We start from the raw sequence: 57,671 nt of genomic DNA, 5'->3' as shown, positions 1-57,671 counted from the left end.
AATCAGGATCACCTTCAAGTGCCTTTAATGCAGAACCACGGATAATTGGAGTATCATCACCTGGGAATTCGTATTCATTTAATAATTCACGAACTTCCATTTCTACTAAGTCGATTAATTCTTCGTCATCAACCATATCGCATTTATTTAAGAATACGATGATGTAAGGAACACCAACCTGACGAGAAAGTAAGATGTGTTCTCTTGTCTGTGGCATAGGTCCATCAGTAGCAGCAACTACTAAGATAGAACCATCCATCTGTGCTGCACCAGTGATCATGTTCTTGATGTAGTCAGCATGGCCTGGACAGTCAACGTGTGCATAGTGTCTATGTTCAGTTTCATATTCAACGTGTGCAGTGTTGATTGTGATACCACGTTCCTGTTCTTCAGGAGCACCATCAATCTGGCTGTAATCTTCGAATTTAGCTAAACCTTTTTGTGAAAGGTATTTAGTGATTGCAGCAGTTAAAGTTGTTTTACCATGGTCAACGTGACCGATAGTACCAACGTTTACGTGAACTTTGTCACGATTAAAATGTTCTTTTGCCATTTTAAGCTTTTCCTCCTATAATTAGTGCTTTAAAATTTACAAAACTATAATAAATGATTTATTTGGAAAAAGCAATATAATTCAACTTAGTATGAATTAATCTTCGCTCTTACCAGCTTTTTTAACGATTTCTTCTTTAATAGACTTTGGTACCTGTTCGTATCTATCGAACTGCATTGTGTAGTTACCACGGCCCTGTGTGAATGAACGTAAGTCTGTTGCATAACCGAACATTTCTGAAAGTGGTACAGATGCCTGAACGACAACAGCGTTACCTCTTTCTTCCTGACCATCGATCATACCACGACGAGAAGAAATATCGCCCATTACTGAACCTAAATATTCAGATGGTGCAGTGACTTCTACCTTCATGATTGGTTCCAAGATAACTGGATCACACTTCTTAGCCGCATTCTTTAATGCTAATGAAGCAGCTACTTTGAAGGCAGCTTCTGATGAATCGACATCATGGTAAGAACCATCGAATAATGTAGCTTTGATATCTAAGATTGGATATCCTGCAAGCATACCATTCTGTAATGCGTCTTCAAGACCCTGCTGTACAGAACCGATATATTCTCTAGGAACGGCACCGCCGACAACAGCGTCAACGAATTCGAAGCCTTTACCATCATTTGGTTCAAACTTGATCCAAACGTGACCATACTGACCACGACCACCAGACTGTCTTACGAACTTACCTTCACAATCAGCAGCCTTAGTGATTGTTTCACGGTAAGCAACCTGTGGAGCACCAACGTTGGCTTCAACGTGGAATTCTCTCTTTAGACGGTCAACGATGACATCAAGGTGTAATTCACCCATACCAGCGATAATTGTATCACCAGTTTCTGGGTTTGTAGATGTTCTGAAAGTTGGATCTTCTTCAGCTAACTTTGCTAAGGCATTACCTAACTTATCAGCATCTGACTTAGTCTTTGGTTCAATTGCTAATTCAATAACTGGTTCTGGGAATTCCATGTTTTCAAGAATAACAAAGTTATCTTCATCACATAATGTATCACCAGTTGTTGTATTTTTGAAACCTACGGCAGCAGCGATATCACCAGCATAAACCATATCGATTTCTTTACGTGTATTGGCATGCATCTGTAAGATACGTCCCATACGTTCTCTCTTGTCTTTTGTAGAGTTTAATACATAAGAACCGCTAGTAGCAGTACCTGAGTAAACTCTGAAGAATGTTAACTTACCAACAAATGGGTCAGTCATAACCTTGAAGGCTAATGCTGAGAATGGTTCATCATCACTTGCATGACGATCAACTTCATTACCTTCTTCATCTGTACCTACGATAGCAGGAATATCAGTTGGTGCTGGTAAGTAATCGATAACAGCGTCAAGCATTGGCTGTACACCCTTGTCCTTATAAGCAGAACCGCAAAGAACTGGGAATAAGTCAACAGCTAATGTACCCTTACGGATAGCAGCCTTAACCTGTTCAATTGAAGGTTCTTCACCTTCAAGTACCATCATCATTAAATCATCATCGTAGTTTGCTGCAGCTTCGATTAATTTTTCACGGTATTCTTCAACCTGATCAACCATATCTGCAGGTACTTCTCTTTCAACAACGTCATAACCGTCAACACCTTCGAAATAAAGTGCTTTTCTTGTTAACAAGTCAACAACACCTTCGAAAGTATCTTCCTGACCAATTGGTAACTGGAGTGCTACGGCATTAGCGCCTAAACGTTTTCCAATTGATTCTAATGACATGATGAAGTCTGCACCAGTCGCATCCATTTTATTTGAGAATACGATTCTTGGTACACCATAAGTAGTTGCCTGTCTCCAAACTGTTTCAGTCTGTGGTTCAACACCGGCTTTAGAGTCTAAGACAGTAACAGCACCATCAAGTACACGAAGTGAACGTTCAACTTCAACAGTGAAGTCTACGTGGCCCGGTGTATCGATGATATTTAAGCGATATCCCTTCCAGTGTGCTGTAGTGGCAGCAGAAGTGATAGTGATACCACGTTCCTGTTCCTGTTCCATCCAGTCCATCTGTGAAGCACCATCATGTGTTTCACCGATTTTATGAATACGACCAGTATAGAATAGTACACGCTCAGTTGTTGTTGTCTTACCAGCATCAATGTGAGCCATGATACCAATGTTACGTGTTTTTTCTAATGGGAATTCACGTGCCATAATATTCTCCTTTTCTAATAATATATAAAACTATATTACCAACGGAAATGTGCGAAAGCCTTGTTAGCTTCTGCCATTCTATGTGTATCTTCCTTCTTCTTAACAGCAGCACCTGTGCCATTAGAAGCATCAATAATTTCATTAGCTAAACGATCAACCATAGTCTTTTCGTTTCTTAAACGAGAATACTGAGTTAACCATCTTAAGCCTAAAGTCTTTCTTCTTTCAGCTGAAACTTCAACTGGTACCTGGTAGTTAGCACCACCAACACGTCTTACTTTTAATTCAAGTACAGGCATGATATTTTCTAAAGCTGCATTGAAAACTTCCATTGCATCTTTATTTGTCTTTGCTTCAACTTCTTTGAAAGCATCATATAAGATGTTCTGAGCAACACCTTTTTTACCATCAAGCATGATGTTATTGATTAATTTAGTAACTGTCTTATCGTTATAAATTGGATCTGGCAGTACGTCTCTTTTTGCAATACGTCCTTTTCTTGACATGGGTTATTCCTCCTTCTTTAGATATTCAACGATTTATTTCTTAGGTTTCTTTGCACCGTAAAGTGAACGACCCTGTTTACGATCTTTCACGCCAGCGCAGTCCATAGTACCACGGATGATGTGGTAACGTACACCTGGTAAGTCCTTTACACGACCACCACGAATTAATACAACTGAGTGTTCCTGTAAGTTATGACCGATACCTGGGATATAAGCTGTTACTTCTAAGCCGTTAGATAATCTAACACGGGCATATTTACGTAAAGCTGAGTTTGGTTTCTTAGGTGTCATTGTAGCTACACGAGTACATACACCACGTTTCTGTGGAGCATTTAAGTTTGTAGCTTTTTTAGCTAAAGAGTTATAACCTCTGTTAAGAGCTGGTGATTTACCTTTTCTTACTTTCTGGCTACGTCCTTTTCTTACTAACTGGTTAATTGTAGGCATTAATGTTCTCCTTTCTTGTAAACACACAATTCCGGGTGTTTCAAATTTCTTCATTTTTATAATGCTCGTTTTCGAGCACCTTAGATATAATACATACTTTCATATACCAAGTCAATCTTTTTTCTTTGAATTTATCGTAATTTTTAGAAAATGAGACGCACGGTCATGTGTGTAAGAGAAAAATATGAACACACGGTCTAGTTGTTTAGGAAAAAAAGGCTTTTTCAAGCCTTCATCTCCCTCCGATTGACATAATTTTTTTCTTCCCTAAAGAATACTAAAGCAACAAGCATCATGATTAAAATCCCGACAAAGACATGCAAAGGAAAATAGATGACTGCTTGATCTGGTATCAAAAATGCCAAGATACCTATTGCCCCAGCTGGGGGAATATACATCTTTGTAGTCGCAATCATAAAAATCACAAACATGCTTGTCACACAAACAGGAATAATCAAAGACATTCTCAACTTCATTGTAAGCATGTAACGTGAATAGCTGGCTACGAGTGCACAAACAAAAATCAACAGAATTGCCTGCATGGGTTTCTTACGCACTTTCCCCTGGGGATTCGTGAACTCCGTAAAGGCTACAAGTAATGGTGGAGCTACTGCGAACTTAAAGTTATATCGAAATGCCAGAACGATGCCTACAAAGACTAGAAGTGTTCTTGCCAGCATTATTGTAATCTTCTCCTTATTCCACATAGGGCTAAAAGTCACAGGCTTAACATCAACTAAACCTTTCTTTTCAAAGACATAATGAACAACAAGTATGAGACTTGTAAAAACAAAGGCACTGATCAAATAATTCATGCTTTTTGTCTGCAGCATAACTGGCAGAACAATGGCTGAAATCATCGGGGCAAAGGTCGTTTCACTTACAAGAAGCAAGATTTGACCAATGAAGTAAGCCAGCGCCATTTCATAAGCAACCGGTAAATGAACATATGCCACGATCAACATTCCAAATACAGCAGCAACCATGATTGTAATGAGTATGCGTAAACGACTTGTCTTCCAGGCTAATTGTGGACTTACTAAAGTCCCAATCGCAATCGCGGCGATTTCTGGGAATAAGATTTCCTGATCTTTAAAGATGATGGCTGCTTCCACCATCAAAGCAATAATCACAATAGGACAGATATACTTTAATTTCTCTTTCATTTCATAAACCTCATGTGATTATTTTAACTTTTCGTAATAAAGAATGCAATAGCGACTTTAAGTGTACAAAAACAGACCTCGATTGAGGTCTGCTTTATTTTAGATATTACCACTATTATGACGAATAAATTCTTCTGGCTCATCGAAACCAACGCTTTCTGGATCATAAGATTCAGCAGCTTCTTCGCTTCTTGCAAGTTCAGCCATTCTTTCAGCTTCTTCTCTTTCACGAGCGATTGTTTCTGGTGACTTTAATGGTCCACGTAAACCAGTACCAGCTGGTAATAAGTGACCAATAATAACATTTTCTTTCAAGCCTTCTAATGTATCAACTTTACCCTTAATAGAGGCATCTGTTAAGATACGTGTTGTTTCCTGGAAGGAAGCAGAAGATAACCATGAATCAGTATCCAATGATGCTTTTGTAATACCAAGTAAGATTGGTCTAGCAACAGCTGGATGCTTGCCTTCTTTTAATACTTCCTTATTAAGTTCAGTAAATTGCTGCTTAGTCAAGTGATTGCCTGGAAGAGCAGTTGTATCGCCGCCTTCTACGACACGTAAGCGTTTGAGCATCTGCTTAACGATGATGGCAATATGCTTATCGGAAATTTCGATACCCTGCATTCTGTAGACACCCTGTACTTCCTGAAGGATGTAATTTTCAACATGTTCAGCATCAGCAACTTCCAATAATTCCTTAGGATCAATAGAACCCTGAGTAATCTTGTCACCGACTTTAATTTCCTGTCCCTGGACAACTTCAAGTTTCGCATTATAAGGAGCAAGATAGCTACGTGATTCAATATCATTAGTAACTGTGATTTCATCACGACCTTCTTTATCAATAATAGATGTAACTGTACCATCAATTTCACAGATGATTGATTTCATCTTTGGATTACGTGCTTCAAACAATTCCTGGATACGTGGAAGACCCTGAGTGATATCTTCACCACCAGCGACACCACCCATGTGGAATGTACGCATTGTTAACTGAGTACCTGGTTCACCGATAGACTGTGCAGCCATAATACCAACAGTTTCACCAATTTCAACAGGCTGACCAGTAGCTAAGTTACGTCCATAACAAGCTGCACAAAGGCCCTTCTTGGCATGACAGCCAAAGACAGAACGAATTTCAACTTCTGTTACGCCTGCATCAATAACATCCTGAGCAGTATATTCATCCATTAATTCGTTGGCATGAACTACGATTTCGCCTGTTTCTTCATTGATGATGTCCTTAAGAGAAGTACGACCAACTAAACGGTCATATAATGGCACGATAACTGATCCATTCGCATTCTTGATTTCTCGGATCTTGAAGCCCTGGTCAGTACCACAGTCTTCTTCAGTAATAACGACTTCCTGAGCAACATCGACAAGACGTCTTGTCAAGTAACCTGAATCGGCAGTCTTCAAGGCTGTATCGGTAGAACCTTTACGGGCACCATGAGTTGAAATAAAGAATTCTGATGCAGTTAAGCCTTCACGTAAGGCAGACTTGATAGGTAATTCGATTGTTTCACCATTTGGATTAGCCATCAAGCCACGCATACCTACGAGCTGAGTGAAGTTAGAGATATTACCACGGGCACCTGAGTCAGACATGATGAAGATTGGGTTTGTACGATCAGCTTCGAACTGATCCTTAACGATAGCCTGTACTTCATCCTTGGCACGTTCCCAAGTCTTGATAACAGCTTCATAACGTTCATGTTCAGTAAAGAGACCTTTCTGATAGAACTCAACGATATCATCAATACGCTTATCAGCTTTCTTGAAGATTTCATATTTACCATCTGGAATCTGGATATCGGCAGTCGAAACTGTGATACCAGCAATTGTTGAGAAGTGGTAACCTTGGTTCTTCATCTTATCCAACATTGTTGAGATTTCATCAATGGACATATTAGATTTTTTATAAGCCTCATTGATAATCTTTTCCAATGTCTTCTTACCGAATGGAAGAATTGGAGGCTGTTCTTCAATATGCTTCTTAATATCAGTACCAAATGGTACAAAGTACTTATCAGGTGTAGCTGTTAAGTTTTCTACACTCGTATCATTAACGAATGGGAATTCCCCTTCGAAAATAGAGTTAAAGATAATCTTACCAACTGATGTAATCAAGTAAGAATTATTCTGTTTTTCTGTGAATGTCTGGTTGTGTAAAGCATAACCAGGAATAGCACATCTTGTATGTAAGTGCACTGTCTTCGCATCATAAGCCATTAAGACTTCATTGACATCAGCGAAAACAGTACCTTCACCAATCTTACCTGGTGTTTCTGTTGTTAAATAGTAGTTACCTAAGACCATGTCCTGAGAAGGTACAACGATTGGTTTACCATCTTTAGGGCCAAGGATGTTGTGGCTACCAAGCATAAGCTGACGTGCTTCCTGGATAGCTTCCTCACCTAATGGTACATGGACGGCCATCTGGTCACCATCGAAGTCAGCATTGAAGGCTGGACACATCAATGGGTGAAGACGAATAGCACGACCTTCAACTAAGATTGGTTCGAATGCCTGAATACCAAGTCTATGTAATGTTGGGGCACGGTTAAGAAGTACTGGATGTTCCTTAATGACTTCTTCAACAACTGGCCAAATACGGTCATCCCCTTTATCAATCATTCTCTCTGCAGCTTTAATATTTGTTGCGAGTTCATGATTAACTAAACCATGAATGACAAATGGTTTAAAGAGTGAGACAGCCATTTCTCTTGGAATACCACACTGGTACATTTTTAATGTTGGACCAACAGCGATAACAGAACGTCCTGAGTAGTCAACACGCTTACCAAGTAAGTTCTGTCTGAAACGACCCTGCTTACCTTTTAAAGTATGTGATAATGACTTAAGGGCTCTACCACCAGCTCCAGTGATTGGCTTAGAACGACGGCCATTATCAATTAAGGCATCAACAGCTTCCTGCAACATACGTTTTTCATTACGAACGATGATGCTAGGTGTGCCAAGCTCAAGTAACTTCTTCAAACGATTATTACGGGTAATAACACGACGATATAAATCATTTAGGTCACTTGTCGCAAAACGGCCACCATCAAGCTGTAACATTGGACGTAAATCTGGTGGAATAACTGGAAGGACATCGAGAATCATCCATTCTGGCTGATTACCAGATTCTCTGAAGGCATCAACAGCATCCAAACGTTTTAATAACTTTGCACGTTTCTGACCCTGGGCTGTCTTCAATTCTTCAGTAATTGTTTCATATTCATTGTCAAGATCCACTTTCTGTAATAAGACCTTGATGGCTTCAGCACCAATCTTAGCTTCAAACTGATTACCGAATTTTTCAACACATTCACGATAATCTCTTTCTGATAAGACCTGCTTATATTCAAGTGGTGTTGTTCCTTTATCCGTAACAACAAAGCTTACGAAATAAATAATTTCTTCAAGCTGTTTAGCAGGCATATCAAGGATTAATCCCATACGAGATGGAATACCCTTTAAATACCAGATATGAGCAACCGGTGCAGCTAATTCAATATGGCCCATTCTTTCACGACGGACTGAAGATCGTGTGACTTCAACGCCACAACGATCACAGACTACGCCTTTATATCGAATTTTCTTATATTTACCGCAGGCACATTCCCAGTCCTTTGTAGGACCAAAGATTCTTTCACAGAATAAGCCATCTTTTTCAGGCTTCTGTGAACGATAGTTAATAGTCTCTGGCTTCTTAACTTCACCATGTGACCATTCACGGATTTTATCGGGAGAGGCTAAACCTATTCTGATTGCTGAAAAGTTATTCTGCATTATTCTTCCTCCTCGCCTTCATCTTCAAAAGATTCATCATCGAATTCTTCTGAATCAAGGTTTTCATCAGTATCATCATCAAATGATTCATCGTCATCGAGAGCTTCATGCGTTCCATGATCCTCTTCTTTATCTTCCTTTTCTTCTTCATCATTTGTAGCTTCTACTGGCTTTTTCTCATCGAAACTACGTGGGAAGCGACGATCTTCATCTTCAATATTACTCATCTGTACTTCATTACCATCTTCGTCAAGTAATTCAACATCCAATGATAATGCTTGTAATTCTTTTACTAAGACACGGAATGATTCAGGAACACCTGGTTCTGGTAAAGGTAAGCCTTTGACAATGGATTCATAAGTCTTTACACGACCAACAACATCATCGGACTTAACTGTCAACATTTCTCTTAATGTATAAGCAGCACCATATGCTTCAAGTGCCCAGACTTCCATTTCACCGAAACGCTGACCACCATTTTGTGCTTTACCACCAAGAGGCTGCTGTGTCACTAGTGAGTATGGACCAACTGAACGAGCATGTAACTTATCATCAACCATGTGGGCTAACTTGATAAAGTACATAACACCAACAGAAATCTTATTATCAAATGGTTCACCTGTCATACCAGAAATCACTGTCTGCTTACCATCAGGTGCAACACCTGCTTCAGCTAAGATATCCTGTAAATCCTGGGAATTAATACCATCAAAGGCTGGTGTAGCAAAATACTGACCACCAAGTTCTCTAGCGGCATAACCTAAATGCAATTCTAATACCTGACCGATATTCATACGTGAAGGTACCCCTAATGGGTTCAGCATGATATCAAGTGGTGTACCATCAACTAAGTGTGGCATATCTTCGATTGGTAAGATTTTTGAAATGACACCCTTGTTACCATGACGGCCGGACATCTTGTCACCTTCATGAATCTTACGTTTCTGAATGATATAAACTTTAATAACACGATTAACGCCTGGCTGCATTTCATCGCCATTTGCACGTTCAAAGACTTTGACACGATGTACAATACCTGCACCACCATGTGGAACTCTTAATGAGTTATCTTTAACTTCTCTTGACTTTTCACCAAAGATGGCAAGAAGGAGTTTTTCTTCAGCAGATAATTCTGCCTGGCCTTTAGGTGTAACCTTACCAACAAGGATATCGCCTTCTTTTACTTCTGAACCTATGCGAATAATACCATTTTCATCAAGATTGCTTCTTGCTTCTTCACCAACATTTGGAATATCTCTTGTGATTTCTTCAGGGCCAAGCTTTGTTTCACGACATTCAATACTATATTCAACAATATGAATAGAAGTATAAACATCTTCCTTAACAAGTCTTTCACTCATGATAACGGCATCTTCATAGTTATAACCATTCCAAGTCATGAAACCAACAAGAACATTCTGACCTAAAGCAAGTTCGCCCTGTTCCATAGATGGACCATCAGCTAAGACTTCACCCTTAAGAACATGATCCCCCACTTTCACAATTGGACGATGGTTAATACATGTACCGGCATTAGAAATTGTGAATTTTAATAAACGATAATTTCTTGTCTGACCTTTTTCATTTTCTACAACAATCTTTTTACCATCAACATATGTGACAATACCATTTTCTTTCGCAACGACAGCTGCCCCAGAGTCTCTTGCGGCCTGGTATTCCATACCTGTTCCAACATATGGTGTATGTGGATTTAAGAGTGGTACTGCCTGACGCTGCATGTTACAACCCATCAAGGCACGAGTGGCATCATCGTTTTCAAGGAATGGGATACATGCTGAAGCAACTGAGACAATCTGCTTTGGAGAGACGTCGATGAAATCAACATCTTCTGGTCTTGCCATCACGTTTTCACCAAAGTGACGGGCAATGACTTCCTGATCAAGCGCAATCTTGCCTTCATCGTCAAATTTAACTTTGGCCTGGGCAATAATATAATTCTTTTCTTCATCAGCTGCTAAATAACGAATATCATTTTCATCAATAACACGATTATTAACTTTACGATATGGTGTTTCAATAAAGCCATATTCATTAACACGAGCATATGAAGCAAGTGTTGAAATCAAACCGATGTTAGGACCTTCTGGTGTTTCGATTGGACAAATACGACCATAGTGAGATGGGTGTACGTCACGGACTTCGAAACCAGCACGGTCACGTGATAACCCCCCAGGACCTAAGGCAGATAAACGACGTTTATTTGTCAATTCGGCTAATGGGTTAATCTGGTCCATGAACTGTGAAAGCTGTGAGCTCGCAAAGAATTCCTTAATAGCAGCAGTCAATGGACGAATATTTGTCAGTGATTGTGGTGTAACACTTTCAATTTCAGAAAGTGACATACGTTCACGTACAACTCTTTCCATACGTGATAAACCAATTCTAAACTGGTTCTGTACAAGTTCACCAACAGTACGTACACGTCTATTTCCTAAGTGATCAATATCATCTAATAAACCAGAACGGCTCATTAAATTTACACGGTCATCTGACTGTAAATCAATGGAATCGTAAATATCAACCAAATTCAACATATAAGAATATGCTGCAATCATATCTGAGATTGTGATATATTTACAATTTAATGATAAGTCTGTACCAATGACTCTCATTTTCTTTGTTTGTTCACTATCAAGATAGACATCAAGAACTTGGACACGACTATTGGAATCCATAGCTTCATTTGTCTGGATGTCACGCATATGTGCACCAGCTTCAAATACAGGCTTTAAGATTTCTAGTTTATCATTTGTGATTTTAGTACCTTTAGGCAATACAAGCTTGCCATTTACATCAATAACATCTTCAGCCAAATATCTATTTAAGATACGGTCTAAAAGATTGAGTTTCTTATTTAATTTAAAACGACCTGCTTTCGCTAAATCATAACGCTTTGGATCAAAGAAACGCATATATAATAAGTTATTCGCACCTTCCAATGTAGCAGGTTCTCCTGGTCTTAACTTATTGTAGATTTCAGTTAATGCGCTATTTGTATCAGTTGTACTGTCTTTTTCAAATGTATTCTTCAAGAATGGATGTTCACCAAAAACATCAATAATGCTCTCATTGTCACTTAGTCCAAGGGCACGTAAAAGAACAGTACCTGGTATCTTCTTTTGACGGTCAATACGAACATTAAGAACGTCTTTTGAGTCATTTTCGAATTCTAGCCATGTTCCTCTTGCAGGAATGACCTGTCCAGAGAATACAGTCTTACCAACTTTATCTGTGCCATTTGTGAAATAGGCACCTGGTGAACGTACTAACTGTGAAACAATAACACGTTCAGCACCATTGATGACGAATGTACCCGAATCCGTCATTAAAGGGAAGTCTCCCATAAAGACTTCATTTTCTTTGATTTCACCTGTCTGGTTATTGACTAAACGTAATGTTGCACGAAGAGGTGCAGCATAGATAGAGTCACGATCCTTTGCTTCATCAGCATCATATTTAGGTTCGTCAAAATAACAATCAACAAATTCTAATGAAAGTGTTTCATTATGGTTCTTGATTGGGTAAATATCTTCAAATACTTCCTTGATTCCTTTTTCCTGGAACCATTTAAAAGAGTCTGTCTGGACTTCTACTAGGTTAGGTAAATCTAGTGTTCCAGTGATTCGTGAATAATTGCGTCGTTTAATACGACTTTCTAAATGTGGTACTTTCTTTTCCAAGTCTGATTCACTCCTTTGATGATCTCTAACTATATCAAAAACAGCACAAAAACACTGCTTTTATATATGAGTAGGCATTTTAGAATACTAGCATAGAGCATTATTCGTGTCAACCTTAAATTCAAAAGAATTTAAATTCATATATAGTCGGCAGTGTTATTTATAAGATTGTAAAATATAATAACCTTTATCTTTTTTAATTACTGTTGCATTACCAAAAATTTCTTCCATGAGCTTCTTGGCGCTAGGCGCTCCCTGTTTCTTTTGAATCACAATGACTAAGCGACCACCTTCATTAAGATGATCATAGCTTCCTGAGATGATAGCAGAGACAACTTTTTTTCCTGCACGAATAGGTGGATTGGATATGACTAAATCATATCTGTCATGTACATTTTCATATACATCACTTTCAATAACATCTATTCCTTCTAGATTATTACACTTAATATTTTCTTTTGCAAGCGAAATCGCACGTTTATTGACATCAGTCATCAGAACTTGTAGATCTTCATGAACACTCTTTAAGGCAATACCCATCGTTCCATAGCCACATCCAACATCAAGCATGCTTTTCGCATCCCCAATGTCAATAGCATCCATGAGAACACGAGAGCCATAATCCAATCTTTGGCGACTAAAGACACCATGATCAGTTGTATAGGTTAAGTGTTTACCCTGAAAATCATAAGTTATGGTTGCTGGTTCACTGATAACTGAATCATCATTTTCAAAATAGTGTGCCATATTGTAGAAAAAAGGCCCTAGAAACTCTAGGACCTCATACTTTTACAGAGTTAAATTATTTAACTTCTACAGAAGCACCAGCAGCTTCTAACTGTTCTTTGATCTTAGCAGCTTCTTCTGGAGAGATCTTTTCCTTGATAGGAGCTGGAGTCTTATCAACTAAGCCCTTAGCATCAACTAAGCCTAAGCCAGTGATTTCACGTACAGCCTTGATAACCTTAACTTTAGATGCACCAACATCAGTTAAAGTAACTGTTACTTCGCTAGGACCAGCAGCTTCGCCAGCATCACCAGCAGCAGCAACTGCAACTGGAGCAGCAGCTGTAACGTCAAATTTTTCTTCGATTGCTTTTACTAAATCATTTAATTCTAAGATAGTAGCTTCTTCTAAATAAGCTAAAATTTCATCATGTGTTAATTTTGCCATTTTCTTTTCCTCCGAATAATTGTTGTGGCAGCTTACTCAGCTGCAGGTGCAGCTTCTTCAGCTGCTGGGGCAGCACCATCACGTGCTTCTGCTACTGCATTAATAACTCTGGCAACTTTTGCCATTGGGTCTTTTAAGCATGCAAGTAACATTGAGTACATACCTTTTCTGTCTGGTAACTTAGATAATTCTTTGATTTCATCTGTACCAACTAGTTTACCTTCTACGATACCTGCTTTGATAACTAAATTCTTGTGTGTTTTAGCGAATTTAGCTAATACTCTAGCAGGAGCAACAGCATCTTCGTGACCGAATGCTAATGCGTTAGGACCAGTTAAGTATTCGTCTAAGCTTTCATTACCAGTAGCTTCTGTTGCACGCTTTACGAGCTTGTTCTTGTAGATTTTTAATTCTACGCCTTCAGCTCTTAAAGCTCTACGAAGTTCAGTGGCTTCAGCAACAGTTAATCCACGGTATTCTGCAACAACGACAGATGATGCGTTATTTAATTTGTCAGTGACTTCATCAATAACGGCCTGTTTCTGTGCTAATACTTCTTCCTTAGCCATGTTCTACCTCCATAAAAATATCTATTGCAACAATATACGGCAATGTGTATAAAAGAACACTTCCTGCCATGAGGAAGTGTTGTCATTTGTTTGACAATACTACCTCGGTAACAAATTGAGACATACGTCAGTTACTGTCTGCGGTATATTGATTGCACCAATTGATTAGGCAATTAAGCCTGTACTTTTACTGCAGGGCCCATAGTAGCGCTCATAGCGATATTAAGGATATAAGTGCCCTTTGCAGTAGATGGTCTCACTCTGACAATTAAGTCATGAAGAGTGTTATAGTTTTCTAATAACTGTTCTTCTGTGAATGAAGCACGTCCCATAGGTACATGTACGTTACCATCTTTGTCAGTTCTATAGTTTACTTTACCAGCTTTAGATTCTTCTACAGCCTTAGCAACATCCATAGTCACTGTACCAGTCTTTGGGTTTGGCATTAAGCCCTTAGGACCTAATACTCTACCATAACGACCTAATTTTGCCATCTGATCAGGAGTAGCAATTAAAACATCAAAGTTTAATTCACCCTTGCTGATAGCATCTAATACTTCTTCAGCACCTACGTTATCAGCACCAGCTGCTTTAGCTTCTTCAGCCTTAGCACCTTCAGCTAATACCCAAACTGTTTTTGATTTACCAGTACCGTGTGGTAATACTACGGCACCACGTAACTGCTGATCAGCATGACGTGTATCAAGATTTAAATTAAATACAACATCAATACCTTCATCAAATTTAGTAGTAGCAGTCTTCTTTACTAAAGCTACTGCTTCTTCTGCGCTATAAAGCTTGCCTTTTTCAATTAATTTGGCAGCTTCTAAATACTTCTTACCTTTTTTTGCCATTTTCTCATTTCCTCCTAAGTGGTTTTAGCGGTTTGACCTCCCACTATAATGACGGAACATATCCATCACAAAATTACTAAACGTCTAATCCTTCACATTTAACGCCCATGTTACGAGCTGTACCAGCAACGATTCTCATTGCTGCTTCAATATCATTTGCGTTAAGATCAGGCATCTTGTATTCTGCGATTTCTCTTAACTTATCTGCAGATAAAGTAGCCACTGTCTGTTTAGAGTCAGAAGCTGCCTTCTTTAAGTTACATGCCTTCTTAATCATTTCTGCTGCAGGAGCTGTCTTTGTAACGAAGTCAAAAGACTTGTCTTCATATACTGTTAAAACAACTGGTACTGTTTCGCCTGCACGATCTCTAGTCTGATCGTTGAATGCAGTACAGAACTTAGGCATCTGAATGCCTGCACCTGCAAGTGCTGGACCTGGTTTAGCTCCGCCAGCTGGGAACTGAATCTTCATGATTCTTACAACTTTTTTACTCACGCGATTCGCCTCCTATAAAAATTTAGTTCGCGCCGTGGTCAGAAAGGACAATGTCCTCCCACGTCTTTGGTACACCTAAAGTACCGAGACTCACTATACAATAACATTTCCCTAAATGCAACACTAATTTTAAAAAATCATGTCTCCATCAAAGAAAAAAGAGATCGTTACATGATCTCTTATAAATCAACTTTTTCCATTGCAACTAAATCAGTATCAACAGGAGTTAAATTACCTAAGAATTCTACAAGTACAACACCTGTTTCCTTATCTTCATCAATAGAATCAACCTTGCCAACCTTACCTGCAAAAGGACCAGATAATAGCTTAACTTCATCACCTACACCAAAATCTAATTCGACCTTGTTTGTAGCTAAGCCCATTTGTTTTAAGATAGGATCAATTTCATGTTTGCCAAGTGGGAAAGGCTTTGCCCCACCACCAGAAGAGCCGATGAATCCTGTAACCCCAGGTGTGTTTCTAACAACATACCAAGCTTCATCCGTCATCACCATTTCTACAAGCACATAACCTGGCCAGATTGTTGTTTCTTTATTGATCTTCTTGCCATCTTTAATTTCTGTTTCCACATGTGTTGGAATGAGAATGTTATAGACAAGATCTTGTAAGCCCATTGATTCAATACGCTTTTCCAAATTCTCTTTTACTTTATTTTCATGTCCAGAATAAGTATTTACGACATACCACATTCTGCCTTCATCATTCATATCTGCCATACTAATTCATCCCCAATGCCTTTAAAATTAATGCAATAACCGCATCACTTGCATAGAAGAACAAACCAAGAATAAATGTGAATGCTAATACAACACCTGAATCAACCGCAAGTTCTTTACCTGTTGGCCAATGCACATTCTTGAGTTCTTCTCTGATACCTTTTAATGAAAACCATTCTTTGAATTTTAATGGATTTTCATCAATTGTCTCTGCAAAAGCATTTTCACGCTGGATTTTACGTGCTTTACGTAATTCCTTACGTTCCTGCTTTTTCTTTTCCTTTAATGCTTGCTTTTCATCTTTATCCATAGATCATACTCCTATTTCGATTCACGATGCAAAGTATGCTTGCCACAACGCTTACAATATTTATTGAGTTCTAGACGCTTTACATTCGTTCGCTTGTTTTTATATACAGTATAATTACGAGATAAACACTCAGTACATACTAAAATCACTTTTTCTCTCATCGTGCCACCTCTCATGCCACTCTAATTTATCACAATATATACATTCCGTCAAATTGAATTTTTGCGATTATTCCACACATTTAGGCCTTTTATTTCTTATTTTCTGTTGCTTCCCTAAGTTTCACCAACAAACGATAAACAACATTATAGACAGCCCTTTTATCCAAACATAAGATCTGACTTATCTCATCTTTACGATAGCCATCCTTAATCAGCTGAAAAACTTTCTGTTCAAGCTTGTTCATCCGATATTCTTCATAACGTTTTATGGCTTGCATCATCTCATGAATTTTATAAGCACTATCAGGCATATAGAGCACTCTTTGATCAGCCACAACCTCTTCAAACTTCCGGTCATCATCATAAGCAATCTGGCTATCAAGAGACACTTCAATATCATATGTTCCCCTTGTACGCCGATTCTTTCTTATTTCTGACTGAATACAGCGGACTGTGCACAAGCCTATATAAGTTGATAATTTCGTATTCATATCTTCCCGATAAGCATACAGCACATGATCAAAACAAAGCATAGCTTCCTGAGCAATATCCTCATTCTCAAGACCATCATGAATATAATGGTACTTCTTAGTCATCATATGGACAAACTCATAAAAATACATGTAAAGGACATCACGTGCTTTCATTTCACCACAACGTGTTAGAAATAATAATTCGCTAAAATTCAATTCTCCCATATACTCTCCCTATAGAGGATGACGTGAATGATAGACTTGATAAAGTAATACGGCACAAGCCACAGAGGCATTCAAACTTGTCACATGACCAGCCATGGGCAAGATGACATTCATATCACAATGTTTCTTCACATTCTGACTGATGCCATAGCCTTCTGATCCAATAACAAGGACAGTTGGCATATTGTAATCCACTTCACGATAATCCTGTGCTTTTTCATTTTCACAAGCTACCGCCCAATACCCTTCCTTTTTTAGCTTGTCAAGTGTACGGCTCAAGTTTGTCACCTGTGCGACAGGAACATAATCAATAGCACCCGTTGATACCTTGGCCACAGTTGGTGTTAACCCGACGGAACGATTTTTACCGATAATCACACCATCGACCTCTGTTGCATCACAAGTTCTTAATATGGCTCCGAGATTATGTGGATCCTCTAGTCCATCAAGCATAACCAGTAGTGGCTGCTTGCCTTTAGGAATTGAACTTAAGATATCTTCCAAGGGTGTATAGTCATAACCATCAATAAGTGCCATCACACCTTGATGATTGCCCTTGCCTGCTTTCTCACTAAATTGTCTATTATCAGTCACCCGATATTTAATATTGTTCTTTTTTGCAAGTTCCATTAAATCATCATTACGATTGCCTTTTAAAAAGACAAGTTCATAGATGTTTTTATGATTGGTGATTAATTCTCGGATTGTATTTCTGCCATAAATCCACTGTTTCATCTTAAACTATTTTCCTCAGTTTCTTTCAAATTTTCTTAAAAAGGCTATTTTTCAGCCTATTTTTTCAGTTTATGCATTTCAACCGCTTCAACAAAGTAAGCAAAGATTTCTTCTATCCGCTGCTCATTACCTTCCAAGTGTAATGTTCCAATGATGGCTTCAAAGCCTGTTGATTGATTATGTACAATCACATTCTTCGCTTTTCTACCTTTTGTATTACGTCCTCTTTTGTAAATTGCAATTTCTCTCTCCGTCAAGAAGTCATTCTCCATAGCAAAATGAACAAACTCGGCTTGAGCATAGGCGGAGACATATTGAATGCTCTTCTTCTGTAATTCATGCACTTTTACAATACCCTGTTCCAATAAATAATCACGAACCAGCACTTCAAAGACCGCATCACCAACATATGCAAGAGCAAGAGAATTCACTAACTCAGTTCTCATTAAAGAATTCCTTTCGCACTCAATTGTGCTCTGAGTTTATCAGCTTCTTCAAAATTCTTTTCTTTCTTATAAGCATCCCATTGATGGTAAAGTGTAATATCTTCATCACTCAAAACCACACCATCAAACTTAAATCCAAGTACATCCAACATAGCTTGCAATGTTGCATATTCATCCGCAATCAATTCATTGTCTTTTTCACGCACACGCATGACCTGGTTAAGCACCTTAACCTGATCTAGCACTTCAGTCATCGCAAGTGAAGTATTTAAATCATCCGCTAATGCCTCAACCATATGATCAACAACATCTTTTTTCGCTAAACCCTCTTCAATACGATGAACTGCTAAATAAAGCGAAGTATTCTTAACAACATTTTCAATCTTGGCAATTTCTTTCTTAGTTGTTTCAAGAACTTCATCCGTAAAGTTCAAAGTCTTACGATAGTGTGTAGAAAGCATCAAGCCCTTATAGACATTGACACCAAGCTTAGCTAATAAATCCTTTGCCCATAAGACATTCCCTAGGGACTTACTCATTTTTTCTCCATTAATATTAATCATTTGATTGTGCATCCAGTAGTTCGCAAGATGGGTATTGGAAAAAGCAATGGCCTGAGCGATTTCATTTTCGTGATGAGGGAATTTTAAGTCATATCCGCCACCATGAATATCAATAAGTCCTCTACCGAAGATATCATTAATCATGACAACACATTCTGTATGCCATCCTGGTCTTCCTTTTGACCATGGTGAATCAAACTGAATACCTTCATCCGTCTTTTTCCATAAAGCAAAGTCAAGTGAACTTTCTTTCTTATCATCATCTTCTGTTGATGTTCTTTCACTAGCTCCCTGAATCAAGTCTTCAACATGAATGCCCGAAAGATGTCCATAATCCTTAATCTTTGAAACACGGAAATAAACATCTCCCTCTGATTCATAAGCATACCCCTTCTCAATTAAGGCACCTACAAAGGCAATAATCTTATCCATTGTTTCTGTAACACGGGGTGTATATGTAGGTGTTTCGATATTAAGGCCATTACGTACATCTTCATATGCCTTAATATATTTTTCTGTAAGCTCTTTTTCACTTACGCCCTCTTCCTTAGCCTTCTTGATAATCTTGTCATCAACATCAGTATAGTTCGATACAAAAGTCACATCATAGCCAAGATATTCTAAAGTTCTTCTTAAGACATCAAAGATAATCATTGGTCTTGTATTCCCAATATGGACATAGTTATATACAGTTGGTCCACATACATAGATTCCTACCTTCCCATCTTCAATGGGCTTAAATTCTTCTTTCTGGTTTGTGAATGAATTGTAGATTTTCATAATTTCCTCCTAAAAAAAGGTCTTGTTTAGAGATTATCCACCCTAAACAAAACCAACCTTTTAACGCAAGTCTACGTCCCCTCTTTGCAAGGAGCTCAGTCAGGGGCATCCAGTGTATCCTAACAAGCTGCTTTCACCATCCAGCTCTCGCTAAAGTCTTACAACACCTTCATTCCTGCCTTTAATTTATTTATATCTTAACAAACTTCCTAGCACGCTTCAAGCTAAACACATGAAAAGCATGCAATGAACCAAATGAAAGGAAGGTCAATGACCTTCCCTTCTAGAGTAATGATGAAAAGACTTTAATATACTGTTCGCATGAATGATCCCAATCCAAATTCTCTTGCATGCCTCTCACAACAAGATCATGCCATTTTTCTTTCATATCATAATAAACATGAACCGCATAATCAATTGTGTCCAGCATTTCATGGGCATTATAATTCGCAAAGCTAAATCCTGTTCCCGTATTTTCATATTCATTAAACGGTATAACAGAATCCTTCAAGCCCCCTGTTTCTCTAACAATAGGTACAGAACCATAACGTAGCGCCATCATCTGTGATAAACCACATGGTTCAAATAACGAAGGCATAAGGAACATATCTGTTGAAGCATAGATACGTTGTGCAAGTCCTGCATCATATTTTAAATTCAGAGAGAATTTCTCCGGATATCTTGAAGCAAAATTCTTAAGTGGTTCTTCATACTTCGCATCACCAGCACCAAGTACAACAACCTGAACTTCACGTTTCATTAATTCTTCAAAACGATTAATGATAAGATCAAGACCCTTCTGCCATGTTAATCTTGAAACAATACCAATAAGTGGTATATCAGCATTTTGTGGCAAGCCTACTTCTTTTTGCAGAGCAAGCTTATTTTTCACTTTCATTTCCTTCACATTGGAAGTATTGAAATGGAAGCTAAGATCTGGATCTGTTTCTGGGTTAATTAATTCATTATCAATGCCATTTAAGATGCCTATTAAATCATGACGACGCATATTCAAAATACTCTGTAAGCCTTCGCCATAAGCATCTGTTAAAATTTCATTGGCATATGTTGGTGAAACGGTCGTAATTAAGTCAGCATAGACGATTGCTGCCTTCATCATATTCATGCAGCCATCATTACGTAAATTACCATTGTAATAGAGATAATTATCAAGACCAAAGAGATCCTGTAATAATCTTGGATCACACTTGCCTTGGTAAGCAATATTATGAATAGTAAATGTCACTTTGACATTTCCATAGAAATCATAATAGCAATATCTTTCTTTATAGAGTGGGGCAATCATGGCTGCCTGCCAGTCATGTAAAGAAAGAATATCAGGCATGATATCAAGACGCGATAAGCATTCTAATACTGCAAAGTCATAGAATGCGAAACGTTCATAGTCATCATCATAGCCATAAAGTCCTGGTCTTCTAAAATATTGTTCATTATCCACAAAGTAATATGTCACACCATCATGTTCAGCCTTGAAGACACCACAATAGCATCTTCTCCAGCCAACCCATAAATAGAAATTTGTCACATATTCCAACTGATCATTGAATTTCAGATCCTGGTATTTAGGCAAGATGACATAGCATTCATGTCCCTTTTTAGCAAGTGCTTTTGGTAAAGACCCTACGACATCAGCAAGTCCACCAGACTTAATATAAGGTTGTGCTTCACCAGCTGCAAATACTATTCTCATTAAACAACGTCCCCTTCTTTAATAAAGAGTGGTTCTTTCAATTCACCTTTAAGATTTTTCATATTCTTTACTCTTGCACGTTTATCCATAATGACATTTTCAAGAACAGAACCTGGATCAATCACTGAGCCAGAGAAAATAATAGAATTCTTAATAACAGCACCATCACCAACAATGACATCACGTCCAATAATAGAATGTTCCACTGTACCATTGACGACTGCCCCATTGGCAATCATGCTGTCACGTACACATGAATGTTCTTTATATTTTGTTGGTGGTGTATCGTTTGTATTCGTGAAGATTGGCCAGTTCGCATGGAATACCTGCGTAGAGACTTCATAATTCAAGAATTCAAGACATACATTGAAATAAGCCTGATAAGAATTAATACATCTCACATAGCCCTTATATTCATAGACACCAATTCTTCTTTCATCTAGTGAATAGGCAAGCATATCTCTAATAGAATAGAAAGGTGAAACCTTTTCTGCTGTTTTCAAGAATTTCTCAAATGTTTTAGCAGAGAAAACATATGCTTCAAGTGAAATCATACGATTCTTCGCATTACCCATATTTGTTTCGAGCTGTGTGACAAGCTTTGTATCGCTATCTAGCTTTACATAATCACAGCCAATCCAATTCACATCAGCATCTTTGACTTTCTGAGTTGCAATTGTTACAGCATTGCCACTTGCTGCATGAGCTTCAACAAGTTCTGAGAAGTCCATTGTATTAATAATATGAGCTGGAGCAACAACAACATAATCAGGTTTATTTGTTTCAAAGAAAGCAATGTTTTCCACAATATTATTGATGTCATTATTATACATGCCATTACCAGCATATTTTTCATCATATAATAACTGAACACCACCATTTTTACTATTGAAGTTCCAAGCATTACCATTTGCCATATGTTTGAATAATGATCTAGGTTTTTCCTTAATCAATACACCAACATTATCAATATTAGAATTAGAGAAGTTTGATAAAACTATATCGATAATTCCATAACGTCCTAAGAAGCTAACTGAAGCTAATGGACGTCTTTCAGTAAGTCCCTTTAAAGAGACATCTGAGTGTAAGTTTACATAACCTATTACTTTAGCCATTCTGATATCCCTCCTTAAAGACTATTGTTGCTGATCAGCGCAACATCTTTCTCTTCTACATTAATCTTTGTGCCAGCTTTAATCGTTACATTTTCATCAATAATAGCTTTGTGGACTTCAGCGCCTTCTTCAACAAGAACACCAGGCAATAAGACAGAGTCAACAACCTTAGCCCCCTTGCCTACATAAACATTGGCTGAAAGAACTGAACCTTTTACTGTACCATCAACTGTACATCCCTGGTTGACAAGGGAATTAGAAATTTCTGCATCAATACCTAATACCTGAGGCTTCGCAAGTGTATCTTCACCATAGATTTTCCAATCTTTCTTTGTGTTGTAAAGATCCAATGTATTCTTGTCATCAAGCAAGTCCATATTTGCCTGCCATAATGATTCAACAGTTCCAACATCTTTCCAGTAACCCTTGAATTCATAAGCAAATAGACGTTTCTTATCGGCAAGCATATCTGGAATAATATTCATTCCAAAGTCATGCTTACTATCAGCTTTCTTTGCATCATCCAACAAGTATTTTCTTAATTCCTTAAATGTGAAAATATAAATACCCATTGAGGCTAATGTTGATTTTGGATGTTCTGGCTTTTCTTCAAATTCATAAATAGAACCATCATCATTTGTATTCATGATTCCAAAACGGCTAGCTTCCTTTAAAGAAACATTCAATACTGCAACAGTTAAATCAGCATTCTTTTCTTTATGGGCTGCAAGCATTTCCGCATAATCCATTTTATAAATATGGTCACCTGATAGAATCAATACATATTCAGGATCATATTGATCAAGAAAATCGATATTTTGTCTAATTGCATCAGCTGTGCCTGCATACCAGTTTGCACCATTGGCACCTTCTCTTGCCGGCAAAATAGCGGCTAATGAATTATTACCATCCAAGCCCCACTTCGTGCCAGCACCAACATATTCTCCAAGCAATACTGACTCATACTGTGTCAATACGCCTACTACGTCAATGCCAGAATTTGCACAGTTACTAAGAGGAAAATCTATAATACGATATTTGCCTCCAAAGTGCACTGCTGGCTTTGCCACTTTTGCCGTTAATTCTTTCAGACGGCTGCCACGGCCGCCCGCAAGAATCATAGCGACTAATTCTTTTCCCATTTGTTTCTCCTCCTAAATTTTGAAATCGCTTTCTTTATATATTTTATCACAATAGATAAAACATATGAAGTTAATTTAGATAAATACAAAAACCAATGTTTTCATATGTTTTCTGTGGTCCATTCTCTAATCCCTCCCTAGGAATAAAAGTATCTTACCACCGTTTACATTATAACACATTTTAGTGAGAAATATGAGGTTCAATCTATCCTTCTTCAAGATATTTTCTTACAAACAAAATACTTTCCTTTATACAAAAAACTGACAACAACAATGCCTTGTTGCCATCAGTTTTGATTTTTCATGATAAAGCTACATATCTTCAAGATATTTTCTTACTATAGAAATAAAATGCAAAGAACCTGTCACAACGACAAGATCATGTTTTAATGCAGCCGTTTTAATTGCATCTTTATATGAAGATGTATAAACCATCATATCTGTATCATGCACCATCTTCTTAAGTGAACTATCAGCTCGTTCATCAGAAAAGCTAGTGACATAGATATGATATGGCGTATGGGCTAATTCCCCTAGCATCTCTTCGACCTGCTTGTCTTTTAATGCCGAAAAAACAATCCCAATATCTTTTTGTTCTAGACATTTGAGGGTATCAAGTAAACTTTGTAAGCCTGGCATATTATGAGCACCATCAATAATAACTGGCTTATTAAGATACTGCATTTTCTCAAAGCGTCCTGGCCAGTTCGTTGTTTCAATGGCTTTAATCGTCTTATCGTGATCAAGCGTAATAAGTTTTGAAGCAATGGTGAGCGCAAGACGGGCATTAGCCACCTGATATATTCCTTGTTGTTTAAGTGTGAAGTCCATATCACGATACTGGAAACAGAAAGGATAATGGGTTGTTTCATACTCAGGGACAACAACCATTGTTGCATCCATAACATCACACTGTTCCTGTAAACGTGCTAAGATTGTTCCCTTTGTCTCACTTGTAATAAAGAGATTACCCCTTTTAATAATCCCCATTTTCTCATTAATAATATCGAATAAAGTTGGTCCAATCTGTTCAATATGATCCATCCCAATATTAGTAATAGCACTGATTTTAGAATCAATGACATTCGTTTTATCATGCTTACCACCAATACCACATTCAATAATACGAAAATCCAATGGCTGTGTATCGAAATAATCCAACATTATCAAAGTATCAATCTCAAACATACTTAAATGCTCTTCTTCAATAATATCATGGTATTTATTAATATAATAAAGCAAGGCCGTATCACTAATCGGTGTTCCATCAATACATATACGATCATTATGCTTCACAATATATGGTGAAGTAAATGTCCCCACCTTATAGCCATGAGCATTCAAGATAGCACGTAAATAATTAACTGTACTGCCTTTACCATTCGTACCTGCAATATGAATCATATTCTTCTGATGGACATTAATATGCAGTTCATCCAAAGTATTCTGAAAATCTTCAATTGTACGTTTAGTGCGCTGACTTTCAATATACCCAACAGCACTCTTCACACTATAAAACATTATTCAATCCTCCAGTCTATTGGTGGTATGCCATTTGCCTCTAAAAAGGCATTTGCTTTGGAAAATGGCCTTGAGCCAAAGAATCCCCTTGACGCACTTAATGGCGATGGATGCGCCGACTCAATGACACAATGTTTATGTAAATCAATCATGCTTTTCTTCTTTCTTGCCGCATTGCCCCAAAGAATAAAGACAAGTGGCTTTTCACGTTCATTCATGATTTCAATAATATGATCCGTAAAGATTTCCCAGCCCTTACCCGCATGGGAGAAAGCCACACCTTCTTGCACCGTCAATACCGTATTTAATAATAAGACACCCTGTTTTGCCCATGATGTCAAATCACCGTGTGCTGGAATTTCAATACCAACATCATTATGAGCTTCTTTGTAGATATTGACAAGTGAAGGTGGAATGCGTACACCCTTGTTGACTGAAAAAGCTAAACCATTGGCTTGGTGAAGTTCATGATAAGGGTCCTGTCCAAGAATAACAACCTTGATGTCTTCATAATCACAAAAGTTAAAGGCATGATAAATCTGTTTGTGGGGAGGGAAGATGGTATGCTGGCGATAAGCCTCTTCAACAAACTGATGAAGTTCCTGGTAATAAGGCTGAACAGCCTCATGGGCAATAATATCTTTAAATGTCTTCATGATAAATAAATTTACGGATCAATTCAGCAACAACACCTTCATTATTATTGGCCTTTGTCACATAATCCGCCTCCTTCTTCACATCATCAACACCATTAGCTGCCACAACCGCTAATCCTGCCACCTTCAACATACTCAAATCATTATAGTTATCCCCCACGGCAATTGTTTCTTCAATCGGGATTGATAAACGCTCAGCTAGATCTTTCAGTCCTTCACCTTTATCCACCCCTAAGGCATTAAATTCCATATAACGATTAGAACTATAACTAACAGCACAACATCCTTCCGTAATATGTTTCATCTGCGGTTCTAAACTCATCAAATAAGGGACATCAGTATTCTGAAATAAGATCTTCGCAATAGGTTCATCTTTTAAGAAATCCACACGATCTTCCTCAGGATAAATAACATCTAGCTTTTGTGAAGCTAAACGTGTTCTTTCGCTCTCTGAAAGATGATAAATATAGAGTGTTGTACTGGTATAAACATGAATGCAGACATCTTTCTTTAAGCCAAATTCAAAGATTTCTTTCATCTTCTCAAATGCCAGTCCATGCCAATCTAAGAGATGATAATCACTATTTTCAGTTAAAGCACCGCCATTGAATGAAAGCGTATATTCATGGGGTTGCTTATAGAGCTGTAATTGTTTAAGTTCAGGAAGAATCTGCATATAGCCTCTTCCGGTTGCTGGTACAAAACGCACATTATGTTCTTTGCGTGCTTTTTGAATCCAGTAGATATTGTTATCAGGTACTAAGTGATCATCATTTAATAATGTTTCATCTAAGTCACATGCAATTAATTTATATTCCATACTCTCATTCCTCAATAAATTTCTCAATAACTTCTTTCACAGCACCTTCTCCATAATCCTTCTCACAGACATAATCACTCAGGCGCTTAATATCATCATAACTACTTTCTACACAACAACCAAGCCCCGCTTTTTTGATCATTGGGACATCATTATAGTTATCACCAATCGCAATGGCATCTTTGAGATCAATATGAAGATAATCACATAGCTAGCTAATTCCATAGCCCTTATTGATACCCATGGCATTCATTTCTATATAACGATTGCTTGAGAAAGAAAAAGAGACTTGCGTAAAATCTTTTTCTAGTGCACTTTTCACATCTCGCAAATAATCCATATCTCTTCTCATAAAGAGAATCTTGGCAATCTTTTGCCCTTTTACAGCACTAAAGTCATACTCTTCCATCACTTGAAAAGGTGCTTTCTGGGCTTTTTTACGTTCAATTTCATTCTTATCAGGATGATATATATAACAACAATCCAAAGTAAACACAAGAACACAGACATCAAGATAACGTCCCCGTTCAAAAAGCTCTTGGGCAAGCTTTTCTTCTAGGCCTTGAAAATGGAGAATACGATGATTTCCATTTTCAACAATCAATCCCCCATTAAAACAGATGGAGTACTCTCCCACTTGATCATATGTCCCAATTTCCTCTAAAATCTCTTGAATCATATTGTAGGAGCGCCCTGTTGCCACAACAAAACGCACTCCCTTTTGGCGTGCTTTCTGGATGGCTTCTTGATTGAATGAGGGGACATGATGATTGACAAGCAATGTTTCATCTAAATCCGAAAAGAAAATTTTATACATCATTTCCCTCCTATTCCTGTGGGACAATTACAGCTTTCTCCCCATCTTTTGAGAAGATATAATTGTCTCTCGCATATCTTACGACATAATCATCATTATTGAGTTCTTTAACTTCCTGGTCAAGATTCTTGCGTTCTTTCTTTAATGCATCACGCTGAGCAACGAGCTGTTCATATTGTCTTTTGGCATGCAACATACTCATAACTCTATTCGCTACACTTGTGATTAAAACAATACTGATCGCAATTGCCACAAAACTGACAACAATCTTCCCCTTCGGTACTCTCTTTTTTGCCATCGCTATTCCTCTTCTCTCTCGATTTCTTCTATGACTTCATAAAGCTCACTTGCATCACCTTTTAAGACATGTTCAGCAAGCTTCTTGACACGCACCTTGAGAATTGTTCGTCCAAAAGTGATTTCAATAATATCGCCCACTTTCAATTTCAAACCTGGCTTCGCAATACGACCATTCACCTTGACACGACTTGCCTCACTGATCTCCTTGGAAAGTGTTCTTCTTTTTACAATTCTTGAAACTTTAAGAAATTTATCTAAACGCATATTAACCCCTATAATATAAAATCATTCATAAACACAAACATAATATTATTTTCTTTAAAGTATACCAAGTCCTTCTTCTTTTTTAAAGTCCAGGCTCCAACTTTCACCCCAACTTGTTGATAGTAAAGTAAATCATTGAACTTTAATAGAGAATGACGAGCATGAATACCATCAAAGTGATGATCATGGATAACCTGATTCGCTTTCTTTAAATGATGGGAAACAATATATCCACAATAACTTGTAGGCGATAAATGCTTGATCGTATCAAGCTGTGTGATTGAAGTACTTGAATAGTAGACATGACTTTGTAGATGCATCTTTTCCACAAGCGCAACCGTCTTTTCCACAGTCCCTTCAAGAGCTTCTTTCTTAATTTCAAGATTGACAATCTTCCCGCTTTCTTGAATAAGCCGTAATAAGTCTTCTAGAAGGCAGATGGTATAATGTCCATGTTGATCACAATTAAAATTATAGTGTAATAATTCATCATAAGTATACTGGGCAAGTTTACCTTTACCTGTTGATGTCCGATTAATTTTTGCATCATGTAAAAGAACAAGCTGGCCATCCTTGGTCATCTGTACATCCGTTTCAACACCATCAAACTCACTTCGTAAAGCTTCTTGAAAAGCCGTCAGACTATTTTCAGGAAAACGTTTGCTTAAGCCTCGATGAGCAAGCATATACATAATATCACCTACTTCCATTGTCATTATACAACCATCTCTCTAAAAGAAAAAAGGAAAGTATGAACTTTCCTTACGCTTCATTGATAGCATTTGTGACTGCAGGAACAACCTGTTTCTTTCTTGAAATCACACCAGCAAGATTAGCCTGATGATCATCAAGACGTACTTTAAAGGCATTTTCTACAATCTCTGGACGAGGTCCAGCTACAAAGACTTCACTGCTTGCATTAATAACATCTGTTAACAAGAGAATGGCAACATCAAACTTATTCTCCTGGGCAAGATTTTCCATATATGCAAGCATATCAGCTTTATATGGGGCAAAGCCTTCAATATCCATAGTATTTACCTGGGCAATACCAACCTTGGCATCACCAATATTGAACTTCTTGTAGTCCTGATTGAAGATTTCTTCAACACTCTTACCTACTAATGAAGTGCCTGCCTTAAACATCGCCATACCATATCCAGCTGGTTCAACACCCACAATATCCGCAAGCTTATAAGCCATCTTACGGTCTACATTTGTACATGTTGGACTTCTAAATAAAAGTGTATCGGAGATAATAGCTGAAAGCATGAGGCCAGCAATCTCTCTTGGAATTTCAACATCTTCTTCCTCGAACATCTTACCGATAATCGTACAAGTACAGCCAAGAGGTTCAGCACGGAAATTTAATGGACCCACTGTCTGGAAATCCGCAATACGGTGATGATCCACAACACCTAGAATATCAGCTTCTTCAATACCATCTACAGCCTGTCCTCTTTCATTATGGTCAACTAAGATAATCTTCTTCTTTTCCCCACGAATAACCTGATAACGGGAAATTGTACCTTGCACTTTACCATTGAGATCAACAACTGGATAGCTACGATATCTTGTATTACTCATGACATCACGTAGGTATTCAACAGTATCATCCGTAGAGAATGTTGTTAGTCCACCCTTCTGCATCACATATTCAACAGGGATAGCCTGAATAATCTGCTGTGATGTAACAAAGGTATTATATGGTGTTGAAATAACAGAAACATCATGATCCTTACAGATCTTGACAATTTCGTCATTAACCGCAAAAGCACCCGTTAAGACAACTAAGCCCACTTTCTTTTCAACTAAGAAACGGACCATATCAACACGATCACCGCCAATAATCGCAATATCATTTTCTTCAATATAGCCATCCGCATTCTTCTCACTCATTGAAACAATATGGATTGTTCCTTCTACAGTTTTAAGGTTCTTTGAAAGATGAAGAACATTAGCAGCTAAAGTATCAATGACATTCTCAATTGGTGTATGCGCCTTCTTTAAGACTTCACTATCCCACTTGTCCATATAGCCTTCAATGATATTGGAAGCAGAAAGCAAGCCAAGTAGTTTACCATGGTCATCTGAGATTGGTGCACTCTTTAGATTCTGTTCCTTCATTAATGACCAGGCTGTCTTTAATGTCAGTTCTTTAGAGAACACTGTCACCTTATCATAATCTAAATCTTCTACCTTTTGTTTAACACTCTTTAAAAGTACTGGACTTTCTACATGAAAGTGTTTTAAGGCATATTCTGTTTCACGGTTGATTTCACCAAGTCTTACTGGTACCGCATTATATTTTCCTGTCTTATTCAAAAGATATGAATAAGAAATAGCCGCACAGACTGAATCCGTATCAGGATTCTTATGTCCGCTGACATAGACAATATCACTCATGTCTTTATACTTCCTCCTAAGATTTCTTTAAATAACGATAGATCGTTGGTTCTGAAACATCAAGTTTCTTTGCAACAAGAGCAATAGCACCTTTAACTTTAAAAGTGCCTCTTTCTTGTAAATACTTAACGACCCTAATTTTTTCATCCACTTTTAATCTTTCCACAAGTACATAAGAAGGAATACCCATTTCATTCAAAGCTTCCTTCATATACTTATCAACCATTTCATCAAGTGGTGATGAAAGGATTTCTATTGGATTCTCACGTTTGAATTCTACATCAGAATTCTGTGAATCATCCTTGATTCCCAGGATCTTACGTAAAGTCACTTCCATATATTTCAAGTCAGTAATATTCGTATTAATACAAAGCATACCAACAGGCATCGTCTTGCCTTCTTGTTTTATAAAATAAGTAGCTGAACGAAGTAGCTTGCCGTCAGGACCGGCAGTCTTATAGTTCATCACATAATCATGATCAAGATACTGCTTCGTTTCTAGATAGTGTATAGATAAGTTTGATAACTTTGCGCCAATCGTTCTCCCTGAGATCTTGCCGTTAGCGATTGCGACTACTTCCTGATCCTCGCTTGTCAGGTCATGTAGAGCAATTTCCACGTTCTCGCCAAGAGCTTCGCCTAAAAAAGGCACAATTGCAGCATATGGCTCTAGAAATTTATTCATTTTCATTCTCCTTTACAGCCTCATCTTATCATGATAAGAAAATCTTTTCCATGTTTTCGTTAAGAAAAAACTAGTAAAGCCCAAACACCATATTCCCTAGGACAAGTAACACAATATTGACAATCAATCCGATAAGTGCTCCTATTCCCGCACTGCGAGCTTTCAAAGGCGACTTTCTATAATAAAATGCATAAAGCACAAAGCCAATAATAGGAAACAAGAAACCAACTAGCTGAAACATCAGCGATGATTCATCATTATTAATAGGTTCATCTTGATAGACAGCTGGTACTTCCTGGCCACAATAGGGACAAAATTTAGCATCATCATCAATTTGTTTTCCACAATGTGTACAATACATCAAACTCCCCTCCTTGAATGAATATCATAACAAAAAGAGCTATCTTGCGATAGCCCTAAGTCTTATTTACCTGAAAGTTTTTCATCAATGGCAATAGCTGCCTTCTTACCTGCACCCATGGCAAGGATGACCGTAGCTGCACCTGTTACCGCATCACCACCGGCATAGACTGAATCTCTTGAAGTTTCCATTGTTTCTTCATTGACAATAATGCCACCCCATTTTTGTGTATCAAGACCAGGTGTTGTCTGTCTGATTAATGGGTTTGGTGACTGACCAATAGCCACAATGAATGTTCCAGTTTCAATCTCAAATGTATGACCTTCTACTGGTACTGGTCTTCTACGACCACTAGCATCAGCTTCACCTAATTGCATTTCCTGGCATGTAATAGACTTAACCCAGCCTTCTTCATCACCATTGACTGCAATTGGATTTGTAAGGAATTTGAACTGAATGCCTTCTTCCTTTGCATGATGGATTTCTTCTTTACGAGCAGGTGCTTCTTCTTCACTACGACGATAAACGATATAGACATTTTCTGCACCTAAACGCTTAGCTGTACGAGCAGCATCCATGGCAACGTTACCAGCACCTACAACACACACTGTTGGAGAAATCTTAACTGGTGTTGGACGATCTGGGAACATATAGCCCTTCATCAAATTCACACGTGTTAAGAATTCATTGGCTGAATAAACACCATTGAGGTTTTCCCCAGGGATACCCTGGAAACGAGGTAAGCCCGCACCACTGCCGACAAAGACTGCATCGTAGCCTGCTTCTTCAAGTTCATCAACAGTAATAGTACGTCCGACAACGACATTTGTTTCAAAATCAACACCATATTCAGCAACACCATCAGCTTCAGCCTGAACAATTGTCTTAGGAAGACGGAATTCAGGAATACCATAAGAAAGCACACCGCCAGTCTTATGTAAAGCTTCAAAGACATGCACATCATAGCCACGTCTAGCAAGTTCACCAGCACATGTAATACCAGCTGGACCAGAGCCTACAACAGCAACCTTCTTACCATTCTTTTCAACATGAGGTGTCTTATGTTCACCATGTTCTCTATGATAATCAGCGACAAATCTTTCAAGACGACCAATACCAACTGATTCACAGCCTTTAGCACGTCCTCTTACACATTTACCTTCACATTGGTTTTCCTGTGGACATACACGACCAGTAATGGCAGGTAAAGCATTTTCCTCTGTAATAATTTCATAAGCTTTTTCAAAATTACCTGCAACAACCTGTTCAATAAAACGAGGAATAGGGACATTAACTGGGCAGCCTTCCATGCAGAAAGGCTTCTTACAATCTAGACATCTTGTTGCCTCTTCCATCGCCATTTCTTTAGTATAACCTAAAGCAACTTCTTCAAAATTACTATTTCTTACGTTAGGATCCTGTTCCGGCATCTTAACTTTTTCTTTTGCCATATTGGGCTTTCTTCTTACTGCATCTGCCATGACTATTCTGCTCCTCTCATAAGATCACAAATTCTATCTGCATGTTCATCAACATACTTTTCTTCCTTCTTGAAGAATCTCTGTCTTTCCATTAACTCATCAAAGTCAACATTCAAGCCATCAAAGTCCGGACCATCAACACAAGCAAACTTTGTCTGCCCATCAACCGTTACACGACAGCATCCACACATACCTGTGCCATCAACCATGATTGGGTTAAGAGATACAGAAGTAGGAATATTATAAGGTTTTGTCACTTTTACAACATTCTTCATCATGATAACTGGACCAATCGCAATAACTTCATCAAACTTAACACCATCATCAATTAATTGCTGTAAAACAGTTGTACCAAATCCCTTTGTACCAAGTTCACCATTATCAGTCGCAATATAAACATGATCACAGAAAGTCTTGAACTTATCAGCCCATAAAACATACTGTGCTTCACGACCACCAATGATAACATCTACCTTAACACCTTTTTCAGCTAAAGCCTTAAGCTGTGGATAAACTGGAGCAGCACCAATACCACCACATACACCAACAACTCTCTTTAAGCCATCATGGAATTCAGTTGGTCTGCCAAGTGGTCCAACAAAGTCAGTAACTTCATCACCAACGCCAAGTTTTTCAAGCTGTTTGGTAGAAAAGCCAACTGCCTGAACAACAATTGTAATGGTGCCCTTTTCACGGTCAAAGTCACCAATTGTAAGTGGAATTCTTTCACCATCTTCACCAACTCTCAAGATGACAAACTGCCCTGCTTCGCACTTACGTGCAACCATTGGGGCTTCAATTTCCATCTCGAAAGCAGCATCATTCAATGTTTCTTTTCTTACTATTTTATACATTTCTTCTACCCTCTTTCCCTTTGGTTCAAATTTTATCATAAAACGCTTTCACGCTCAATGTTTCATATAATTATTAGTCCTAACTAACCCATCTTCTCTTGCATTTCCCTATCCGCTTCGCTATATTGTAAGCAGAAAAGGAGTCATTATGGACAAGAAAATTATCTTTTTTGATATCGATGGCACACTTGCCGATGAATATACATTTGAAATTCCCGCTAGTACAATTCTCGCGATGCAACAAGCACAGGCTAATGGACACTTGCTTTTTGTCAATACTGGACGTGGTTCATGTTTTGTGGAGGAAAGCATACGGAACTTACCACTTGACGGAATCATCTATGGCTGTGGAACGGAAATAAGCTATCACCATCAGACAATCACTTTTCACCAGTTCTCAACAGATTTACGAAAACGCATCATTGCCTCATCCTACAAGCATCACTTAGAAAATATTCTTGAAGGCAATACAGCCATCTATTACCCCAACAAAGAACTCATTGATCCCTTTGTCATTCATCAACGCCAGCACTATATTGATCAAGGCTTTCCCGTAAAGACCTATCATCTCAATGATGATTGTATGTTCCAGAAAATGGCAGCCTGGTATCAGGATGAAGAAGATATCAAAGCTTTTATGCATGAATTTCAAGATGAATTAGCTTTCATTGATCGTCATGGCTTCTATGAAATCCTGCCAAAAGCCTACAATAAAGCCACAGGCATCCAGGAATTAATCGATTATTTACATATTCCCCTTGAAAACACCTTTGCGATTGGTGATTCTGCAAATGACTTAACAATGCTGAACTATGTCCATACTTCCATTGCCATGGGAAATAGTGCTAAGGAACTCTTTTCAGTTGTTGATTATGTCACAACATCATTGCATGATGATGGCATTTATAATGCCTTAAAACACTTCCACCTCATTTAAAAAGCGTAGGACAAACTATCTTACGCTTTATTCATACATTCCACTAACATGCCATCTTCAATTTTTAAACAAACGTCCATCTGACTCGCAAATTCCTGATCATGTGTCACCACAATAACTAAGCGATGATTGCAATGGGCTAAGGCAATAAAGTTTTCGATAATGCTTTGTCTCGTATGATTGTCAAGACTGCCAGTAGGTTCATCAGCAAGAATCACCTGGGCATTCTTAGCGATGGTACGAGCGATTGCGACACGTTGTTGCTGGCCGCCAGAAAGCTTACGGACATCTCGTTTTGCTTCCTGCTCATTGATACCTAATTCTGCAAGAATCTTTAATGCTTTATCTTTTTTATGTTTCTCTTTCAAATGGGCAATATTCATCGCACAGATCATATTCTGATAAGCATTCATATAATGAATAAGATTATGGGATTGAAAGATTAAAGCAAGATCATCACGACGATATCTCTTCAATCCTTTTTTCTTAATATCCTCACCAGCATATTCCACATAACCTTCACACGGTGCTTCTAATCCACCCATAAGCGAAAGCAATCTCGTCTTGCCACACCCTGATGGGCCAACAATCGCATAAGTCTTACCCTGCTCAAAGCTATATGTACAATCTTTAAGAATATCAATACGTAAGTTACCATCCTGATAATGATAGCTTAAATGATGTAACTGTAATAACGTCTCCATACTAGCCCTCCTTCTTCATCAGAATCTTTCGAGGCGACATGTGCAAGATAGCAAATGAAGGAAGCAGTATGGCGATCACCACAATCAATACACTAACGCCTGCTACCTCACCAATCACTTCACCACTTAAGGTAACATCAAAGTCTTTTGTTTTTGGTTGAGGGTGTTGTTCATTATTACTAGTCGGCATTTTCATCATAACTGTAGACGATGACGCAGAAGCACTTGCAAGTATACTTGAAATCTTCTTTCCGACAAACTGACCACTACCTAATGAAAGCATGAAGGCAAGTACAACTACCAAGCCTACTTCAATAAGCTGCTGACCAATTATTCTTAACTTACTTTCTCCTAGTGACAAGAGAATACCATATTCATAATATCTTGATCGTAAAGCAAGAATAAGCACAAGAGCCATAACAATTGCCCCTGCCACGATGACAATCAATACAAATAATGATGCAAATTTATTCATATTCTTCAATGAACCAATGGACATTTGATAAATCTGGTCATTGGCATCCAATGTATACGTATTCCAGTCAACAGATGTCTTCTTGGCAAGCTTTTTAAATGCACTAATATGCGATGGATCATCAAGGGTATAAATGGCACTAGAGATTGTCGTTGTTAAATTATTGAGTTTCTGGGCTGTTTCTAATGATGTATAAATAGTATTATAAGGGGATTGACGGTTACTAAAACCACTAATTTGATTGACTGTTTTAACACTATAGATTCCCACAACTTGAACTGTTATCGATGTTTTATTATTGGATGAATCCGTTGTATAAACACTAAATGTACTTCCCACTTTCAAATTGTTGTCAGAAGCAAGCTCACTAGAAATAACGGCATTATTCGTCTTGGCATCACTTTCATTTAATAAACGACCTAATTTTAAGACATAATTCTTATTCACAAAGGCACTTAGTGTTTTCATTGTTGTTTGGCCACTCACTGTAAAGTTATTGTTGTCCATGGGAGAAGGTCCATTATTTTTTTCTGATTGATTAGGCTGACTTGCAGTCGTTGTTGAAGACATATTAACAGGTTCAATATCATCTGTATTAACTGAGACAGTCTGTAAATAATTGACCGACTTCACATATTGCAGCTTTGATAGCTTATTAGCATCACTCACTTTAATCGACGTATTAAGCTCATCAAGCGCTTCTCCTTTAGAACGATTACGCATTAAGGCTTTCATATTATAAGCTAAAGTTACATCACTACCTAGTGATTGCCTTGTCGCATCCATCGACTTCTTTGTCGCAGTCTTGATTTCTAAACCAGCCATAACAAGATTGACAATCAAGAACGCCACGCCAAGAAGCAAGATGGTTCGCCCCATATTCTTCTTAATGCTCAGCATTGCATTTTTCCACATATCTTACGCCTCCTATACTCTGTATTCTAGAAGCAAAATATATGTAAAAAACATCAGGACTATGGGAAATTATCAAAAAAGACTGCTCACACAGTCTCAAAACTTACTGATATGCCATTAGGCGCACAGACAATACTCTTGCCATCATCACGCTTTATCCAGCCAGTATGAACACAGATCTGATTAGGGCAATCCACATCATATGCACGTGCTCGCCCATCTTTGACTTCAAGATGGAAGGTCCCAACATCACCCTGATAAGCATATCTAGCATTCTTTGATAGATCGATATGAGCAATCACCTTTTTATGATGATAGACAACAAGTTCTTCACGCTTTGTAGATTTTTGGTAAAAATAGAAACCTGCACCAATCACCAACAAACACAGAACAATTATTAATTCTCTTTTCTTCATCAAACTCACCTCTACTCATCATACCTTTATTCCCTCGCAATGCAAAGAAAAAAGACTCTCCAAGTGGAGAGTCCTTAAAAACTATTTCTTCTTAGCTGCGTTTCTTGCATCTCTTTGTTTAGCGAATTCTGGATATAAATCACCATATGGAGTCTGGTAGTCATATGATTCAGTGAAGATTCTTTCCATATCCTTAACCATAGGCATTCTAGGGTTAGCTGGAGTACACTGGTCTTCATAAGCATTCATAGCCATTCTATGGATTGATTCTTTCCATTCAGCTTCACCAATGCCCTGAGACTTAATATTTGTAGCACCACCTACAGATACCCATAACTTTTCTACTGCAGTTGCATACATTTCAACACCTTCAGCATCAGTCTTAGGATGTAAGCCAATTAATTCAGCTAATTCTCTATATTTCTTATCAGCTTTATAGTTTTCAATCTTTGGCCATACACCTAACTTAGTTGGTACTGTACCATTATATCTGATGACATGTGGTAAGATGATACCATTTGCACGACCATGTGGGATATGCCATTCGCCACCGATCTTATGAGCCATTGAGTGGTTCATACCTAAGAAGGCATTAGCGAAAGCCATACCAGCGATACATGCAGCATTATGCATTTTAATTCTTGCTTCAGGATCAGCTTCAAGTACTGACTTCTGTAAGTTTTCAAATACTAATTTAACAGCCTGCTTAGCCCAGCCATCAGTATAGTCAGAAGCAAGTAATGAAACATAAGCTTCTGTTGCATGTGTTAATACGTCGATACCTGTATCAGCAGCGATTGTAGCTGGAACAGACATAGTGAATTCAGGGTCTACAATAGCGATTGTAGGTGTTAATGAATAGTCAGTTAATGCATACTTAACATTGTTTCTTGTATCTGTAATGATAGCGAATGGAGTAACTTCAGCACCAGTACCTGATGTTGTAGGAATAGCGACTAATGTAGCCTTCTTACCAAGTTCTGGGAATTTAATAGCACGCTTACGGATATCCATGAATTTCTGTTTGATATCATCGAAGTTAACTTCTGGATGTTCATACATTAACCACATAACTTTAGCAGCATCCATTGATGAACCACCACCTAAGGCAATGATTGTATCAGGCTGGAAGCTTCTCATTAAGTCAACACCCTTCTGAACAACTTCAAGAGTTGGGTCTGACTGTACATCGAAGAATAATTCGATATCAACTTTATTTCTTCTTCTCTTAATAACGTCTTCAATCTTTGCGACATAGCCAAGGTTATACATACCACGGTCAGTGATAATCATAGCCTTATCCATTTTTCTCATATCTCTTAAGTATCTAATTGAATTACGTTCGAAGTAGATCTTAGGAGGAAGTTTAACCCACTGCATATTATTGTTACGTCTCCCGATTCTCTTAATATTGAGTAAGTCTGCAGTACTTACGTTATTAGATACTGAGTTATGTCCGTAAGAACCACATCCAAGTGTTAATGATGGTAAGAATGCATTATATACAGAACCAATACCACCGAATGTAGATGGCGCATTTTCAATAATACGGATAGCTTTTACACGTTTACCGAATTCTACAGTAATATTATGATCAGTTGTATGGATAGCAGCTGAGTGACCTAAGCCATTAAATTCAACTGAATCACAAGCTAACTGGATACCTTCATCTGTCGAATTTGCTTTTTCCATAGCTAATACTGGTGAAAGCTTTTCTCTTGTCATTGGTTCATTCACACCAATTTCCTTACATTCAACAACAATCATCTGTGTATCTTCAGGAATAGTGAAACCAGCCTGTGCGGCAATCCATGTTGCATCTTTACCAGCAACAGCTCCATTTAATCTTGCATTCGCAACATTTTCTGAATATGCTTCAGCCCCAAACATGAAGTTTTCAAGTTTCTTCTTTTCTTCAGCATTCGCATAATAAACATGATATCTGCCTAATTCTTTTTTGAATTCATTATAGATTTCCTTATCAACAATAACATTCTGTTCAGATGCACAAATCATACCATTATCGAATGTCTTTGAAAGATATACATCGTTGGCAGCCATTTCCAACTTACATGTCTTTTCAACATAAGCAGGCACGTTACCAGCACCTACACCTAAAGCAGGCTTACCACATGAGTAGGCAGCTTTAACCATGGCATTACCACCTGTAGCAAGGATAGTTGCTACACCTGGATGATTCATTAATGCATTTGTTGCATACATTAAGAGATTATTGCCTTTTTCTGATTCTTTTTCTGTATTACTAATAGACATTGGTAACCACTGGATACAATCTTCTGGAGCACCAGCAGCAACAGCCGCATCTCTCATTACCTTAGCAGCGGCAACTGATGAATCATGTGCACCTGGATGGAATGAGAAGATGATTGGGTTTCTTGTCTTCATCGCAATTAAGCTCTTGAAGATTGCTGTTGAAGTAGGGTTTGTAACTGGTACGATACCACAAACAACACCAACTGGTTCAGCAATTTCAGTAATACCTGTAAGTGGATCTTCATTGATGATACCAACTGTCTTTGTATGACGCATATTGTTTGTAACATATTCACATGCGAATAAGTTCTTTACAGCCTTATCTTCAAATACCCCACGTCCCGTTTCATCATGAGCAAGTTCTGCAAGATAGCCATGATGATCAAGACCGGCAACTGACATCTTCGCAACGATGTAGTCAACCTGTTCCTGGTCAAATCCTTCAAACTTGTCGAGTGCAACTAATGCTTTCTTAACTGCTGAATCAACAAATTCATCAATTTGAGCTTCTGTTGCCCATTCTTTCTTTGTGACTGTTTCTTTAGCCATAAATATATCCTCCATTTATTTCTTTGAGAATTAATTCCCAATTACTTTCTGAAACCACTATACATGGTATCTTGTGAAATTTCAATCATGTATTTTATGTAAGCGTTTATAAGTTTTCAGAATTCCTTTTCTGCCCATAGTTTAGCACTTACATTTAGAAAAAACACCATTTTTTTAACAACGGTTTGTTTCTAAAAAAGAAAATGGAGCACGAAGCTCCATTCCTTATTCACTACGTAAAGCTGTGACTGGGTCTTTCTTAGCAGCAATGCGGCTAGGAATAAAGCCTGCCATCAGTGTCAAAATAACGGAAATGCCGATTAACACAACACTTGCCTTGACTGGTAAAACCATAACATGAGGGACTTGCATTGTCTTTAGAACATAGGCGTTAACTGGGAAGGTGATTAGCCATGAGGCAAAAATACCAAAGATGCCTGAAAGCAATCCTTCAATAAATGTTTCCGCATTAAAAATCTTTGAAATATCACCTTTACTTGCCCCTAATGCTCTTAAGATTCCAATTTCCTTCGTCCGTTCAAGAACAGAAATATAAGTAATAATCGCAATCATAATTGATGAAACAATCAACGATATAGCTACAAAGGCAATCAGTACTGTCGAAATCGTATCGACAATCTTTGTGATATTTTCTGTCACCGCACTAATAAGATCAGTATATGTCACCTTATCATTGTCGTTCTTTACTTGTTTATTGTAGGCTTTGATAAAGCTTTCAACATGTTTCTTTGCATCAAAAGAATGAGGATAAAGGGAAATCTTACTTGGATCTTCAGGCGTACTATAGCCTAGCTTACTCATCATATCGTCATAGGTCGTTGGGATTGTATTATTCATTGAAGCAAGCAAGGTATCAAGTGACTGCTGGTTCAAATTACTAGCGAGCGAACTCTTGATTTTATTCAGATATTCCTTCTCATACTTCTTCATATAGGCTTGCAAGTATGTCTTCATATACTTGTCAATAAGCTTTGGATTCTGCTTGAGATATTGTGTCGCATAATTCATCATATACTGATTCATTTGCGCCTGTGAAATATTTGTCCCCAGATTCTTATTCATTAAATCACGCAACTGATTCATATCAACCTTGCTTGGGTCAAACTGCGCCCCGCCATTGGACTGAACTTGTTGCTTCATATAGTTACTTAATGCTTCATTAGCCTTCTTAATTTCATCATCCGTCAAATAATCTTCTAGCTTGCTGGAAGTACTTGTCGACGCAAATACAGCTGTATAGGTCTCATCTTGAGTGACCGTTACACTTCTTAACTGTTTTGAAGTGAAGTAGTTGCCTGCTTGATCCACCCAACCTACAAAAGTATAATGCACACCATTTTCATCCGCCTTGATCGGATTAGTTTCCGGGAAGGTTGTAATGGTTGCACCGGGTTGATAGGTAGACGATGCAAGAACACTTTCACCGTTTTTAAATGTCACTGTGTACTTGTTGTTTGTAGCTGGAGGGGAAGACTGATTATTGTCAGTCTCTGGTTGTTCAGGAGTTTCTGTCTGTTGGGACGCGTTTGTTTCACCAAGTAATGTAACAGTTGGCTGCATGCTGGATTTAAGTGTCATTGTTGTGGATTGTATATGTGTATTTGTTTTTAAGAGATTATTATTCATCTTAAAGAAGTTATTTGTTTTGCCACTATTTTCTTCACCAAAAGCTTTATTCGTCATGATATTGATATTTTTGTTGGCCAGCTGAGCGGTGATTGCTTCACTCTTATTGCCAACTTGCAGCAAGTAGTTTGTCAGCGTTCTGTCATAGCCCACACCACTTGATATTTCCGCATCTTTCTTAGCCCTCAGCACACCGGCAATCTTGACTTCCAGTCCTTCATTAAGATGGGCTTTGAGATAGTCATTATTAGCACTTTGATCAACAAAAACACCGTCTTTCTTTTCAAAAAGCTGACTTGGGGCAAAGACACGATAACTCTTGCCAAGCACTTCCTTATAATCAAAGCTATGTTGTCTATCTTCATACTTCTTGCCTTCCTGAATAGCCTTGATCATCTCATTCATACTATCAATATCCAACATCCCCAACGTATAAAGTGTATAGTCTGAAACTTCATTATTTTCTGAAAGCACTAAGACAACTTCATTATAGTTTTGTGGATAATGCCCAGCTAATAACTTATATTGTTTTTTACGTAAATTCTGACTGCTGACAAGTTCACTCCATGATGAACTTACCGCCCCACTCATACTATATTTCGAAAAGAATGCATTAGAAGCAAATGGTGATGACTGCTGTGAGTTTGAAGAAAACAAGCTTGCCGGTGAGACTGTGACAACCCCTGCCTTTTCATCATTTCGATAGACTTTGGGAGTGATATCATAGCCATATTCTATAGCTGTAACATCTTTCTTTAAGTCTTTTTGATGTTGATCAAGATAGAGTTTGAATTGATTGAGATTGTTGGTTTTAATCATGTCCTTTGTTTCCTGTACTGTATCACCAACAATATTCTTTGAATAAACAGCGTTCTTATCATGTTCCTTCTTATTCGCATTCTTCTTTTCACGATTCATCATCGCATCTAAATCCACCGCCTGTCTTTCAAGCGTAATCGGATAGGAGCCAAGCATATCCGTTTCCTGAGCAGCAATATAATCATTCACCCCAGAGCTTAAGGCAAGAATAGCAGCAATGCCAATAATCCCAATACTTCCCGCAAATGATGTTAAAGCTGTACGGCCCTTCTTGGTCATTAAATTATTGAGTGATAAACCTAATGCTGTTGTAAATTTAAGACGTGTATGTTTGAATCTTTTATTGACATTTTTTATGTTCGTTGTTTCAACAGGATTGGAATCATGAATAATATGACCATCCTTAACTTCAACAATACGATTGGCATACTGATGGGCCAGTTCAGGATTATGAGTCACCATGATCACAAGCTTGTCCTTAGCCACCTCTTCTAATAAATCCATGACCTGAATACTTGTTTTGGTATCCAGGGCACCCGTTGGTTCATCCGCCAAAATAATATCAGGGTTGTTGATCAGAGCACGAGCAATCGCCACTCTTTGCATCTGGCCACCGGATAGCTGATTAGGTTTCTTATGAATATGTTTTTCTAGGCCAACTTTTTTGAGTGCTTCAATCGCTCTTTTCTTGCGTTCACTTGCTGATACACCGGACAGAGTCAAAGCTAATTCTACATTGGATAAAACGGATTGATGCCCTATGAGATTATAAGCCTGGAAAATAAAGCCAATCTTATTATTACGATAAGCATCCCAGTCTTTATCTTTATAGCGTTTTGTCGAAACCCCATTGATGATTAAATCTCCATCATCATAGCGATCCAACCCACCAATAATATTCAACAAAGTCGTTTTTCCAGAGCCTGAAGGCCCTAAAATGGCGGCAAACTCATTGTCACGAAAATTTACCGAAACATCATCAAGAGCAACCTGAGTAAAATTACCAGTGACATATTTCTTTGTGATATGTTTGATTTCAAGCATTCCGTTTTCCTCCAATATGTATCTATACCTATATGAAGTATAAAAAAATTCTTTGGTCAAAACAAGAAATGTAATCTTTAGAAAAAAAAGACTGAGTCTTAAAGACTCAGTCATATTATACAATTAGTCTAAAGCAGCAACCATAGCAAGGTATGATTCTTCTTTTAAAGAAGCACCACCTACTAATGCACCGTCGATATCAGGCTGTTCTAATAATGCCTTTAATCCTTCAGGCTTTACAGATCCACCATACTGAATTCTAACTTTTTCAGCAGTATCTTCACCATAAAGATCCTTAACAACTGAACGGATATAACCACAAACATCTTCAGCAATTTCATTTGTAGCTGTCTTACCAGTACCAATAGCCCAGATTGGTTCATAAGCAATAACGATTTCGGCAGCATCAGCAGCTTCTACATCCTTGAATGCAGCAACAGTCTGGTTCTTAACAACATCTTTTGTTTCACCAGCATCATACTGAGCTTCAGATTCACCTACACAAACGATAACTCTGATATCGTTCTTGATTGCCTGTTTAATCTTAGCATTAACTGTTTCATCAGTTTCACCAAACATCTGTCTTCTTTCAGAGTGACCGATGATTGTCCATTCAACGCCTAATTCCTTTAACATAGCTGCAGAAACATTACCTGTGAATGCACCATGATCTGCCCAATGCATATCTTCAGCAGCAACAATTAAATTCTTTGCAGCTTTAGCAGCCTGTAAATCTGTGAATGGAGTAGCAATACCCCAGTCAGCCTTATCAGACACTTTGCCGTCAACAGCATTGACAAATGCAGTTGTTTCAGCAATAGTCTTATTCATTTTCCAGTTTCCAACAATAATTGGTTTTCTTGCCATTTTCTTTACTCCTAATATTTTTTATTATTTATCATCTACAGCAGCAATACCAGGTAATACTTTACCTTCCATGTATTCAAGTGAAGCGCCACCACCAGTTGAGATATGAGATACTTTATCAGCAAATCCTAACTGCTTAACAGCTGCTGCTGAATCACCACCACCGATGATTGTATTAGCATCTGGCATATTTGCTAACATTTCACATACAGCTAATGTTCCCTTTGCGAATGGTTCCATTTCGAATACACCCATAGGACCATTCCAGATTACTGTCTTAGCACCAGCTAAGTTTTCTTTGATTAATTCGATTGACTTAGGACCGATATCTAATCCCATATAACCTTCAGGTACACTACCTTCAACAGTCTTAATATCGCCTTCAGCTGCAAATGCATTATTAACAACAGCATCAACAGGTAATACTAACTTATCAGCACCTTTTTCTAAGTATTCCTTAGCTAATTCAACCTTATCTTCTTCTACTAATGAGTTACCAACTTCTAAGCCTTTAGCTTTCCAGAAAGTAAACATCATACCGCCACCAATAATAACCTTATCAGCAACCTTTAATAAGTTTTCAATAACACCAATCTTAGAAGAAACCTTAGAACCACCTAAAATAGCAACTAATGGTCTTTCAGGATCAGAAACTGCTTTTCCGATATAAGCGATTTCTTTTTCAAGTAAGAAACCAGCTACAGCAGGATGTAAGTTTGTAGGAATACCTACAGTTGAAGCATGAGCTCTGTGTACAGAACCAAATGCATCTTCTACGAATACATCACCAAGTGATGCCCAGTATTTACCTAATTCTGGATCATTCTTAGTTTCGCCTTTTTCATAACGTGTATTCTGAACTAAGATAACCTGACCATTTTCAGCGTTCTTAATAGCATCTTCTAATTCAGGACCACGTGTAGCATTAACGAACTTAACATCTCTTCCTAATAATTCAGCTAATCTAGGAGCAACAACAGCCATGTTGTTCTTAGCCTTATCTTCTTCAGTCTTAATCTTACCTAAGTGTGAGAATAATACGACAGCCTTAGGGTTATGTTCCAACAAGTAGTTAATTGTTGGTAAAGCTGCAACGATTCTGTTATCATCAGTGATAACTGTTCCATTGTCTTTCATTGGTACGTTGAAGTCAACACGTACAAGGACAGTCTTGCCGGTAACATCAACATCTCTAATAGTTAATTTATCCATTGATTTATTCCTCCATGCCCGTATTATAACACCCATATATTGCCTTTTCAATTGATTTTAGGAACACACAAAAAAGGAATAATAACGTTTTAACATAATTTACAATTAGCCTCATTTCGATGTTAATACAAAAGAAAAAGAAGGCCTAGCCTTCTTTAACGACGTATTGATGATGCCATTGTATGATATGTCCAGCGCTTGCCTCTTATCGCAATCGATAAAGCCATAATATTTTCAGGCAATGCAATGCCTTGCCAGCCAGCATCACCAATATGCTGAATATCAACACCACAGCGTTTATTCACAATACCTATTTCTCTCACTGTCTGTTCGTCTGCCCCTTCTTGTGACGTACCAATAGAACTTAAAGCCAAAGCCCCTTTTTTATGAATAAAGTCACAGGCTGCGCGCATTTCTTCTTCACTCAATGATGGTACAGTATTCACTGCTGGCAGTAAGATGACATCTGCTCCAACCTCAATAAACTTCGCAATGGCCTTTAAATCCACGAGTGGTTCATCGACACCAGCTGAATGCATTTTTCCAGCAATAATTAAACCTGAAAAATACTTTTTGGCATTTTTTATTGCCTTGGCAATAGATTCATTCGTCACACCTGTTCCTGGATTACCTGTCAGACAAACAAAATTAAAGCCTAGCTGTTCGGCCTTCTTAAATGTCTCTACACTTGCCATTCTGCCGGCAGGAATATGTAATCGATCTTCCATCATATTGGCATCAGGATCTACCGGCTCCAAATTACAGCCAACTGGACGACCAATCAGCTTCTTCAATAAAGCTACAGGATTACCATCCGTTACTATTCCCGCAATTTTAGGATTATTACAGTCGAAGACATTCAACAAACAAAGATCACTCCCAAAGGCAGCTGCCAATTCAGGATTGGAAATATCGCCAAGCAAAGGACTCACAGCAATAACATTCTCACTCATAATAACGCGTCCTTCACAAGCCTTAATCGATTGTTTTAATTCTTTTCCATTCATTGCAAGCTTTTCACTTGCACTACAATTCAATAATCTTTTCATAATTGACCTCCACTACTTCTATTATAATATTTCTTTTACTAAAGGAAAGGAAATTGTGGAAAATGAAAAAAACTTGTCTTTTCGAAAGACATCATTATAATAATAGATGTAGTGCAGAATTGATTCATCGGTAGAATGCCACCTTCCCAAGGTGGATAGGCGGGTCCGACTCCCGTATTCTGCTCCATGTTTATAAGGAAAGGCTTTGTATCCAAAGTCTTTTTCTTTTTGTCAAGAAATAATGCATATTTCACAAAAGTTCATAAATTATTCATAATTCATCTTTATGATATGAATTACAGGAGGCAAGAATCCTGTAGAAATTTTCCCCAAAATATAATAAGTAAAAAAACATAAGTTTCTCCCCTATAATACTTATGTTTTTTTATCGTCAAAACAAAAAGAAAGCAATGCCAATTAATATGACATTGCTTTTTATTTACTGTTTTTGTTTGGCGAGGTCATCAGCGTCAAAGACCTTAGAAATAGCGGCACCAGGTGCTACCATTGGGAAGACCTTATCATCCTGATCAATATGGCAATCAAGGACAATTGGTCCCTTAGCTTCAAGAGCATGCTTAATAGCTGGAACAACTTCTTCTTTAGTGCGTACAGAAATTGCTTCACAGCCAAGTCCTTCCGCCGTCTTCACGAAATCTACTTTATCCGTCAAGACTGTATTAGAATAACGTTTTCCATAGAATAATGTTTGCCACTGTCTAACCATCCCTAAGACCTGGTTGTTGATAACAACCTGAATAATTGGCACATTGTATCGTGATGCTGTCGCAAGCTCATTCAGATTCATTCTAAAGCAGCCATCACCAGCGATATTGAAGACTGGTTTGTTTGGTGCCCCATATTTAGCGCCAATAGCAGCACCTAAACCATAACCCATTGTGCCTAGACCGCCCGATGTTAAGAACTGACGTGGATGTCTGAAATGATAATACTGTGCTGTCCACATCTGATGTTGTCCAACATCAGTAGAGATAATAGCTTCTGAATCTGTTAATAAATCTATTTGTTCGATGATATAAGGACAAGTTAATTTATCCGTATCATATTTTAATGGGAAACGATCTTTATATTCACGAATAGTTTTCATCCAGGCGGGATGATTCTGTTGTGTCATTTTATCAGTAATTGCGCGTAAGATATGTTTTGCATCACCAACTAAACCAAGATTAACATGGATATTCTTGTTGATTTCTGCATCATCAATATCAAGCTGAATAATCTTTGCGTCCTTCGCAAATGTCTTTGTATTACCAGTTACACGATCACTAAAGCGTGCCCCAATAACTACCAATAAATCACATTTTGATACGCCAAGGTTACTTGCCTTTGTCCCGTGCATACCAAGCATGCCACAATAACGAGGAGAAAGGCCATCAAAAGCACCTTTACCCATCAAGCTATCACAAACAGGCGCATCAATCTTTTCAACAAACGCTCTAAGTTCAGTAGAACATTCTGAGGCAATAGCCCCACCACCGACAAAAACAAATGGCTTTTGTGCTTCATTGATCATTTTAATCGCTTGATCAATTTGTTTATCCGTATATTCATCAAAGTTAGCTGTTATTGGATTTGGCTTCTTTGATTCATATTCAGCTGATTCAATAGTCGCATTCTTTGTGATATCAATTAAGACAGGCCCTGGTCTTCCTTCTTTCGCAATCTCGAAAGCACGTCTTATCGTTGGTGCAATGTCTTTCGCTCTTTTAACAATATAGTTATGTTTCGTAATAGGAATAGTAACACCCTTGATATCAATTTCCTGGAATCCATCTTTACCCAAGCTGCTTGCGGCAACATTAGCCGTAATGAAGACAACTGGTATAGAGTCCATGTAGGCAGTCGCAATACCAGTTACGAGGTTTGTCGCACCAGGTCCAGATGTCGCCATTGCCACACCAACTTTACCTGTCACTCTTGCATAACCATCTGCGGCATGAGCTGCCCCTTGTTCATGGGATGTGAGTACATGATTGATTTTATCCTGATATTTATAGAGTGAGTCATAGACTTCAAGGATTGTGCCTCCTGGATAGCCAAAGACTGTATCAACGCCCTGTTCAAGCAAGCATTCAACAACGATATCAGATCCTTTTAACTTCAATGCGTATTCCTCCTATCTTATTAATCTTCGTTATCGACTTTTAAAACGGCCCCTGTATTTGCACTTGTTACCATGGCTGCATATTTCTTAAGATAACCCGTATTGATTTTAGGCTTTCTTGGCTGCCATTTTTCCTTACGTGCTGCTAATGTTGCATCATCTACAAGGACATTAATTTTATTGTTAGGAATATCAATAGCGATAATATCTCCTTCTTCAACTAAGGCAATTGGTCCACCAACAGCTGCTTCTGGAGAAACATGGCCGATTGAAGCCCCACGCGTAGCACCTGAGAAACGACCATCAGTTATTAAAGCAACATCCTTATCAAGCCCCATACCAGCAATCTCACTTGTTGGAGAAAGCATTTCACGCATACCAGGACCACCCTTAGGACCTTCATAACGAATAACCACAACATCACCTTTGACAATCTTGCCACCACGAATAGCCTTGATTGCATCTTCTTCACAATCAAAGACTCTTGCAGGACCTTCATGAGTCATCATTTCAGGAGCCACAGCTGACTGTTTAACAACACAGCTATCTGGTGCTAAGTTACCACGTAATACGGCAATACCACCTGTCTTTGAATATGGATGATCGACTGGTCTAATGATTTCTGGATTTCTATTTACACAACCCGCAATATTTTCTTTCACAGTCTTTCCTGTGCATGTAATACCATCGGTTTCAAGAATACCTAATGAATCCAATTCATTCATCACGGCGTAAACACCACCAGCTAAATCAAGATCTTCCATAAATGTATCACCAGCAGGTGCTAAGTGACATAAGTTAGGTGTTTTCTTACTGATTTCATTAGCAATGTCAAGATTCAATTCAACGCCTGCTTCATGAGCGATGGCAGGTAAATGCAACATTGAGTTTGTTGAACAGCCAAGTGCCATATCAACTGTCATGGCATTTCTAAAAGCCTTTTCGTTCATGATATCTCTTGGACGAATATCTTCTTCAATTAATTTCATGATCTGCATACCAGCATGCTTTGCGAGACGAATACGTGCTGAGTAAACTGCAGGAATAGTTCCATTGCCCTTTAAGCCCATACCTAGAGCTTCAGTTAAACAGTTCATTGAATTGGCTGTATACATGCCTGAACATGAACCACATGTTGGACATGATACTTTTTCGGCATATTCCAATTCATCTGCAGAAATCTTGCCCGCATTATACTGACCGACTCTTTCAAAGAGTGTTGATAAGCATGTTCTCTTGCCATTAATTTCTGCACCAGCTAACATTGGCCCACCAGAAACAAAGATTGTTGGAATATTGATACGTGCGGCTGCCATCAATAAGCCTGGGACATTCTTATCACAGTTAGGAATCATGACAAGGCCATCAAACTGATGGGCTGTTGCTAGACATTCTGTTGAGTCAGCAATTAATTCACGTGTGACAAGTGAATATTTCATACCTGTATGGTTCATGGCAATACCATCACATACGGCAATAGCAGGCACTTCAACAGGAACACCACCGGCTAAATAAACACCCTTTTTTACAGCCTCACTGATTTTATCTAAGTTCATATGACCAGGGACAATTTCATTATAAGAAGAAACAACCCCAATTAATGGTCTCTTCATTTCTTCTTCAGTAAATCCTAATGCATTAAACAATGAACGGTGAGGTGCTCTTTCAACACCTTTTTTTACATTATCACTTTTCATATCGTTACCTCTTTTATACTCTTGATGCAATCAAGTCTCCCATTTCAGTTGTTGAGACTTTCTTGTCACCATCTTTATAGATATCAACTGTACGATAGCCTTCTTTTAAGACATCACGAACAGCTTGTTCAATCGCATCTGCTTCTTTATTCAAATCAAATGAATAACGCAACATCATTGCTCCAGAAAGAATTGTCGCAATCGGATTAGCGATATTCTTGCCGGCAATATCCGGAGCAGATCCGCCACTAGGTTCATAAAGACCAAATTTATCTTCTCTAAGTGACGCACTTGAAAGCATGCCAATTGAACCCGTAATCATACTTGCTTCATCACTTAAGATATCACCAAACATATTCTCTGTTAAAACGACATCAAACTGTGATGGGTTGGCAACTAACTGCATAGCTGAGTTATCCACCAACATATGTTCCACTTCCACATCTGGATAATCCTTTGCCACTTCATTGACAACCTTACGCCATAAGCGTGAAGAATCAAGGACATTAGCCTTATCCACGGAAGTTATTTTCTTTCTTCTTACTCTTGCGATTTCAAAAGCTTTAATCGCAATACGTCTAATTTCACTTTCTGAATAAATCAAGTTATCATGAGCGACAAGTTCGCCATTGACTTCTGTTGTTGAACGTTCACCAAAATAAAGCCCACCTGTCAACTCTCTGACAATAATCATATCAAAACCTTTTGCGCTTGTAGCTTCTTTAAGAGGGCAGGCATCTGCCAACTCTGGATAGAGATAAGCTGGTCTTAAATTCGCAAATAAGCCAAGCTCTTTTCTAATCTTCAACAAGCCTGCTTCTGGTCTCTTATTTGGTGGAAGTTTATACCATGGTGAAGTTGATGTATTGCCCCCAATAGAGCCTAATAAAACAGCGTCACTGCTTTTCGCAATAGATAATGCTTCATCGGTCAATGGTTCACCATAGGCATCAATTGAACAACCACCCATTAGAATCTGTGTGTAATGGAACTGATGGTTATATTTCTTGCCTACCGCATCAAGTACCTTCATTGTCTCACTGACAACTTCAGGACCAATTCCATCACCTTTAATCACTGCAATATTCTTTTCCATAGTCCTTACTCCTGATTATTCAGATAATTTACTAAACCACCTTCAGTAATAATCTTCTGAATGAATGGTGGGAATGGCTGTGCCTGATATGTCTTTTGTGTCGTCACATCAGTAATCACGCCAGTATCATAATCAACCTTCACTTCATCGCCTTCAGCAATCTCAGCGACAGCTTCAGGACATTCACAAATTGCTAAACCAATATTGATGGCATTACGATAGAAGATTCTCGCAAAGCTATCGGCAATAATACAAGAGATACCTGCTGTCTTTAAGGCAAGAGGGGCATGTTCACGAGATGAACCACAGCCAAAATTCTTACCTGCTACAATTAAATCACCATCATTGACTCTTTCAACGAAAGTAGGATCAATATCAACCATTGCATGACTAGCCAGTTCTTTCGCATCAAAAGAATTTAAATAACGTGCGGGAATAATAACATCCGTATCTACATTATCCCCATATTTTAATACTTTACCATGTGCCTGCATTAGTTTTCCCCTCCTACTTTTTCTGGATTAGCGATATAACCAGCAATTGCACTCGCTGCTGCAACTTCTGGTGAAGCTAAGTAAATAAGAGCTTCTGTATCACCCATACGTCCAACGAAGTTTCTATTTGTCGTTGAAACACACTTTTCACCCTTCGCAAGAACGCCCATATGACCGCCCATGCAAGGACCACAGCTTGGTGTATTAAAAGCACAACCAGCTTTTACAAAGATATCAACCAAGCCATTATCAACACACTGCAAGAAAATCTTCTGGGTTGCTGGAACAACCATCACACGAACATTATCCGCAACAGTATGTCCCTTGAGAATCTTGGCAGCCTTTTCTAAGTCAGAATAACGACCATTTGTACAAGATCCAATGACAACCTGATCAATATAAATCTTATCAGCTGCCTCAACCTCATCAATAGTATGGGCATTACCAGGTAAATGTGGGAAGGCAACAGTTGGGCGTACTTCAGATAGATTGACTTCCACTGTTTTAACATACTGAGCATCTTCATCAGCTTCATATTCAACCCATTCATTTACGCCTGCTTGACGCATATATTCACGTGCTTGATCATCAACAGGGAAGATTGCATTCTTACCACCTGCTTCAATACCCATATTGCAGATTGTAAAACGATCATCCATTGATAATTCGCTAACACCTTCACCAGTAAATTCCATTGACTGATATAAAGCCCCATCAACACCAATACGACCAATAATATGAAGGATGACATCCTTACCACTGACATATGGTGGAAGTTTGCCAGTTAAATGAATTTTAATAGCGGAAGGAACTTTGAACCAGGCAACACCCTTAGCCATGCCTGCTGCAATATCCGTCGTTCCTACCCCTGTCGAGAAAGCACCTAATGCCCCATAAGTGCATGTATGACTATCAGCACCGATCACAGCCTGTCCGGCATAAACAAGTCCACGTTCAGGAAGAATCGCATGTTCAACACCATTCTTACCTTGCACCATAATATGAGTCAGACCTTCATCCAATGAGAACTTCAAGATCGCTCTTGCATTCTCAGCAGACTTGATATCTTTATTTGGGGTGAAGTGATCAGGGACAAATACAACCTTGTCCTTATCAAAAACATGACCACCCATCTTCTTGATAATTGGTAAAGCCATAGGGCCTGTAATATCATTAGCCATTACTAAATCAAGCTTGGCCTCAATTAATTCTCCAGGTGCAACATAATCTTTACCTGCATGAGCAGCTAAGATTTTTTGCGTCATTGTCATTGCCATATATCTATTCCTCCTTATACGCGTCATTTATCCGTTGTCATAAAGGAGTCAATACTGACTCCCTTAGGACAACACACAAATGTGTGTTGTTGAATGCTTAGTTGTTTAATAACTTATCGTCTTCAGCCCATGAATATAATGAACGGATTTCAGCACCAACTTTTTCAGATGGATGTTCATTAGCTAACTGACGAAGAGCTCTGAAGTGAGCCTGTCCACCAGCTGACATTTCAAGTAAGAAGTCTTTTGCGAAAGTACCATCCTGGATATCTTTCAAGATCTGACGCATAGCGTTCTTTGTATCTTCAGTGATAAGCTTTGGACCTGAGATATAGTCACCATATTCAGCAGTATTAGAAATAGATGTTCTCATACCTGCGAAACCTGACTGGTAAATTAAGTCAACGATTAATTTCATTTCATGGATACATTCAAAGTAAGCATTCTTTGGATCATAACCAGCTTCACATAATACTTCGAAACCAGTCTGCATTAAGGCAACAACGCCACCACAAAGAACAGCCTGTTCACCAAATAAGTCAGTTTCAGTTTCAGTTCTGAATGTTGTATCAAGTAAGCCAGCTCTAGCTCCACCAAGTGCAGCACCATAAGCTAAGGCATTGTCATGAGCCTTTCCTGAATAATCCTGCTGTACAGCTACAAGCATTGGAGTACCCTGACCATCTACATATGTAGAACGTACTGTATGACCTGGAGCTTTTGGAGCGATCATTGAAACATCAACGAACTTAGGTGGAACAATCTGGTTGAAGTGAATGTTGAAACCATGAGCAAACATCAATGTATCATTTTCTTCAAGATAAGGAGCGATATCCTTCTTATATACTGAAGCCTGTAATTCATCAGGAATCAAGATCATGATGACATTAGCCCATTTAGCAGCATCAGCAGTGCTCATTACCTTTAAGCCCTGTGCTTCAGCCTTAGCAGCTGATTTAGAACCTTCATACAAACCAACTACTACATCAACACCTGAATCTTTCAAGTTCAATGCATGAGCATGACCCTGTGAGCCATAACCAATAACTGCTACTCTTTTTCCTTCCATTAAACTTAAATCACAATCGTTGTCATAATAGATTTTAGCCATTTTTCTTACCCCCTGTTATCTAGCTTTCATCTTTTCTTTATCTTCGTCACGTAAACCCCTACCGATACCTGCAATACCAGTACGTACGATCTCCGTGACGTTGAAGTCTGTCATCATTGCCAATAAGCCATCAATTTTTGACTGTGTCCCGGTAATTTCAATAACCATCGAATCGGGAGAGACATCAACAATCTTGCCTCGATAAATATCAACAATTGATACAATATCGACACGTTCCTTATGTGAACATTCCACTTTAATAAGGACAAGTTCACGATAGACGGAATTTGTATCCTCTAATTTAAAGACCTCTTTAACGTCTTCAAGTTTTCTCACTTGTTTTTCAATTTGTTCTAGTGTTTCAGCATCACCTGTAGAAACAACAGTCATTCTTGAAATATGAGGATCATTTGTTTCCCCAACAGTCAAGGAGTCAATGTTGTAACTACGTCTAGAGAATAGTCCTGCAACTCTGTTCAATACCCCCGGTGTATTGTCAACCAGGATTGAGAGTACCAATCGCTCCATTCTAGCCCTCCTTATTTCTTAAATCTCGATGAATTCTATTCAAACCAGAAATCATTGCCTTAATGGTAGCTGTTGTGATATTGGCATGTACACCAACACCCCATTCTGCACTCTCCATGCCCTCACCTTGCATTTCAACATAAGAAGCAGCTTTTGAAGAAGAGCCAGATGTTAAAGCATGTTCTGAATAATCAAGTAATTTGAAATGGACATTGGAACCACTATTTAATGCATCTCTTACGGCATCAATTGGACCATTACCATGACCAACCAATGTCTTCTCTTCACCATGATCAAGAATCTTTAAGATAACCTTACGATCAAAGTCATTTGTTGGATCTTCACTTTCATCAATAAGTTTCTGACTGATGAATTTATATGGTTCTTCCATATCAATATATTCTTTCGTGAATGTATCAAAGATACGTTCAGGTGAGACTTCACCTTCAGCTTCTGAAATATTCTGTACGATTTTAGCGAAGTCAGCCTGCATTGCTTTAGGAATATGATAGCCAAAGACTGTATCCATAACGAAGGCTACGCCACCCTTACCTGATTGTGAGTTAATACGAACAATAGGTTCATATTGACGATTAAGATCAGCTGGATCAATTGGTAAGTAAGGCACTTCCCATTGCTTATTGCCACGTTCACGATATTTATGCATACCTTTATTAATCGCATCCTGGTGACTACCAGAGAATGCTGTAAAGACAAGCTGTCCGGCATATGGCTGACGAGGTGGAACTTCCATCTTTGTCACGCGTTCATACATTTTCTTGATATCGTTGATATGTGAGAAGTCAAGCTTTGGATCAACACCATGTGTATACATATTTAAGGCAACTGTCACAAGATCAACATTACCAGTTCTTTCACCATTACCAAATAATGTTCCTTCAACACGATCAGCTCCTGCTAATAAGCCAAGTTCTGTTGCTGCAATCCCTGTTCCTCTATCATTATGTGGATGAAGAGAAAGAATAACACGTTCACGATCTTTGAAATGTCTGCTAACCCATTCAACCTGATCGGCATAAACATTTGGTGTATCCATTTCGACGGTTGCTGGTAAGTTAATGATGACTTTATTGTCTTTGCTTGCGCCCCAGACATCCATGACTGCATCACATACTTCGACAGCATAATCCATTTCTGTTCCCGTGAATGATTCTGGTGAATATTCAAGAATTACCTTGCCATCAAATTCCGAACAAAGATCTTTAACCAACTGACATCCATCAGTTGCTATCTTCTTAATTTCTTCTTTATTTTTATTGAAAACCACATCTCTTTGAAGAATTGAAGTAGAATTATAAATATGAACAATGGCTTTATCAAGTCCCTTTAATGATTCAAATGTTCTTCTAATCAAATGTTCACGACACTGCGTTAAGACCTGTAATGTCACATCATCAGGAACCAAATGATCATCAATAAGCTTTCTAATAAAATCATATTCAATCTGGCTGGCAGATGGGAAACCGACTTCGATTTCCTTGAATCCAAGTTCTACAAGCTTCTGAAACATCTCAACTTTTTCATCAATATTCATTGGCGTTACAAGTGCCTGATTACCATCACGTAAGTCCACTGAACACCAAATAGGTGCTTTTTCAATATGGCGATCTGGCCATGTACGATCAGGTAAACTGATAGTTTCAAATCTCTTGTACTTCTGGTAATTCATCATTTTTTATTCTCCTTTCCAACCTTTAATAAAAAACTCCCGTCTCATGCATGTAGCGCAAGAGGACGAGAGTCTAAACTTCGTGGTTCCACCTCAATTTATTGACACCTCACGATGTCAACCTTTTCGAGTACTAACATACTCTAGCACGATAACGGGTGCGGGATCCGTAGCTACTTACTATGATTTCAGCGCTCCACTCTAGGATGAGTTCAGAATGTCATAACGACCTTTTTCACCATCCAAGGCCTCTCTCTGCTTATTACCACTCTTACTGTTTCCTTTCAACGTCTTTGTTTACTTCGGTTGTTGACCATATCTTATTCTATTAACCTTCTTAAGTCAACACATTTTTTCTATTAATTTTACGCAAATACAAACATCTTTCATACATTTTAGGATATTTAGAAATAATGTTCTAAAGTATATACAATCCGCCTTTATCATCATTCTATTTCAAACAAATCAAATAAGCACGTATTTTAGCGAAAATATTGAAAATTTACTATTGTATACAATAAGTATGACTATTTCTTCACAAATTATAAAGTGCTTACACTGTATACAATTTCGTTTCATACGAATTCTTAATAAATCAAAAAAATCATATATTTTTTGAGCCTTCATTAACATTAGTGGGTAATATTCCAGCTTCAATGAATGAATTTATATAACTTTATATAGAAAAACCACTAAATATCATTTATCGTTAAGTCGACCAAAACCACGAGAGGATGATA

50 protein-coding genes, 1 tRNA gene, 1 pseudogene and 2 other annotated features (1 of these 54 running past the window's edge) are annotated in these 57,671 nt (G+C 38.2%); of the genes and pseudogenes, 2 read left to right on the top strand and 50 right to left on the bottom strand.

Features of this window, described 5'->3' with window-relative positions; all coding sequences use genetic code 11:
• The 34 genes and pseudogenes from tuf to FYJ79_RS06295 form a co-directional block, all read right to left on the bottom strand.
• Nucleotides 1-553, bottom strand: partial view of an elongation factor Tu gene (gene tuf / locus FYJ79_RS06460; RefSeq protein WP_154515656.1) — the 5' end (the start) only. Its footprint begins 632 nt before the window's first position; only the first 553 of its 1,185 coding nucleotides appear in the window; the start codon lies at nt 551-553; its stop codon lies beyond the left edge, outside the window.
• A 96-nt stretch (nt 554-649) separates the two neighbouring features.
• Nucleotides 650-2,728, bottom strand: coding sequence for an elongation factor G (gene fusA, locus FYJ79_RS06455; RefSeq protein ID WP_154515653.1), 2,079 nt, complete (start codon nt 2,726-2,728; stop codon nt 650-652).
• 35 nt (nt 2,729-2,763) lie between these two features.
• A complete protein-coding gene (gene rpsG, locus FYJ79_RS06450) occupies nt 2,764-3,234 on the bottom strand; it encodes a 30S ribosomal protein S7 (RefSeq protein WP_033162375.1) in 471 nt (156 codons plus the stop codon).
• A 33-nt stretch (nt 3,235-3,267) separates the two neighbouring features.
• Nucleotides 3,268-3,681, bottom strand: coding sequence for a 30S ribosomal protein S12 (rpsL, locus tag FYJ79_RS06445; RefSeq protein ID WP_033162376.1), 414 nt, complete (start codon nt 3,679-3,681; stop codon nt 3,268-3,270).
• Nucleotides 3,682-3,905: 224 nt separating this feature from the next.
• Nucleotides 3,906-4,847 carry a hypothetical protein gene (locus FYJ79_RS06440; protein WP_154515650.1) on the bottom strand — a complete coding sequence of 314 codons (942 nt, stop codon included), beginning with the start codon at nt 4,845-4,847 and terminating at the stop codon, nt 3,906-3,908.
• Between the two features lie 99 nt (nt 4,848-4,946).
• Nucleotides 4,947-8,648, bottom strand: coding sequence for a DNA-directed RNA polymerase subunit beta' (rpoC, locus tag FYJ79_RS06435; protein WP_154515647.1), 3,702 nt, complete (start codon nt 8,646-8,648; stop codon nt 4,947-4,949).
• Nucleotides 8,648-12,349, bottom strand: a complete 3,702-nt coding sequence (gene rpoB / locus FYJ79_RS06430) for a DNA-directed RNA polymerase subunit beta (RefSeq protein WP_154515644.1) — start codon at nt 12,347-12,349, stop codon at nt 8,648-8,650. Before rpoB ends, rpoC begins: the two co-directional genes overlap by 1 nt.
• A 156-nt stretch (nt 12,350-12,505) precedes the next feature.
• Nucleotides 12,506-13,096, bottom strand: a complete 591-nt coding sequence (locus FYJ79_RS06425) for a class I SAM-dependent methyltransferase (RefSeq protein WP_154515641.1) — start codon at nt 13,094-13,096, stop codon at nt 12,506-12,508.
• Nucleotides 13,097-13,151: 55 nt separating this feature from the next.
• On the bottom strand, nt 13,152-13,523 hold the full coding sequence (rplL, locus tag FYJ79_RS06420) for a 50S ribosomal protein L7/L12 (protein WP_154515638.1): 372 nt from the start codon (nt 13,521-13,523) through the stop codon (nt 13,152-13,154).
• A gap of 32 nt (nt 13,524-13,555) precedes the next feature.
• Nucleotides 13,556-14,092, bottom strand: coding sequence for a 50S ribosomal protein L10 (rplJ, locus tag FYJ79_RS06415; protein WP_154515636.1), 537 nt, complete (start codon nt 14,090-14,092; stop codon nt 13,556-13,558).
• Between the two features lie 42 nt (nt 14,093-14,134).
• Nucleotides 14,135-14,254: a sequence feature (ribosomal protein L10 leader region), on the bottom strand.
• 11 nt (nt 14,255-14,265) lie between these two features.
• Nucleotides 14,266-14,946: a 50S ribosomal protein L1 gene (gene rplA, locus FYJ79_RS06410; protein ID WP_154515633.1), complete on the bottom strand. Its 681-nt coding sequence runs from the start codon at nt 14,944-14,946 to the stop codon at nt 14,266-14,268.
• 76 nt (nt 14,947-15,022) lie between these two features.
• Nucleotides 15,023-15,442 (bottom strand): 50S ribosomal protein L11, encoded by a 420-nt coding sequence (gene rplK / locus FYJ79_RS06405; protein WP_326803474.1) that lies wholly within the window; start codon nt 15,440-15,442, stop codon nt 15,023-15,025.
• A gap of 179 nt (nt 15,443-15,621) precedes the next feature.
• Nucleotides 15,622-16,179 (bottom strand): transcription termination/antitermination protein NusG, encoded by a 558-nt coding sequence (nusG, locus tag FYJ79_RS06400; protein ID WP_154515630.1) that lies wholly within the window; start codon nt 16,177-16,179, stop codon nt 15,622-15,624.
• 1 nt (nt 16,180) lies between these two features.
• Nucleotides 16,181-16,489 (bottom strand): preprotein translocase subunit SecE, encoded by a 309-nt coding sequence (gene secE / locus FYJ79_RS06395; protein WP_154515627.1) that lies wholly within the window; start codon nt 16,487-16,489, stop codon nt 16,181-16,183.
• A gap of 11 nt (nt 16,490-16,500) precedes the next feature.
• On the bottom strand, nt 16,501-16,650 hold the full coding sequence (gene rpmG, locus FYJ79_RS06390; RefSeq protein WP_074732215.1) for a 50S ribosomal protein L33: 150 nt from the start codon (nt 16,648-16,650) through the stop codon (nt 16,501-16,503).
• A gap of 89 nt (nt 16,651-16,739) precedes the next feature.
• Nucleotides 16,740-17,348 (bottom strand): sigma-70 family RNA polymerase sigma factor, encoded by a 609-nt coding sequence (locus FYJ79_RS06385; RefSeq protein WP_154515624.1) that lies wholly within the window; start codon nt 17,346-17,348, stop codon nt 16,740-16,742.
• A 9-nt stretch (nt 17,349-17,357) separates the two neighbouring features.
• A complete protein-coding gene (gene rlmB, locus FYJ79_RS06380) occupies nt 17,358-18,083 on the bottom strand; it encodes a 23S rRNA (guanosine(2251)-2'-O)-methyltransferase RlmB (RefSeq protein ID WP_154515621.1) in 726 nt (241 codons plus the stop codon).
• 56 nt (nt 18,084-18,139) lie between these two features.
• Complete coding sequence (locus FYJ79_RS06375; RefSeq protein ID WP_154515618.1) at nt 18,140-18,529, bottom strand: Mini-ribonuclease 3; 390 nt, start codon at nt 18,527-18,529, stop codon at nt 18,140-18,142.
• A complete protein-coding gene (cysS, locus tag FYJ79_RS06370; protein ID WP_154515615.1) occupies nt 18,529-19,872 on the bottom strand; it encodes a cysteine--tRNA ligase in 1,344 nt (447 codons plus the stop codon). The genes FYJ79_RS06375 and cysS overlap by 1 nt, the downstream gene beginning before the upstream one ends.
• A gap of 283 nt (nt 19,873-20,155) precedes the next feature.
• Nucleotides 20,156-21,583: a glycogen synthase GlgA gene (gene glgA / locus FYJ79_RS06365; RefSeq protein WP_154515612.1), complete on the bottom strand. Its 1,428-nt coding sequence runs from the start codon at nt 21,581-21,583 to the stop codon at nt 20,156-20,158.
• Nucleotides 21,583-22,698, bottom strand: a complete 1,116-nt coding sequence (gene glgD, locus FYJ79_RS06360) for a glucose-1-phosphate adenylyltransferase subunit GlgD (RefSeq protein ID WP_154515609.1) — start codon at nt 22,696-22,698, stop codon at nt 21,583-21,585. The genes glgA and glgD overlap by 1 nt, the downstream gene beginning before the upstream one ends.
• 14 nt (nt 22,699-22,712) lie before the next feature.
• Nucleotides 22,713-23,840 carry a glucose-1-phosphate adenylyltransferase gene (locus tag FYJ79_RS06355; protein ID WP_154515606.1) on the bottom strand — a complete coding sequence of 376 codons (1,128 nt, stop codon included), beginning with the start codon at nt 23,838-23,840 and terminating at the stop codon, nt 22,713-22,715.
• Nucleotides 23,841-24,152: 312 nt separating this feature from the next.
• A complete protein-coding gene (locus tag FYJ79_RS06350) occupies nt 24,153-25,361 on the bottom strand; it encodes a bifunctional folylpolyglutamate synthase/dihydrofolate synthase (RefSeq protein ID WP_154515603.1) in 1,209 nt (402 codons plus the stop codon).
• On the bottom strand, nt 25,361-26,017 hold the full coding sequence (locus tag FYJ79_RS06345) for a uracil-DNA glycosylase (protein WP_154515600.1): 657 nt from the start codon (nt 26,015-26,017) through the stop codon (nt 25,361-25,363). Before FYJ79_RS06345 ends, FYJ79_RS06350 begins: the two co-directional genes overlap by 1 nt.
• On the bottom strand, nt 26,004-26,837 hold the full coding sequence (locus FYJ79_RS06340; RefSeq protein WP_154515597.1) for a Cof-type HAD-IIB family hydrolase: 834 nt from the start codon (nt 26,835-26,837) through the stop codon (nt 26,004-26,006). Before FYJ79_RS06340 ends, FYJ79_RS06345 begins: the two co-directional genes overlap by 14 nt.
• Before the next feature lie 4 nt (nt 26,838-26,841).
• Nucleotides 26,842-27,654 (bottom strand): annotated as a pseudogene (locus tag FYJ79_RS06335) (Cof-type HAD-IIB family hydrolase).
• 10 nt (nt 27,655-27,664) lie between these two features.
• Nucleotides 27,665-27,952, bottom strand: a complete 288-nt coding sequence (locus FYJ79_RS06330) for an FtsB family cell division protein (protein WP_154515594.1) — start codon at nt 27,950-27,952, stop codon at nt 27,665-27,667.
• Between the two features lie 2 nt (nt 27,953-27,954).
• A complete protein-coding gene (locus tag FYJ79_RS06325) occupies nt 27,955-28,218 on the bottom strand; it encodes an RNA-binding S4 domain-containing protein (RefSeq protein WP_154515591.1) in 264 nt (87 codons plus the stop codon).
• A gap of 8 nt (nt 28,219-28,226) precedes the next feature.
• Complete coding sequence (locus FYJ79_RS06320) at nt 28,227-28,934, bottom strand: glycerophosphodiester phosphodiesterase family protein (protein WP_154515588.1); 708 nt, start codon at nt 28,932-28,934, stop codon at nt 28,227-28,229.
• Between the two features lie 46 nt (nt 28,935-28,980).
• Nucleotides 28,981-30,624, bottom strand: a complete 1,644-nt coding sequence (locus FYJ79_RS06315) for a putative manganese-dependent inorganic diphosphatase (RefSeq protein WP_154515585.1) — start codon at nt 30,622-30,624, stop codon at nt 28,981-28,983.
• Between the two features lie 16 nt (nt 30,625-30,640).
• Nucleotides 30,641-31,309, bottom strand: coding sequence for a helix-turn-helix transcriptional regulator (locus tag FYJ79_RS06310; protein WP_154515582.1), 669 nt, complete (start codon nt 31,307-31,309; stop codon nt 30,641-30,643).
• A gap of 70 nt (nt 31,310-31,379) precedes the next feature.
• Nucleotides 31,380-31,670: a zinc ribbon domain-containing protein gene (locus tag FYJ79_RS06305; protein ID WP_154515579.1), complete on the bottom strand. Its 291-nt coding sequence runs from the start codon at nt 31,668-31,670 to the stop codon at nt 31,380-31,382.
• A gap of 62 nt (nt 31,671-31,732) precedes the next feature.
• Nucleotides 31,733-33,151 (bottom strand): NADPH-dependent glutamate synthase, encoded by a 1,419-nt coding sequence (gltA, locus tag FYJ79_RS06300; RefSeq protein WP_154515576.1) that lies wholly within the window; start codon nt 33,149-33,151, stop codon nt 31,733-31,735.
• Nucleotides 33,152-33,153: 2 nt separating this feature from the next.
• A complete protein-coding gene (locus FYJ79_RS06295; protein WP_154515573.1) occupies nt 33,154-34,005 on the bottom strand; it encodes a sulfide/dihydroorotate dehydrogenase-like FAD/NAD-binding protein in 852 nt (283 codons plus the stop codon).
• A 148-nt stretch (nt 34,006-34,153) separates the two neighbouring features.
• Here FYJ79_RS06295 and FYJ79_RS06290 point away from each other — a divergent pair, with 148 nt between their 5' ends.
• Nucleotides 34,154-34,942 carry a Cof-type HAD-IIB family hydrolase gene (locus FYJ79_RS06290; RefSeq protein ID WP_154515570.1) on the top strand — a complete coding sequence of 263 codons (789 nt, stop codon included), beginning with the start codon at nt 34,154-34,156 and terminating at the stop codon, nt 34,940-34,942.
• Nucleotides 34,943-34,962: 20 nt separating this feature from the next.
• On the opposite strand, the gene FYJ79_RS06285 is transcribed toward FYJ79_RS06290, so the two are convergent.
• The 8 genes from FYJ79_RS06285 to FYJ79_RS06250 all read right to left on the bottom strand — a co-directional run bounded on the left by FYJ79_RS06285 (nt 34,963) and on the right by FYJ79_RS06250 (nt 46,913).
• Nucleotides 34,963-35,646 carry an ABC transporter ATP-binding protein gene (locus FYJ79_RS06285; RefSeq protein WP_154515567.1) on the bottom strand — a complete coding sequence of 228 codons (684 nt, stop codon included), beginning with the start codon at nt 35,644-35,646 and terminating at the stop codon, nt 34,963-34,965.
• Nucleotide 35,647: 1 nt separating this feature from the next.
• A complete protein-coding gene (locus FYJ79_RS06280) occupies nt 35,648-37,036 on the bottom strand; it encodes an ABC transporter permease (protein WP_154515564.1) in 1,389 nt (462 codons plus the stop codon).
• Between the two features lie 86 nt (nt 37,037-37,122).
• Nucleotides 37,123-37,452, bottom strand: a complete 330-nt coding sequence (locus FYJ79_RS06275; RefSeq protein ID WP_154515561.1) for a NusG domain II-containing protein — start codon at nt 37,450-37,452, stop codon at nt 37,123-37,125.
• 81 nt (nt 37,453-37,533) lie between these two features.
• Nucleotides 37,534-40,275 (bottom strand): bifunctional acetaldehyde-CoA/alcohol dehydrogenase, encoded by a 2,742-nt coding sequence (gene adhE / locus FYJ79_RS06270; RefSeq protein ID WP_154515558.1) that lies wholly within the window; start codon nt 40,273-40,275, stop codon nt 37,534-37,536.
• 225 nt (nt 40,276-40,500) lie between these two features.
• Nucleotides 40,501-43,785 (bottom strand): ATP-binding cassette domain-containing protein, encoded by a 3,285-nt coding sequence (locus tag FYJ79_RS06265; RefSeq protein WP_195837028.1) that lies wholly within the window; start codon nt 43,783-43,785, stop codon nt 40,501-40,503.
• Between the two features lie 123 nt (nt 43,786-43,908).
• Nucleotides 43,909-44,652, bottom strand: a complete 744-nt coding sequence (gene tpiA / locus FYJ79_RS06260) for a triose-phosphate isomerase (protein WP_154515552.1) — start codon at nt 44,650-44,652, stop codon at nt 43,909-43,911.
• 24 nt (nt 44,653-44,676) lie between these two features.
• A complete protein-coding gene (locus FYJ79_RS06255) occupies nt 44,677-45,864 on the bottom strand; it encodes a phosphoglycerate kinase (protein WP_154515549.1) in 1,188 nt (395 codons plus the stop codon).
• 155 nt (nt 45,865-46,019) lie between these two features.
• Complete coding sequence (locus FYJ79_RS06250) at nt 46,020-46,913, bottom strand: DUF7916 family protein (protein WP_154515546.1); 894 nt, start codon at nt 46,911-46,913, stop codon at nt 46,020-46,022.
• Nucleotides 46,914-47,026: 113 nt separating this feature from the next.
• On the opposite strand from FYJ79_RS06250, the gene FYJ79_RS06245 reads away from it, so the two are divergent.
• Nucleotides 47,027-47,100 (top strand) — tRNA-Gly (locus FYJ79_RS06245).
• 252 nt (nt 47,101-47,352) lie between these two features.
• Here FYJ79_RS06245 and ilvB read toward each other — a convergent pair.
• From ilvB to leuA, 8 genes are all read right to left on the bottom strand, one after another.
• Nucleotides 47,353-49,038, bottom strand: coding sequence for a biosynthetic-type acetolactate synthase large subunit (ilvB, locus tag FYJ79_RS06240; protein ID WP_154515543.1), 1,686 nt, complete (start codon nt 49,036-49,038; stop codon nt 47,353-47,355).
• 20 nt (nt 49,039-49,058) lie between these two features.
• Complete coding sequence (gene ilvD / locus FYJ79_RS06235) at nt 49,059-50,735, bottom strand: dihydroxy-acid dehydratase (RefSeq protein WP_154515540.1); 1,677 nt, start codon at nt 50,733-50,735, stop codon at nt 49,059-49,061.
• A gap of 13 nt (nt 50,736-50,748) precedes the next feature.
• The gene (leuB, locus tag FYJ79_RS06230; protein WP_154515537.1) at nt 50,749-51,831 is read right to left on the bottom strand and encodes a 3-isopropylmalate dehydrogenase; all 1,083 of its coding nucleotides are present in this window, start codon (nt 51,829-51,831) and stop codon (nt 50,749-50,751) included.
• A gap of 5 nt (nt 51,832-51,836) precedes the next feature.
• A complete protein-coding gene (leuD, locus tag FYJ79_RS06225; RefSeq protein WP_154515534.1) occupies nt 51,837-52,325 on the bottom strand; it encodes a 3-isopropylmalate dehydratase small subunit in 489 nt (162 codons plus the stop codon).
• A complete protein-coding gene (leuC, locus tag FYJ79_RS06220; RefSeq protein ID WP_154515531.1) occupies nt 52,325-53,602 on the bottom strand; it encodes a 3-isopropylmalate dehydratase large subunit in 1,278 nt (425 codons plus the stop codon). The genes leuD and leuC overlap by 1 nt, the downstream gene beginning before the upstream one ends.
• Nucleotides 53,603-53,699: 97 nt before the next feature.
• Nucleotides 53,700-54,713: a ketol-acid reductoisomerase gene (ilvC, locus tag FYJ79_RS06215; RefSeq protein WP_154515528.1), complete on the bottom strand. Its 1,014-nt coding sequence runs from the start codon at nt 54,711-54,713 to the stop codon at nt 53,700-53,702.
• A gap of 15 nt (nt 54,714-54,728) precedes the next feature.
• Nucleotides 54,729-55,241, bottom strand: coding sequence for an acetolactate synthase small subunit (gene ilvN, locus FYJ79_RS06210; protein ID WP_154515525.1), 513 nt, complete (start codon nt 55,239-55,241; stop codon nt 54,729-54,731).
• Nucleotide 55,242: 1 nt separating this feature from the next.
• A complete protein-coding gene (gene leuA / locus FYJ79_RS06205; RefSeq protein WP_154515522.1) occupies nt 55,243-56,934 on the bottom strand; it encodes a 2-isopropylmalate synthase in 1,692 nt (563 codons plus the stop codon).
• Nucleotides 56,935-56,989: 55 nt separating this feature from the next.
• Nucleotides 56,990-57,228, bottom strand: a binding site (T-box leader).
• Nucleotides 57,229-57,671 lie beyond the last annotated feature (443 nt).

This window comes from Sharpea porci (assembly GCF_009695655.1).
In the GTDB taxonomy this organism is placed as follows: Bacteria; Bacillota_I; Bacilli_A; order Erysipelotrichales; family Coprobacillaceae; genus Sharpea; species Sharpea porci.
This window is presented reverse-complemented; position numbering and strand designations above follow the sequence as displayed.

What these genes read in the sequence shown, in the direction of transcription:
- FYJ79_RS06440 (WP_154515650.1), bottom strand. Translation starts at nt 4,847, where the DNA reads ATGAAAGAGAAATTAAAGTATATCTGTCCTATTGTGATTATTGCTTTG.
- FYJ79_RS06290 (WP_154515570.1), top strand. Translation starts at nt 34,154, where the DNA reads ATGGACAAGAAAATTATCTTTTTTGATATCGATGGCACACTTGCCGAT.
- rplJ (WP_154515636.1), bottom strand. Translation starts at nt 14,092, where the DNA reads ATGGCTAAGGAAGAAGTATTAGCACAGAAACAGGCCGTTATTGATGAA.
- FYJ79_RS06315 (WP_154515585.1), bottom strand. Translation starts at nt 30,624, where the DNA reads ATGAGTGATATTGTCTATGTCAGCGGACATAAGAATCCTGATACGGAT.
- secE (WP_154515627.1), bottom strand. Translation starts at nt 16,489, where the DNA reads ATGGATAAAGATGAAAAGCAAGCATTAAAGGAAAAGAAAAAGCAGGAA.
- adhE (WP_154515558.1), bottom strand. Translation starts at nt 40,275, where the DNA reads ATGGCTAAAGAAACAGTCACAAAGAAAGAATGGGCAACAGAAGCTCAA.
- FYJ79_RS06375 (WP_154515618.1), bottom strand. Translation starts at nt 18,529, where the DNA reads ATGAGAACTGAGTTAGTGAATTCTCTTGCTCTTGCATATGTTGGTGAT.
- FYJ79_RS06265 (WP_195837028.1), bottom strand. Translation starts at nt 43,785, where the DNA reads ATGCTTGAAATCAAACATATCACAAAGAAATATGTCACTGGTAATTTT.
- rpsG (WP_033162375.1), bottom strand. Translation starts at nt 3,234, where the DNA reads ATGTCAAGAAAAGGACGTATTGCAAAAAGAGACGTACTGCCAGATCCA.
- FYJ79_RS06250 (WP_154515546.1), bottom strand. Translation starts at nt 46,913, where the DNA reads ATGAAAAGATTATTGAATTGTAGTGCAAGTGAAAAGCTTGCAATGAAT.
- fusA (WP_154515653.1), bottom strand. Translation starts at nt 2,728, where the DNA reads ATGGCACGTGAATTCCCATTAGAAAAAACACGTAACATTGGTATCATG.
- FYJ79_RS06385 (WP_154515624.1), bottom strand. Translation starts at nt 17,348, where the DNA reads ATGGGAGAATTGAATTTTAGCGAATTATTATTTCTAACACGTTGTGGT.
- ilvD (WP_154515540.1), bottom strand. Translation starts at nt 50,735, where the DNA reads ATGAAAAGTGATAATGTAAAAAAAGGTGTTGAAAGAGCACCTCACCGT.
- cysS (WP_154515615.1), bottom strand. Translation starts at nt 19,872, where the DNA reads ATGAAAATCTACAATTCATTCACAAACCAGAAAGAAGAATTTAAGCCC.
- rlmB (WP_154515621.1), bottom strand. Translation starts at nt 18,083, where the DNA reads ATGAAACAGTGGATTTATGGCAGAAATACAATCCGAGAATTAATCACC.
- FYJ79_RS06275 (WP_154515561.1), bottom strand. Translation starts at nt 37,452, where the DNA reads ATGAAGAAAAGAGAATTAATAATTGTTCTGTGTTTGTTGGTGATTGGT.
- FYJ79_RS06325 (WP_154515591.1), bottom strand. Translation starts at nt 28,218, where the DNA reads ATGCGTTTAGATAAATTTCTTAAAGTTTCAAGAATTGTAAAAAGAAGA.
- FYJ79_RS06285 (WP_154515567.1), bottom strand. Translation starts at nt 35,646, where the DNA reads ATGGAGACGTTATTACAGTTACATCATTTAAGCTATCATTATCAGGAT.
- glgA (WP_154515612.1), bottom strand. Translation starts at nt 21,583, where the DNA reads ATGAGAATAGTATTTGCAGCTGGTGAAGCACAACCTTATATTAAGTCT.
- FYJ79_RS06350 (WP_154515603.1), bottom strand. Translation starts at nt 25,361, where the DNA reads ATGTTTTATAGTGTGAAGAGTGCTGTTGGGTATATTGAAAGTCAGCGC.
- ilvC (WP_154515528.1), bottom strand. Translation starts at nt 54,713, where the DNA reads ATGGCTAAAATCTATTATGACAACGATTGTGATTTAAGTTTAATGGAA.
- FYJ79_RS06330 (WP_154515594.1), bottom strand. Translation starts at nt 27,952, where the DNA reads ATGGCAAAAAAGAGAGTACCGAAGGGGAAGATTGTTGTCAGTTTTGTG.
- glgD (WP_154515609.1), bottom strand. Translation starts at nt 22,698, where the DNA reads ATGGCTAAAGTAATAGGTTATGTAAACTTACACTCAGATGTCTCTTTA.
- rplL (WP_154515638.1), bottom strand. Translation starts at nt 13,523, where the DNA reads ATGGCAAAATTAACACATGATGAAATTTTAGCTTATTTAGAAGAAGCT.
- leuB (WP_154515537.1), bottom strand. Translation starts at nt 51,831, where the DNA reads ATGGAAAAGAATATTGCAGTGATTAAAGGTGATGGAATTGGTCCTGAA.
- FYJ79_RS06310 (WP_154515582.1), bottom strand. Translation starts at nt 31,309, where the DNA reads ATGAATAAATTTCTAGAGCCATATGCTGCAATTGTGCCTTTTTTAGGC.
- leuC (WP_154515531.1), bottom strand. Translation starts at nt 53,602, where the DNA reads ATGGCAATGACAATGACGCAAAAAATCTTAGCTGCTCATGCAGGTAAA.
- FYJ79_RS06305 (WP_154515579.1), bottom strand. Translation starts at nt 31,670, where the DNA reads ATGTATTGTACACATTGTGGAAAACAAATTGATGATGATGCTAAATTT.
- FYJ79_RS06345 (WP_154515600.1), bottom strand. Translation starts at nt 26,017, where the DNA reads ATGAAGACATTTAAAGATATTATTGCCCATGAGGCTGTTCAGCCTTAT.
- FYJ79_RS06425 (WP_154515641.1), bottom strand. Translation starts at nt 13,096, where the DNA reads ATGGCACACTATTTTGAAAATGATGATTCAGTTATCAGTGAACCAGCA.
- FYJ79_RS06295 (WP_154515573.1), bottom strand. Translation starts at nt 34,005, where the DNA reads ATGTATAAAATAGTAAGAAAAGAAACATTGAATGATGCTGCTTTCGAG.
- tpiA (WP_154515552.1), bottom strand. Translation starts at nt 44,652, where the DNA reads ATGGCAAGAAAACCAATTATTGTTGGAAACTGGAAAATGAATAAGACT.
- FYJ79_RS06255 (WP_154515549.1), bottom strand. Translation starts at nt 45,864, where the DNA reads ATGGATAAATTAACTATTAGAGATGTTGATGTTACCGGCAAGACTGTC.
- rpmG (WP_074732215.1), bottom strand. Translation starts at nt 16,650, where the DNA reads ATGAGAGAAAAAGTGATTTTAGTATGTACTGAGTGTTTATCTCGTAAT.
- ilvN (WP_154515525.1), bottom strand. Translation starts at nt 55,241, where the DNA reads ATGGAGCGATTGGTACTCTCAATCCTGGTTGACAATACACCGGGGGTA.
- leuA (WP_154515522.1), bottom strand. Translation starts at nt 56,934, where the DNA reads ATGATGAATTACCAGAAGTACAAGAGATTTGAAACTATCAGTTTACCT.
- FYJ79_RS06280 (WP_154515564.1), bottom strand. Translation starts at nt 37,036, where the DNA reads ATGTGGAAAAATGCAATGCTGAGCATTAAGAAGAATATGGGGCGAACC.
- rpoC (WP_154515647.1), bottom strand. Translation starts at nt 8,648, where the DNA reads ATGCAGAATAACTTTTCAGCAATCAGAATAGGTTTAGCCTCTCCCGAT.
- FYJ79_RS06340 (WP_154515597.1), bottom strand. Translation starts at nt 26,837, where the DNA reads ATGGAATATAAATTAATTGCATGTGACTTAGATGAAACATTATTAAAT.
- leuD (WP_154515534.1), bottom strand. Translation starts at nt 52,325, where the DNA reads ATGCAGGCACATGGTAAAGTATTAAAATATGGGGATAATGTAGATACG.
- gltA (WP_154515576.1), bottom strand. Translation starts at nt 33,151, where the DNA reads ATGGCAGATGCAGTAAGAAGAAAGCCCAATATGGCAAAAGAAAAAGTT.
- FYJ79_RS06355 (WP_154515606.1), bottom strand. Translation starts at nt 23,840, where the DNA reads ATGGGAAAAGAATTAGTCGCTATGATTCTTGCGGGCGGCCGTGGCAGC.
- rpsL (WP_033162376.1), bottom strand. Translation starts at nt 3,681, where the DNA reads ATGCCTACAATTAACCAGTTAGTAAGAAAAGGACGTAGCCAGAAAGTA.
- rplA (WP_154515633.1), bottom strand. Translation starts at nt 14,946, where the DNA reads ATGGCAAAAAAAGGTAAGAAGTATTTAGAAGCTGCCAAATTAATTGAA.
- FYJ79_RS06320 (WP_154515588.1), bottom strand. Translation starts at nt 28,934, where the DNA reads ATGACAATGGAAGTAGGTGATATTATGTATATGCTTGCTCATCGAGGC.
- nusG (WP_154515630.1), bottom strand. Translation starts at nt 16,179, where the DNA reads ATGGCAGATATGAATGATGAAGGCAGAATGTGGTATGTCGTAAATACT.